General features: G+C 64.6%; 47 protein-coding genes (1 of these 47 running past the window's edge). 17 read left to right on the forward strand and 30 right to left on the reverse strand.

The genetic code is table 11. From position 1 onward, the window contains the following. Nucleotides 1–569: 569 nt before the first annotated feature. Nucleotides 570–911 (reverse strand): hypothetical protein, encoded by a 342-nt coding sequence (locus tag KDG50_04690; GenBank protein ID MCB1864702.1) that lies wholly within the window; start codon nt 909–911, stop codon nt 570–572. Beyond that, nucleotides 908–2407 carry an ATP-binding protein gene (locus KDG50_04695; protein ID MCB1864703.1) on the reverse strand — a complete coding sequence of 500 codons (1500 nt, stop codon included), beginning with the start codon at nt 2405–2407 and terminating at the stop codon, nt 908–910. Before KDG50_04695 ends, KDG50_04690 begins: the two co-directional genes overlap by 4 nt. 524 nt (nt 2408–2931) lie before the next feature. Here KDG50_04695 and KDG50_04700 point away from each other — a divergent pair. Continuing rightward, nucleotides 2932–4338, forward strand: a complete 1407-nt coding sequence (locus KDG50_04700) for an integron integrase (protein MCB1864704.1) — start codon at nt 2932–2934, stop codon at nt 4336–4338. A 106-nt stretch (nt 4339–4444) separates the two neighbouring features. Here the strand turns inward: KDG50_04700 and KDG50_04705 are convergent, their stop codons facing one another. From KDG50_04705 to KDG50_04765, 13 genes are all read right to left on the reverse strand, one after another. Next, nucleotides 4445–5089: a TIGR02281 family clan AA aspartic protease gene (locus KDG50_04705; GenBank protein ID MCB1864705.1), complete on the reverse strand. Its 645-nt coding sequence runs from the start codon at nt 5087–5089 to the stop codon at nt 4445–4447. 58 nt (nt 5090–5147) lie between these two features. Continuing rightward, nucleotides 5148–5624 (reverse strand): phosphatidylglycerophosphatase A, encoded by a 477-nt coding sequence (locus tag KDG50_04710; protein ID MCB1864706.1) that lies wholly within the window; start codon nt 5622–5624, stop codon nt 5148–5150. Continuing rightward, on the reverse strand, nt 5621–6586 hold the full coding sequence (thiL, locus tag KDG50_04715) for a thiamine-phosphate kinase (protein ID MCB1864707.1): 966 nt from the start codon (nt 6584–6586) through the stop codon (nt 5621–5623). The genes KDG50_04710 and thiL overlap by 4 nt, the downstream gene beginning before the upstream one ends. Before the next feature lie 46 nt (nt 6587–6632). Continuing rightward, nucleotides 6633–7061: a transcription antitermination factor NusB gene (nusB, locus tag KDG50_04720; GenBank protein MCB1864708.1), complete on the reverse strand. Its 429-nt coding sequence runs from the start codon at nt 7059–7061 to the stop codon at nt 6633–6635. 206 nt (nt 7062–7267) lie between these two features. Next, a complete protein-coding gene (ribE, locus tag KDG50_04725) occupies nt 7268–7741 on the reverse strand; it encodes a 6,7-dimethyl-8-ribityllumazine synthase (GenBank protein ID MCB1864709.1) in 474 nt (157 codons plus the stop codon). A 65-nt stretch (nt 7742–7806) separates the two neighbouring features. Then, on the reverse strand, nt 7807–9090 hold the full coding sequence (hemL, locus tag KDG50_04730) for a glutamate-1-semialdehyde 2,1-aminomutase (GenBank protein MCB1864710.1): 1284 nt from the start codon (nt 9088–9090) through the stop codon (nt 7807–7809). Nucleotides 9091–9112: 22 nt separating this feature from the next. Then, on the reverse strand, nt 9113–9754 hold the full coding sequence (locus tag KDG50_04735; GenBank protein ID MCB1864711.1) for a thiamine phosphate synthase: 642 nt from the start codon (nt 9752–9754) through the stop codon (nt 9113–9115). A gap of 46 nt (nt 9755–9800) precedes the next feature. Beyond that, nucleotides 9801–10880, reverse strand: a complete 1080-nt coding sequence (locus KDG50_04740; protein MCB1864712.1) for a cytochrome-c peroxidase — start codon at nt 10878–10880, stop codon at nt 9801–9803. A gap of 19 nt (nt 10881–10899) precedes the next feature. After that, nucleotides 10900–12396 (reverse strand): cytochrome c family protein, encoded by a 1497-nt coding sequence (locus tag KDG50_04745; protein ID MCB1864713.1) that lies wholly within the window; start codon nt 12394–12396, stop codon nt 10900–10902. Nucleotides 12397–12809: 413 nt separating this feature from the next. Next, the gene (locus KDG50_04750; GenBank protein MCB1864714.1) at nt 12810–16094 is read right to left on the reverse strand and encodes an efflux RND transporter permease subunit; all 3285 of its coding nucleotides are present in this window, start codon (nt 16092–16094) and stop codon (nt 12810–12812) included. 115 nt (nt 16095–16209) lie between these two features. Continuing rightward, on the reverse strand, nt 16210–17334 hold the full coding sequence (locus KDG50_04755) for an efflux RND transporter periplasmic adaptor subunit (GenBank protein MCB1864715.1): 1125 nt from the start codon (nt 17332–17334) through the stop codon (nt 16210–16212). A gap of 358 nt (nt 17335–17692) precedes the next feature. Further along, the gene (locus KDG50_04760; GenBank protein ID MCB1864716.1) at nt 17693–18967 is read right to left on the reverse strand and encodes an FAD-dependent oxidoreductase; all 1275 of its coding nucleotides are present in this window, start codon (nt 18965–18967) and stop codon (nt 17693–17695) included. Nucleotides 18968–18987: 20 nt separating this feature from the next. Further along, on the reverse strand, nt 18988–19554 hold the full coding sequence (locus KDG50_04765) for a c-type cytochrome (protein ID MCB1864717.1): 567 nt from the start codon (nt 19552–19554) through the stop codon (nt 18988–18990). Nucleotides 19555–19743: 189 nt separating this feature from the next. On the opposite strand from KDG50_04765, the gene KDG50_04770 reads away from it, so the two are divergent. The 3 genes from KDG50_04770 to KDG50_04780 all read left to right on the forward strand — a co-directional run bounded on the left by KDG50_04770 (nt 19744) and on the right by KDG50_04780 (nt 22648). Next, entirely contained in the window at nt 19744–21117 is a 1374-nt protein-coding gene (locus KDG50_04770) for a sigma 54-interacting transcriptional regulator (protein MCB1864718.1), read from the forward strand. Between the two features lie 69 nt (nt 21118–21186). Continuing rightward, the gene (locus KDG50_04775) at nt 21187–21672 is read left to right on the forward strand and encodes a DUF302 domain-containing protein (protein ID MCB1864719.1); all 486 of its coding nucleotides are present in this window, start codon (nt 21187–21189) and stop codon (nt 21670–21672) included. A 304-nt stretch (nt 21673–21976) separates the two neighbouring features. After that, on the forward strand, nt 21977–22648 hold the full coding sequence (locus KDG50_04780; protein ID MCB1864720.1) for a hypothetical protein: 672 nt from the start codon (nt 21977–21979) through the stop codon (nt 22646–22648). Here KDG50_04780 and KDG50_04785 read toward each other — a convergent pair. The 6 genes from KDG50_04785 to KDG50_04810 all read right to left on the reverse strand — a co-directional run bounded on the left by KDG50_04785 (nt 22592) and on the right by KDG50_04810 (nt 36111). After that, complete coding sequence (locus tag KDG50_04785; protein ID MCB1864721.1) at nt 22592–25360, reverse strand: VCBS repeat-containing protein; 2769 nt, start codon at nt 25358–25360, stop codon at nt 22592–22594. The two genes, KDG50_04780 and KDG50_04785, sit on opposite strands and share 57 nt — an antisense overlap. A gap of 81 nt (nt 25361–25441) precedes the next feature. Beyond that, a complete protein-coding gene (locus KDG50_04790) occupies nt 25442–27781 on the reverse strand; it encodes a mechanosensitive ion channel family protein (GenBank protein MCB1864722.1) in 2340 nt (779 codons plus the stop codon). Next, nucleotides 27778–31221, reverse strand: a complete 3444-nt coding sequence (locus tag KDG50_04795) for a translocation/assembly module TamB domain-containing protein (protein ID MCB1864723.1) — start codon at nt 31219–31221, stop codon at nt 27778–27780. Before KDG50_04795 ends, KDG50_04790 begins: the two co-directional genes overlap by 4 nt. A gap of 2 nt (nt 31222–31223) precedes the next feature. Next, nucleotides 31224–32942 carry an outer membrane protein assembly factor gene (locus KDG50_04800; protein MCB1864724.1) on the reverse strand — a complete coding sequence of 573 codons (1719 nt, stop codon included), beginning with the start codon at nt 32940–32942 and terminating at the stop codon, nt 31224–31226. Next, the gene (locus KDG50_04805) at nt 32942–35158 is read right to left on the reverse strand and encodes a mechanosensitive ion channel (protein MCB1864725.1); all 2217 of its coding nucleotides are present in this window, start codon (nt 35156–35158) and stop codon (nt 32942–32944) included. The genes KDG50_04800 and KDG50_04805 overlap by 1 nt, the downstream gene beginning before the upstream one ends. Continuing rightward, a complete protein-coding gene (locus tag KDG50_04810; GenBank protein ID MCB1864726.1) occupies nt 35149–36111 on the reverse strand; it encodes a magnesium transporter CorA family protein in 963 nt (320 codons plus the stop codon). The genes KDG50_04805 and KDG50_04810 overlap by 10 nt, the downstream gene beginning before the upstream one ends. Nucleotides 36112–36490: 379 nt before the next feature. Between KDG50_04810 and clpS the strand changes: the two genes are divergently transcribed. After that, complete coding sequence (gene clpS, locus KDG50_04815) at nt 36491–36826, forward strand: ATP-dependent Clp protease adapter ClpS (GenBank protein MCB1864727.1); 336 nt, start codon at nt 36491–36493, stop codon at nt 36824–36826. Between the two features lie 5 nt (nt 36827–36831). After that, a complete protein-coding gene (gene clpA, locus KDG50_04820; protein MCB1864728.1) occupies nt 36832–39090 on the forward strand; it encodes an ATP-dependent Clp protease ATP-binding subunit ClpA in 2259 nt (752 codons plus the stop codon). 41 nt (nt 39091–39131) lie between these two features. On the opposite strand, the gene infA is transcribed toward clpA, so the two are convergent. The 3 genes from infA to aat all read right to left on the reverse strand — a co-directional run bounded on the left by infA (nt 39132) and on the right by aat (nt 40920). Then, nucleotides 39132–39350: a translation initiation factor IF-1 gene (infA, locus tag KDG50_04825; GenBank protein MCB1864729.1), complete on the reverse strand. Its 219-nt coding sequence runs from the start codon at nt 39348–39350 to the stop codon at nt 39132–39134. Nucleotides 39351–39463: 113 nt separating this feature from the next. Continuing rightward, complete coding sequence (locus KDG50_04830; GenBank protein ID MCB1864730.1) at nt 39464–40219, reverse strand: arginyltransferase; 756 nt, start codon at nt 40217–40219, stop codon at nt 39464–39466. Next, complete coding sequence (aat, locus tag KDG50_04835) at nt 40216–40920, reverse strand: leucyl/phenylalanyl-tRNA--protein transferase (GenBank protein MCB1864731.1); 705 nt, start codon at nt 40918–40920, stop codon at nt 40216–40218. Before aat ends, KDG50_04830 begins: the two co-directional genes overlap by 4 nt. Nucleotides 40921–41043: 123 nt before the next feature. Between aat and KDG50_04840 the strand changes: the two genes are divergently transcribed. After that, entirely contained in the window at nt 41044–42051 is a 1008-nt protein-coding gene (locus tag KDG50_04840) for a peptidoglycan-binding protein (protein ID MCB1864732.1), read from the forward strand. A 102-nt stretch (nt 42052–42153) separates the two neighbouring features. On the opposite strand, the gene KDG50_04845 is transcribed toward KDG50_04840, so the two are convergent. The 4 genes from KDG50_04845 to KDG50_04860 all read right to left on the reverse strand — a co-directional run bounded on the left by KDG50_04845 (nt 42154) and on the right by KDG50_04860 (nt 46152). Further along, nucleotides 42154–43287: a GNAT family N-acetyltransferase gene (locus tag KDG50_04845; GenBank protein MCB1864733.1), complete on the reverse strand. Its 1134-nt coding sequence runs from the start codon at nt 43285–43287 to the stop codon at nt 42154–42156. Nucleotides 43288–43316: 29 nt separating this feature from the next. Next, entirely contained in the window at nt 43317–44774 is a 1458-nt protein-coding gene (gene sbcB / locus KDG50_04850) for an exodeoxyribonuclease I (GenBank protein MCB1864734.1), read from the reverse strand. Beyond that, a complete protein-coding gene (locus KDG50_04855) occupies nt 44771–45565 on the reverse strand; it encodes a DUF4124 domain-containing protein (protein MCB1864735.1) in 795 nt (264 codons plus the stop codon). Before KDG50_04855 ends, sbcB begins: the two co-directional genes overlap by 4 nt. 83 nt (nt 45566–45648) lie before the next feature. After that, complete coding sequence (locus KDG50_04860; GenBank protein MCB1864736.1) at nt 45649–46152, reverse strand: hypothetical protein; 504 nt, start codon at nt 46150–46152, stop codon at nt 45649–45651. Between the two features lie 208 nt (nt 46153–46360). On the opposite strand from KDG50_04860, the gene KDG50_04865 reads away from it, so the two are divergent. The 10 genes from KDG50_04865 to KDG50_04910 all read left to right on the forward strand — a co-directional run bounded on the left by KDG50_04865 (nt 46361) and on the right by KDG50_04910 (nt 55092). Beyond that, the gene (locus KDG50_04865) at nt 46361–47614 is read left to right on the forward strand and encodes a serine hydroxymethyltransferase (GenBank protein ID MCB1864737.1); all 1254 of its coding nucleotides are present in this window, start codon (nt 46361–46363) and stop codon (nt 47612–47614) included. Between the two features lie 3 nt (nt 47615–47617). Then, nucleotides 47618–48130 carry a transcriptional repressor NrdR gene (nrdR, locus tag KDG50_04870; protein MCB1864738.1) on the forward strand — a complete coding sequence of 171 codons (513 nt, stop codon included), beginning with the start codon at nt 47618–47620 and terminating at the stop codon, nt 48128–48130. Nucleotides 48131–48150: 20 nt separating this feature from the next. After that, nucleotides 48151–49236 (forward strand): bifunctional diaminohydroxyphosphoribosylaminopyrimidine deaminase/5-amino-6-(5-phosphoribosylamino)uracil reductase RibD, encoded by a 1086-nt coding sequence (gene ribD / locus KDG50_04875; GenBank protein ID MCB1864739.1) that lies wholly within the window; start codon nt 48151–48153, stop codon nt 49234–49236. Beyond that, nucleotides 49233–49640: a hypothetical protein gene (locus KDG50_04880; GenBank protein MCB1864740.1), complete on the forward strand. Its 408-nt coding sequence runs from the start codon at nt 49233–49235 to the stop codon at nt 49638–49640. The genes ribD and KDG50_04880 overlap by 4 nt, the downstream gene beginning before the upstream one ends. A gap of 22 nt (nt 49641–49662) precedes the next feature. Continuing rightward, on the forward strand, nt 49663–50325 hold the full coding sequence (locus KDG50_04885) for a riboflavin synthase (GenBank protein MCB1864741.1): 663 nt from the start codon (nt 49663–49665) through the stop codon (nt 50323–50325). Between the two features lie 3 nt (nt 50326–50328). Continuing rightward, nucleotides 50329–51453: a 3,4-dihydroxy-2-butanone-4-phosphate synthase gene (gene ribB, locus KDG50_04890; protein MCB1864742.1), complete on the forward strand. Its 1125-nt coding sequence runs from the start codon at nt 50329–50331 to the stop codon at nt 51451–51453. Between the two features lie 51 nt (nt 51454–51504). Next, complete coding sequence (locus KDG50_04895; GenBank protein ID MCB1864743.1) at nt 51505–52140, forward strand: AAA family ATPase; 636 nt, start codon at nt 51505–51507, stop codon at nt 52138–52140. A gap of 45 nt (nt 52141–52185) precedes the next feature. Further along, the gene (locus KDG50_04900; GenBank protein ID MCB1864744.1) at nt 52186–53478 is read left to right on the forward strand and encodes a hypothetical protein; all 1293 of its coding nucleotides are present in this window, start codon (nt 52186–52188) and stop codon (nt 53476–53478) included. 77 nt (nt 53479–53555) lie between these two features. Beyond that, a complete protein-coding gene (locus tag KDG50_04905) occupies nt 53556–54080 on the forward strand; it encodes a hypothetical protein (GenBank protein ID MCB1864745.1) in 525 nt (174 codons plus the stop codon). 31 nt (nt 54081–54111) lie between these two features. Next, nucleotides 54112–55092: a 5'-nucleotidase gene (locus KDG50_04910; protein MCB1864746.1), complete on the forward strand. Its 981-nt coding sequence runs from the start codon at nt 54112–54114 to the stop codon at nt 55090–55092. A gap of 62 nt (nt 55093–55154) precedes the next feature. Here KDG50_04910 and KDG50_04915 read toward each other — a convergent pair whose 3' ends face one another. Together KDG50_04915 and KDG50_04920 are read right to left on the reverse strand one after the other, a co-directional pair. Further along, nucleotides 55155–57251, reverse strand: coding sequence for an EAL domain-containing protein (locus KDG50_04915; GenBank protein ID MCB1864747.1), 2097 nt, complete (start codon nt 57249–57251; stop codon nt 55155–55157). A 304-nt stretch (nt 57252–57555) separates the two neighbouring features. Beyond that, nucleotides 57556–57671 carry the end of a hypothetical protein gene (locus KDG50_04920; GenBank protein MCB1864748.1) on the reverse strand. Its footprint extends 1789 nt past the window's final position, so only the last 116 of its 1905 coding nucleotides appear in the window; its start codon lies beyond the right edge, outside the window — the gene reads right to left on this strand; the stop codon is at nt 57556–57558.

A 57671-nucleotide genomic window follows, 5' to 3' on the forward strand; every position in this document is an offset into this window, starting at 1 on the left:
AGCACGATCTTGAGCAACACCCGCGGATCATAGGCCGGGCGGCCGCCGTCATCGTTGCGGTACCTTGCATCGAGCTGCGCAAGATCGAGCTCGTGGTCGACCAGCCAGGCCAGCGAATACTCGAAACTGCCCGGGAGAATCTGCCGCTCGAACGACACCGGGATCATCTTCATCTGCCCTTAGTCGTAATCCTTGTATCTGGCCATTCACCCGATCATCGAATCGCTGATTTTTATGGCCTGATTTTACCAGTCCAGGGGTTTTCCGACAGCCTCAACGCCCAGCTGAGGGGCGCTGAGGTCGACAGACCGAAGCGTCACTCTCGAGCGGCTTGTTAGGGGCCGCTTACCAACTCAACCAACTTTATGAGCAAAAGACAGGTAGAAACGGCTAACGAGAAGATAGAAACGGCAAGTACACGAAGATTTTGTTTTCTGCCATATACGATATCGACGTATTTCCCCGTATCCTCTATACCTCGTATTTTTTCAATGTGCGTAGTGCAAAACATTGATGTGCGTATACCCTTATTAAGGATGCACCTTCTGTTCTGAAAGAAATAGCAAGTATTACATCGCAATTTTCAAGTTCTCCCTATTGAGAAGGGTTCCGGTTGGAAAGCGCCTCATCCCAAGCTCGCTTAACCTCTCTTCAAGTTTATGCGTTGTAATCTTATAGCTTTCAGTTGATTTTCTCGGGTTTTTATAAACAGGGAATATCGCCCTCAAAACCATCAAAAATTCTTCTTCAGTAACCGACGGATGCACGTCTTTGTAAAGAACGCGAAATAATTCAAACAGCTTTTCGCCATCCCGAAAAGTACGTTGTCTCCCTTTCGGAATAAGACGCAGCCCCATGGCAGTTATATCAAAGATAATGCTTTTCGGTATTAACTCATCATCGATATTCATAGAAACCTCCGAATGCTTGGGCCTGGTTTTCCGAATTTGTCAGGATAACATTCCCATGATGGATCAAACTCAACCATCTCTAGGTATTTGTCGCCTTTCATTGTGATTTTGTATTCTGTTTCCAGCATTACGTGACGCGCGCCTTTCAGACTTTCGTTGCTGCGAATAGGCACTATCAGCCTATGAGTCCGATCTTCCATGACTGAAAGGGACCGTAATACGCTGTCTTTCACATGGCCATGCTGTTCCAATATTTTGATCGCTTCGTTATCGATGACTCCTACATACTTGACCATCTCAAGCACGTTGTAATGCAAAGAGCATTTATTGCCGTCTTTGCTAACGCTATACTTCTCATTCAAATTAAAAAGCCTGTAGTTCGACTGATCGCCGCCTTCGTCAATCGAAAATAATGACAATATTGCCTCTCGCGGGACTATGTACTTTGTTTCACCGTCCTCGATTCGAGTTTCTAGTTCTTTTGCATGAGTGAATATATACCTGAGAACAGCTTCAGCGATATCAAACACTTCTCGATTGTTCCCGTTTGTAATTTCCGTCATGAACGTTAGGAGCCTCCCGGTAAATGGAAACTCAAATCGGGCCAACTGCTCGAGATTTTTTATTCCATATTGTTTTCTCAATATGCGGCAAATTGCAGAGTCCCTTCTAAACAGGCGCTTGATGTAGGTGTGAAATGGGGCTTCCGCGCTTTCTTTAATTAACGGGGCCAGCCGTTTATAAAGTATCTTTCTTATCGCTAGTGGCCCGAGGTCAATTCTTTTTGTGTTTCTCACTATATCCCGATACAAGACATCATTCTCAGTTCTAATTTTGTACTCCAATAGAGGACGAACCGACAAGACAAACGAAATTTTCGGCGAAGCCACTAAATTGTGAATCGCAAGCAAGAATTCGAGCCAAAAGTCATCAGCGTAATCCAGGTCATCAACAAGCAACAAAAGACACTTATGATTCTCGTTTGCATCGTATTCGCCAAAATGTTCAGATATTTTGATAAGGTTGTAGTCAATTGTGCCTGCTTCCTTGGGCTTTTCCATAGTGTTCAATGGAAATTTTACAGCGCTGAAATAGCCATCTATTTTGTCAATGAAGTTTATTAGTGCAGCGTCCCTACTTACGGAACCTTTCCGAAAATCTATAAATATTGGGTAAACGTATTTATGAAGCTCATGGTTTTCATTTAGAAAGATCTTGTATAAGAAAGAGCTCTTGCCTATCCCTGCCTCGCCGACTATTAAGTAGTTCCGCCCGGTCTTGCAAAACACATCCAATGATTCGCAAAACTGATCAGTTTCGTTTGATCGTCCGTAGAAAAGCTCTGCAAATACATCTTTGTCTAATTCCCGAAGCGCAATTAGATCGCTAAATATTGCGCTTCTGATGCACTCATTCCATGCAGTTAATTCAGCGTCTGTACATTCGCTCAAATGAGCCAATTTCGCCTCGTCTTCCACCAGCCGTTCCTCTTTCATGGTTTTTGTTCCCCCCTAACGATTGGAGCTAAATCGCATTGGCGTAGCAACGCGTAGCCAATGTCGGTTTGAGCGACTTGTTCGATGCGAGGCGCCACCGGATAACCGCAATGAAATGCCTGGCTTTCCGCTGATGGCCTCGGCCTGCTGACACTTTATATCTGCTGTTCGGATTGTGTCGCGGTGCTGCGACTGCGAGGGATTCTCTGCCGTGAGTCCTTAGGGTTATCCGGCTGAACGAGTTAGCCGTGTAACCCGTGCGGCTCACGGTAACATATGACCCCATCGCTCGCGGTCGGGCTTGTTCTTTTCCGACGTCAGCCATTTCGCTTGTGCTCGTAGTCCTTTGCTGCTCTTTAAACATTGCCTTTTTCTATTGTTTTTTGCGGCTTAATGCATCGAACAGGTGATTATGCAGCTGGCACAATATCGGCAATATTGTGCCGGCACAATATTGGTAATATGCGGCCAAATGCACTATTCTTGTTCGTCATTGGTGGCGTGGGCAGCATGGAGCGACCCAGATGGACAAACGCAGTTCGGACGACCCTCGGGTCGAGCGGTTTTGGGATCAATATCATCAGGTGCTGTCGCGCTTTCGGGTCCCCGAAAAGGCCAGGCCCTGGTACCAACGACACGTCGAGGCGTTCAGGGCGGATCACCCCGGCGAGAGGTTGCACGCCCACACGCCAGAATCGGTTCAGCGCTGGCTTGAATCGCAAGGCCGGAACCCGGCATTGGAGGGCTGGCAGTTTCGGCAAAAGGCGGATGCCCTGCGACTGCTGTTCGCCCACCATCTGCAATTTGAGTGGGCCAAGGCCTTCGACTGGGCGCGTTGGCTGGATGGATCGATGCCCCTGGAGCGGGATCACGCCACGGTGGCCCGAACCTACGCTCAGATCGACGCGGCGGTCGCCAATGCTGACAACCTTCTGGACGCGCACCACCCGGGCGTGTACCGGAAATTTCTGTCCATCATGCGAATTGCGGGCTACGCCGCCAACACCGAGAAAAGCTATCTGGGCTGGATCAATCGGTTTGTTCGCTTCCAACACAATCGCCTCCCTTCAAAATCCGGCGAACCGGAAGTAGCTGCCTTTCTAGAACATCTTGCGTTGCAACGCAAGGTATCCAGCGGCACCCAGAGCCAGGCGCTCAATGCCCTGGTGTTTCTGTATGTCAAGGTGATCGAGGAACCCCTGGGCCAGATCGGGCCCTACCAGCGGCCGAACAAGCCCAGGCGACTGCCCACCGTGCTGAGCCCCGGCGAAATCGAGGCGGTCTTTGCGGCATTGAGTCCGCACAACAGCCTGATGGTCAAGCTGATGTACGGTACGGGTATGCGGGTGATGGAGTGTGTGCGTCTGCGAATTCTGGATGTCGATTTCGACTATCGTCAGATCCTGGTCAGAGGCGCCAAGGGCAACAAGGACAGGTCCGTCCCACTGCCGCGCCTGTTGGAAGCGGGCTTGAGGAAACAGATGCAGTTGGTGCGTGAACAGCATAAAAAAGTTCTGGCGGCCGGGTTCGGCTCGGTGTTTCTTCCGGACGCGTTGGCAAGGAAGTTTCGCAATGCCGACAAGGAGTATCGCTGGCAGTACCTGTTTCCGGCGAGCCGGGTTGCACAGGACCCGAGGACGGGCGTGCCACGCCGTCACCATATTCACCAGACGGTGGTTCAGAAGTCCATCCGTCAGGCCGCGCGCAGGGCGGGGCTGACCAAGCGCGTCACCAGCCATACCCTGCGGCACTCCTTTGCCACGCACCTGCTGAAAAGCGGATCGGACATCCGAACGGTGCAGAAACTGCTCGGTCACGCAGATGTGTCCACGACCATGATCTACACCCATGTCGCGGGGCTCGGTGGGCAGGCTGTCGCCAGCCCATTGGATCAACTGCGAGCCGGGTCGGCCGAGAGCAAGCAGTGCTGATCAAGTCCGCGCGAGGCGCGCCGTATCAATGCGGCGATCTGCGTTGGTCCAGCCTGCGCACGAATTCGCAATGGAATTCTGAGGGACCGACCAGGGTTTCGATCCGCTAATACCGGCTGCGCAGTTCAAGCGCGTTGCCCTTGTGTTCCATATCCACATTGCGCAGGAACGATGCGCCGAGCAGCACTTCCTCTGGGCTCGTGCCCGGCATGACGACGGCGGTGACGTTGCGCTGGGTGATGGGGCCAACGCGTACTTCGTTGAGCTGGATCTTGTAGCCGACGACGGTGCCGGAAGCGGTGCCGATCAGGCTCTGCTCGCCTTTCACCCGAAAATCGATTCCCAGTCGGCGCGCTTCGTGTTCGTTCATTGCGATGGACGTTGCACCCGTATCCAGCATCAGGTTCACGAGGCGGCCGTTGATGGTGCCGTGGGTGCGAAACATGCCGCTGGCGTCGCGATACAGCGTGGTGCTCTGTTGCTCGGGCGTTGCGAAGCTGCCGCCGATGTGGCCGCCCAGTGCAAGCTCGCGAGACTGGCCGTCGAATTCGACCACGGCGCGTTCGCTGGTCGAGGACACGAGGCGCACGCCTTCGGGCGAGGTTTCGCCCGCACGCAACAGTCGGCGCTCGCCGTCAATCTTCAGCAAGGCGCGATTGTTGAACAGCGCGACGGCATCCACGCGCTCGACCGCCTGCGCGCTCGTGGCGATCAGCGTCAGGGCGAAAAGCAGTGTTTGCAGTCGATTCATCGCGGCGGCTCCATGCGCATTCGTGGCAATCATCGCGCAGGGCGCCAGCCCTTACAACTCAGAGCCAGGGCTGTGCGAGCGTCAGAATCACGATCGCATACAGCGCGGCCGCAAGATCGTCCAGCAGGATGCCAAGCCCGCCGTGCACGCGCTGGTCCAGTGTGCGGACCGGCCAGGGCTTGGCGATGTCGAACAGGCGAAACAGCACGAAGGCCAGACCATATCCGGCCCAGTTCGGCGGTGTGAATAGCAGCACCAGCCACATCGCGGCGATCTCGTCCCAGACGATCGCCGGGTGATCGTGCACGCCAAGACGCTTCGCGCAGTGCCCGCAAATCCACGGACCGGTTGCGATGGCCGCAAGCGTCATCGCGATCTGAACGCCGAAACCGAGCGGCACGGTCAGCAGCCAGAGTCCGAGCGCGGCCAGCGTGCCCATGGTCCCCGGTGCCCAGGGAGACAGCCCGCTGCCGAAACCCAGCGCCAGAAAACAGCCTGGATTCGCGAGGTGTGAGACAGAGACGCGCGTACTCATGCTTCGCGAAAGTGGTCGTAGCCGCCGGCGGGCTGGTCGAGTTCGGAACCGTCGGCCAGGATCCAGCGCAGGCCCGGCGCGCGTTCGATCCAGCCGATCCAGCGCACCGGAACACCGGCCGTGACGGCGAGTGCGTCGAGTTCGCCCTGGCGCCGTTCCGGGATGGTGAAGCCGAGTTCGTAGTCGTCGCCGGCCGCGAGCGGCAGATGCCAGTCGCCGGTCTCGCGCACGTATTCGGCGACGGTCTCGGACATCGGCACGCGCTCGACCTCGATCCGCGCCCCGCAACCACTCGCGGTGAGGATGTGGCCAAGGTCCGAGCCCAATCCATCGGAGATATCAATCGCGCTGGTGGCGAGTCTTCGCAACTCGCGGCCAAGCGCCAATCGCGGCTGCGGCCGGTCGAGTCGTTCCCGCAGCGCGGGCAGTGCTTCGAGCCGAACGTAAAGGCCCTGCTGGGCGAGCAGTGCCAGGCCGGCGGCACCCAGTTCGCCGCTCACGCAGACGAGGTCGCCGGGCGTTGCGCCGTCGCGGCGTAGCGCCTCGCCAGCCGGAACGAAGCCTGCGAGCTGCACGGTGATCGAACGCGGGCCGCGCGTGGTGTCGCCGCCGACCAGCGCAACGCCTTGTGCGCTGGCGAGCGCGCAGAAGCCTTGCGCGAATTCGCGCAGCCAGCTTTCGTCGGCGTTCGGCACAGTGAGTGCCAGCGTCGCCCAGGCAGGTTCGGCGCCCATCGCGGCGAGGTCGCTGAGATTGACCGCAAGCGATTTGTGACCGAGCGAGCGTGGATCGGCGCCGGCGACGAAATGCACGCCTTCAACCAGCGTATCCGTCGTGATCGCGAGTTCCATGCCCGGCGGTGGCGCGAGCAGGGCGGCATCGTCGCCAATGCCCAGGGTGACGTCGGGGCGCGTGGCGCCGCAGCGCCGGAAGAAGCGTTCGATCAGATCGAACTCGCTCAGTGGCCTGTCCCGCGAATGACGTCTCACCAAGCGATTGCGAGCGCCATCAGCGCGCGGCGCGTTCCGGCCCGTGCAGTTCGCGCGCGATGCGGTCTAGTACGCCGTTGACGAAGCGATGACCGTCCTCGGCACCGTACTGTTTTGCGAGTTCGATCATCTCGTTCAGCACGACGCGGTACGGCACTTCCGGGTGGTACTTGAGTTCGCAGGCGCCGAGCCGGAGCAGGGCGCGTTCGATCGGGTCGATCTCGGCGTTCGCGCGCGACAGGTGCGGCGCGGCGAGGGTGTCGAGTTCGGTGACGTGGTTGATGGTGTCCAGCAGCAGGGTGCGGAAGTACTGCTTGTCGATCGCGCCGGGCTTCAACTGCTGCGCGAGGACGTTCTGTTCCACCGAGTCGATGTCATTCGCGCTCAGGGCCCACTCGTACAGGCCCTGCAGTGCGCAGGCGCGGGCGCGTGATCGGGAGCGGCTCATGGATTGAACCTCTGATCAATCCGTCCCGGATTGACAGATCGACGAAAACGAAAAAGCGCGGTTTTTCGCTTTCTGCATTTTCAACGGCTTGCGCGCGCTGAAAATGGAGACACTTCCCTGTGTCGCCGCAATTTCTTCACGAATCCGACATTTTTCCGCAGACGGAGTGTGCGAGCAGCCAGCGTGAGCGCTACATGCGGGGCGCATCAGGGCAGCTGACGCATGACGTTCAACATCTCGATTGCACTGAGCGCGGCCTCGGCGCCCTTGTTGCCGGCCTTGGTGCCGGCACGCTCGATCGCCTGATCGATGGTATCGACGGTCAACACACCGAACGCGACCGGCTTGCTGCGCTTGATCATCGCCTGACCGATGCCCTTCGTGCATTCGCCGGCGACGTACTCGAAATGCGGCGTGCCACCGCGAATCACGCAGCCCAGTGCGATGACGGCATCGACATCGTCGGCGGCCGCCATGCGATCCACGGCCAGCGGCAGTTCGAACGCACCCGGAACGCGCACCACGGTCAGTTGCTTCTCGTCCACGCCGTGGCGGCGCAGGGTATCGAGCGCGCCCTCGAGCAGGCGCTCGACGATGAAGTCGTTGAACCGCGCGACGACCAGCGCGAAGCGCGCGTCGCCGTCGGGTTGCAGGCTGCCCTCGATCATTTTGATTTTCATAACGAAACCTGTTTATAAAACATGTGCTTATGCGCGATAGTTTAGCCTGAATCCGGGAAATATCGCTAGCCGAGGTTTGCAAATACTTCGCTGGCGGCATCCAGCGAGTCTTCGATGTCCTGCTCGGTGTGTGCGGCCGAGACGAAGCCGGCCTCGTAGGCCGACGGTGCGAGGTACACGCCGCGCTCGAGCATGCCGTGAAAGAAGCGCTTGAAGCGATCCTGATCGCAGGCCGTGGCACCGGCGAAATTGGTCACGGTTTCGGCGTCGGTGAAGAACAGGCCGAACATGCCGCCGACCCGGTTCGCCGTCATCGGGATGCCGGCGGTGCGCGCGCGCTCGAGCATGCCGTCGACGAACAGCGCGGTCTTCGCCCGCAGCGCGTCGTAGAAGCCGGGCTCGGCGACCTTGCGCAGCGTGGCGAGGCCCGCCGCCATCGCAACCGGATTGCCGCTCAGCGTGCCGGCCTGATAGACCGGACCGAGCGGGGCGATCTTTTCCATGATCGCGCGCTTGCCGCCGAACGCGCCCACCGGCATGCCGCCGCCGATGACCTTGCCGAGCGTGGTCAGGTCCGGCGTGATGCCATAGTGGGCCTGCGCACCGCCGAGTTCGACCCGAAAGCCCGTCATGACTTCATCGAAAATCAGCACGGCGCCATGCTGGTCGCAGCACTCACGCAGGGTTTCGAGGAAGCCCGGCACCGGCGGGATGCAGTTCATGTTGCCGGCGACCGGCTCGACGATGATGCAGGCGATCTCGGCGCCGATCTTTTCGAAGGTTTCGCGCACCTGCGCGCTGTCGTTGTAGGTCAGCGTGATCGTCGATTCGGCGAGCGCGGCCGGTACGCCCGGCGAGGACGGCACGCCAAGCGTCAACGCGCCGGAGCCGGCCTTCACCAGCAGGGAATCGGAATGGCCGTGGTAACAGCCCTCGAACTTCACGATGCGATCTCGACCCGTTGCACCACGCGCAAGCCGGATGGCGCTCATGGTCGCCTCGGTGCCGGAACTCACCATGCGCACCAGTTCAATGGATGGCACGAGTTCGCACACCAGCCGCGCCATGTCGGTTTCACTCGCGGTCGGTGCTCCGAAACTCAGGCCGTTCTTCGCGGCGTTCTGCACGGCGGCGATGACGTCCGGATGCGCGTGGCCCAGCACCATGGGGCCCCACGAGCCGACGTAGTCGATGAACCGGTTGTCATCCGCGTCGATCAGGTACGCGCCACTGGCACGCGCGATGAACCGTGGCGTGCCGCCAACACCGCGAAAGGCGCGCACGGGCGAATTCACGCCGCCCGGGATGAATTGTTGGGCGAAGGCAAACAGGCGTTCGGATTCAGTCATCGTCAGATTCGGCTTGGTTTGTTCATGAACGGCGCGCGGTGAATGCGCGAACCAGGCGGGCGGCCGTCTGCGCGGGGTCCGCGGCGGCGTAGAAGGCGCTGCTCACGGCCACGGCGCCGGCTCCGGCCGCGATCAGGACCGGGGCATTGTCCGGGGTTATCCCACCGATCGCAACGATGGGCAGGGCGACGCGCGCGCGGGCCTGTTCGAGCAGCTCGGGTGTGGCGCGCACTGCGCCGGGCTTGGTTGGCGAGGGAAAAAAACTGCCAAACGCGACGTAGTCCGCGCCGGCGGCCTGCGCCGCCAACGCCCGGTCGAGCGTGTTGTAGCAGGACGCGCCGATCAGCGCCTGCGGCCCGAGCCGGTCGCGCGCCGTGGCAATGCCGGCGTCTTCGCGGCCCAGATGAACGCCGTCGGCCGCAACTGCGCGCGCGAGCTCGATGTCGTCGTTGACGATCAGCAGTGCGGCATAGCGATCACAGAGCGTGCGCAGTGCGGTTGCGGCGTTTGCACGCGCCGTGGCGGAAGCGATCTTCGCGCGCAGCTGAACGATGCGGGCACCGGCGGCGAGGCCGGCCTCGGTCACCGCCAGCAACGCGGCCGGATCATCGTCCGGTTCCGGCGTGACCAGGTACAGGCCCGAGATGTGCGCTCGTTTGGGCATGCCTCATCGTCCGGCGCAGGGACGCGGCATGCAACTGTCGATCGGCTCAGGGCGTCACTACGGACCGCCCCGGGGTGGTCGGCAGGCGGGGCATGGTGATTTCCGGAAACGGTCCCGTCAGGGCATTCAGAAACGCGACCACATCGGCGACCTGACTGTCAGTCACGGTCTTGGCGAGCTGCGACGGCGCCATGGCCCGTACGGCTTCATCGAGTGTGCGGACCTTGCCGTTGTGGAAGTACGGCGCGGTCAGCGCGACGTTGCGCAGGGTCGGCACGCGGTATTTGTGCCGATCCTCCTCGCGGCCGGTCACGGCAAACCGTCCCGCGTCGTCACGCAGATTGTATTTCGCGACATACGGACTGTCGTGGAACGGGAACGAGATGAAAAAGCCCGTGCCGTCGGCCATGGTCGGACCATTGAACGCCGGTCCGCGATGGCAGGCGACACAACCGAGTTGCTCGAAGGTCTGCATGCCGCGGACCTGCTGATCGGTCAGCGCGCTCTTGTCGCCGCGAACATAGCGGTCGTATGCGGAGTCCGGCGTGATCAGCGTGCGCTCGAATGCCGCGACGGCCTTTGCTGCGTTTTGCACGGTGACCGGATTGTCGCCGGGAAACTCGCGTTCGAACTGTTCGACATAACCCGGTATGTCGCGCACGCGTGCGATGGCGGTGTCGAGATCCTTCATGCCCATCTCGACGGATGCGACGACCGGACCCTTGGCCTGATCCTCGAGATTCTTCGCACGCCCGTCCCAGAACTGCACGCTGTGAAACGCGGCATTCCACACGGTTGGCGCATTGCGCGGGCCTGTGAGGCCGTGCACGCCCATGGAGGTTTCGCGGCTGTCGTCGCCGCCCGCTGCCAGGTTGTGGCAGGAGTTGCACGAGACCGTGCCGGTGGCCGAAAACCGCGGATCAAAGTACAGCTGTTTGCCGAGTTCGATCTTGCCCGGCGTCTGCGGATTGTCGGCCGGCGCCGGGGCCACCCGCGGCAGGGCCTGCCAGTCGTAGGCGAGGGCTGGTCCGGGTGCGGCGAACAGCACGCACCCGAACCAGATCGCCGGCGCCAGGCGCGGAACCGGGCGCGCACAACGCGCCCGTAAACCGGATTCACGCCTCATCGCTGCGGTCCCTGTTGGCTCAGATATTCATCGAGACCGTTTCGTTTTCCATCTCGATCACCGGGATCTTCACCGCGCCCGCGCCGAGGATCACGTCGGCCACGTGCTGCGAATACGACCGGTAATTCAGACGCACCTGCGCGTTGACCTGCTTGGCGCCGCCGGGTGCCGCGAACGTGTAGAACGAGGTCGCATGGCCCTTCGGCGGGATCGAGGTGTCGCGGACGAAGCGCGAAACTTCCCACGGGAAGTGGGTGACTTCGCCCTTGTCGTTGACGGCGACCGCATTGAAGATCGTGTCGCGGTCGTGATCGAGTTCGCCGTGACTGTCGAGGTGGCCGCTCTTGTAGAGCACCTTGCCGCTGTCGTCGGTCACCGTGACCTCGAGCCAGATCTCGCGGACATCGGTGAGGCTGGTCGGCAGGTTGTGACCGGCGCCGGTGTTGGTGACCTGCACGCGCAGATCGTAAAGCCCGTCGTCACGCTTGGCGATCTTCAGATCCAGCTCGGCGGCACTTTGCAGGCGTTTGCGCGCAGCGGCGGCATGCTCGGAGTTTCCGCCACCCATGAGTTCGGTCACCACCGCGTTGCCACCGACGAAACTGTGATCGTGCACGACATCACGCTGCGTTGCCGCACCCATGCCGGCAAAACCGCCGAGGTTCTCGCCCTCGAGATCCTCCGGCCGCTTGAGTTCCTTCGCGACACGAACCGCGGTTTCGACCGGGTTCATGTGGCAGTCCTGGCAGACGATGTTTTCACGCGCATACACCGAGTACTTCCACTCGTCATAGGTGCGCTCGATCGGGAAGCCGTTCGTCGGATGGAAGATGTTGTGGCAGTTGCCGCAGAAATCCGCCTGCTTGTGCAGCGGCGAATAGACCGTTGCGTGATACGGCGAGCGGGCGTCCTCGAGCGGGCCGCGCTTCGGGCCGCCGGGTCCCATCGGGTCGATTTCGAACGAGGCGTTGCCATGCTCGAGCGTCGCGGTGTCGAGATAGTTCGTGCGCGTGATCGTGTGGCAGACGTCACAGGAAACGCCCTTCTCGGCCAGCGGGCCGGCGGTGAACTTGTCGTTCTCCTTGTCGTGCACGATGCTGCCGGTCAGCACACCGATCGGCGAGTGGCAGGCGCCGCAATGATTCATGAGCGCGCCATCGGTCGCCTTCTCGGCCATGGACCAGAGCTTCTGGAACACCGGGTCCTTGAACGAGTTGGAGTGCATCGAGCCGTTCCAGCCCTTGTACTGGCGCGGATGGCAGCCACCGCAGACCGCCGGGTCTTCCCAGTCGGATTCCTTGAGTTTGCGGTCGCCGGGCACGGTCATGTAGGACGGTGCGTACTGGAATTCCTTGTCGCCAGTGGGCTGCATGTGCTTGGGCATTTCGCCCATGACCTTCGCGCCGTGGTGCATCATCGCGCCCATCGCGTCTAACGGTGAGGGGGGTGAGGCGAGGGCGGTGGCCGAGCCGGCCAGCGTCACGGCCAAAATCAGACTGCGTGCGGTTGCGATCACGATCGGGTTACCTCCGGGGGGTTGCGCAGCGCCCGGCCATGCCGGCGGCGCGCTTGTATTATTTAGGGAAGCTCTGATCAATCCGTCCCGGATTGCCAGAGCGACAAAAACGAAAAAGTGTCATTTTTCGTTTTCTTTCATTTTCAACGGCTCATAGCCGTCGAAAACGGCGGCGCTTCCTTAGTGCCGCGGGAAACTCTGAATCGTTCAGGGTTTCCCCTGGCCGGCCGGTGCTCCAGGCGGCGTCGGCGGCATCTGAAAGCGTAGAGCAAAAAGCAGGCCAGAAGCTAACCTGCTGAATTTCCGTTCCCTAAGGCGAATCGGAGTGTTGTGACTGCATCATCGGTGCAACATCGGGACGCAAACTGATGATCGATGCAACATCAAAGAAGTCCGCTCAGATCCCCGCTAGCTCAGGACGCCGTTTCAGCGGGTTGCACACCGCGCTGCGCACAGGCGCGCACGTTCTGCGCGGCCGAGAGACAGCCGAGCGGGATCACGACCAGGGTCAGCAGGGTCGAGACCAGCACACCAAACAGCAATGAAATCGCCATGCCCTGGAAGATCGGGTCGTTCAGGATGAACAGCGAGTCCACGATCAGCGCAGCGGCGGTGATGATGATCGGCCGCGTGCGTGCACGGCAGGACGCGAGCACGGCCTCGCGCACGTCCATGCCACCGCGCACCTGTTCGGTTGCGAAGTCGACGAGCAGGATCGAGTTGCGCACGATGATGCCGGCCAGCGCGATGAAGCCGATCATCGAGGTCGCCGTGAATTCCGCGCCCATGAACCAGTGCCCCGGCACGATTCCGATCAGGGTCAGCGGGATCGGCGCCATGATGATGACCGGCAGCACGAAATTGCCGAACTGGCCGACCACGAGCACGTAGATCAGCAGCAACGCAGCCGCAAATGCGATGCCGAGATCGCGGAAGGTCTCATAGGTCACCGTCCACTCGCCGGCCCAGGTCACGCCGAGGTCCAGCACGTCGCGCGGTGCGCCGGTGTAATGCGCTTCGAGCCCGGAACCCTCGGCTGGCTGGTAGTCGGCCAGCAGTTCGTCGAGGCGCGTCATCGGATAGATCGGCGCGCCCAGCCGGCCGACGGCGTCGGCAACCACGTATTCGACCGCGCGCAGGTCCTTGTGCAGCAACGGCGGGTCCTGCTCGATCTCGACGAAGCGCCCGAGTTCGCCAAGCGGCACGCTGCCGCCTGCGGCGGGGATCGGCAGATCAACGAGGCGCAGCAGGTCCGCGCGCTCCGCCAGCGGGACTTCCATGATGATGTCCACGGGCTCCTTGCTGTTGCCGCGTTTGGCATCGCCGAGCTTCGTTCCGCCGAGCGCGTAGCCGAGGTTGCGATTCAGCGTCTCGACGGTCACGCCGCGGCGGTTCGCCTTCTCGGTGTCGACCTCGAAATGCGCGAGTCTGTGCGGCGCGCTCAGGTAGTTGTCGACATCGCCGAGCATGCCCTCGGCCTCGACCTGTTCGAACATCGCCGTGATGTCGCGGGCGACCTGTCGCCTCGCGTCGTTGTCGTCGCCATAGACCTCGGCGACGACCGACTGCAGGACCGGCGGCCCCGGCGGAATCTCCGCAATCGTCACGCGCGCGCCGTGTTCGCGCGCAAGCGGCGTCAGCAGATCGCGCGCCTGCGAGGCGATGGCGTGGCTGGAACGCTGGCGCGTGCTCTTGTGCTGCAGCTGGATCTGGATCGCCGCCTGCCACGGGTCGCTGCGCAGGTAGTAATGCCGAACCATGCCGTTGAAATCGAATGGCCGCGCCGTGCCAACGTAGGTCTGATAGGCGAGGACTTCGGGAATCGCATGCAGTTTTCGACCCAGCGCCTCGGCCAGGGTCGCGGTCCTGACTAGCGCCGAGCCCTCGGGCAGGTCGATGACGATGGCGAATTCGTCCTTGTTGTCGAACGGCAGCATCTTGACCGGCACGAACTTGACGGCAAACAGCGCGATGCTCAGCACGAACGCCGCAATGATGCCGATCAGCACCGCCCAGCCCAGCGCGCGGTTTTCGATCATCGGCACGAGCAGCCGGCGGAACAGCCGGTCGATGCGCTGTTCGCTCTTGTGTTCCTTTTCGCCGGCCTTGTTCAGGGCCTCCATGCTCGGTCGCACGCGCATCGCCAGCCATGGCGTGAACACGAATGCGGCGATGACAGACGCAATCATCGCGACCGAGGCCAGCGCGGGAATCGGCTGCATGTACGGGCCCATCATGCCCGTGACAAATCCCATGGGCAGCAGCGCCGCGATGACGGTGAACGTTGCCACGATGGTGGGGTTGCCGACTTCGCGGACGGAATCCAGCGCCGTGTTGGTATCGGTCGCGCCGGCCATGAGCCAGCGGCGGTACATGTTTTCGACGACGACGATCGCATCATCGACGAGAATGCCGATCGCGAAGATCAGCGCGAACAGGCTGACGCGGTTGATCGAGTATCCCTGCGCCCAGGCCGCGAAGATCGTGATCAGGATGACGACCGGAATGACCAGCCCGACGACGATGGCCGGACGCAGCCCCAGCGCGAACCAGACGAGGATCGTGACGGCGATCGTGACGATGAACAGCTTGAAGATCAGGCCGTTGACCTTTTCCTGCGCGGTCTGCCCATAGTTGCGCGTGACTTCCACATGCACATCGTTCGGGATGAAACGCTCGCGCAGCGCCTCGACCTGATCGAGCACCGCGGACACCACAGTGACGCCGTTGGCGCCCTGTTTCTTGGCGAGCGCGATGGTTACGGCCGGCGCGCCGGTCACCGGCTGCGGGCCGGTCCACGCCGGACCGCTGGAAAAGCTCACGAACTGGCGTGGTTCGCCCAGTCCGTCGAACACATTGGCGACATCGCGCAGGTACACGGGCGCACCCTCGCGCGTGCCGACGATCAGGCCGGAAAGATCGTCGGCCGTACGCAGGAATGCACCGCTGTAGACGGTGATGGCCTCGTCATCGCGTTCGAGGTCTCCGGCGCGCTGCTCGGAGTTGGCACTGCGAATCACCGCCGCGACCTGATCCGGCGTGATGTCATAGCCCGAAAGCCGTTCCGGAAGAATCTCCACGCGGATCTGTTCGGCGCGCCCGCCGGTGACAAAGCCGGTGCCGGTGTCCGGAATCTGCTTGAGGATCTGCAAGAGTTCCTGCGCGAGCGAACGCAGCACGCCGTCATCGGCGGTTTCGGACCACAGCGTCAGGGTCACGACCGGAACGTCATCGATGCCCTTGGCGACCACCAGGGGCGGCTGCACGCCGGGCGGCAGCTTGTCGAGGTTCGAGTCGATCTTCGCGTTGACCTTGACCAGCGACGGCCCGATTTCTTCACCCACGTCGAACTCGACGGTGACGACACCGCCACCGCGGCGGCTCGCCGAATAGACGTGCTTGACGCGAGTGATCTCGCTCATCATGCGTTCGAGCGGTTCGATTGCCAGCGAGGCGACCTGTTCGGCCGACGCGCCTGGGTAGTCCAGCAGCAGGTCGACCACCGGAACCGAGATCTCCGGGTCTTCCTGCCGCGGCGTGATCATGAGACCGAGGATGCCGAGCCCGAGCATCGCCAGGTACAGAAGCGGGGCCAGCGGCGAATGGATGAACGCGCGGGCGGTGGTTCCCGCAATGCCGAGGTCGCGCGGTGGCTCGGCTGGTGCTGCGCTGGCGGGCGGATGTTTTTTCTGTGTCATTGGACGCCGGCCTCGTGGCGTGGAGTCGTGAGTATCCGGTTATCGGTCAAGGGCCGGCATGCGCGCGACCGGACGGCGGGCAGGGCGGATGCCGGCGGTGTGCGATCGGCCCTGATCAGGGCACCTGGATGCGTTCGCCCGGTTTCAGACCGGCGTAGACCTCGACCCAGTCGGGGTCGCGGGTCTCCTTCACCCGCAGCAGTCGCAGGCTCGGCGCGCCCTTGTCGTCGAGCACCTGCACCCCGGCCAGTCCGCCGCGGCGCACCAGCGCGGCACGCGGTATGCGCAACGTCGCGCGACCGGTCGCATGTGGATCGGGTACCAGCACTTCGGCATACATGCCGGGCGCGGCGCGCACGTCGGCGGGCAGGTTGAACTTCACCGTCACGGTGTGTTGCTGGGCGTCCGCGACCGGAAAGATCTGATCGACGACGACCTTCAGTTCGCCGCGCCCGCGATCGAGGCGCGCGTCGATGATCTGGCCCTGCGCGAGGCCGGCCGTGAGGCGGGCCGGGATGTCGGCCTGAATCTGGAGGGTGGCGACATCCGCATAGTCGAGCAGCGGTTGGCCGGGCTGGACGGTGTCGCCGATTTCCGCGAGCTTCTTGACGATGACGCCATCGAAGGGCGCAACGCTGCGCGCATCGCGCAGCTGGGCGTCGATCTGTTCGATCTGCGCGCGCGCCTGCTCGAGCGAGGCCTGCGCCTGACTCATCTGCGTGCCCTGCGCATGCAGGTCGGCACCGCGCTGCGCGCCGGAACTTTCCATACTCATCATGCCGGCCATGGGCCGTGAAAACATCTGATCGAACATGCCGGGCATGCCCATGCCGGGCATGCTGGTAGCGCGTTCGCTCTGCGGCGAGACGAGTTCGCGCTGATACTGCACCTGTGCGTTGCGTACCGCCGCATCGGCATTGCGGTAGGCGGCTTCGGCCTGCTTGCGTTGCGCGCGAAGCTGTGCCTCGTCGAGCGAGACGAGCACCGCGCCGGTGTCGAAGTGATCGCCTTCCTTGCCGGCGATGGCCGCCACCCGGCCCGGGATCTGTGCGGCAAGCGTGACTTCTCGTGCGGGGACCACACTGCCGCCGATGGTGACGGAAGTGATGTCCGCCTGCGGCACGACTACGAAGACGCTCGCCGCGTGGACGCCGCCAGCGGCCAGATTGAAGCCGGCGACCATGGCCAGGGTGCACAGACGCATGCGGGATCGAGCGGGGCGGCGGGTGGGCTTGCTCATGGTGATCGGATCGCGTGAGGTTTTGATGTGGATCAACTTAGCACGGGCCTGCGTTGAAAAACACAGATGGTCCGGACGAATCGCGTTTCATCCGATGAGACCTTGCAATGTGCAGTCGCCAATGCGGGAAAAGCGGTGCATCCCTGCACCCACAATTACAGGCCAACAGAACTGGCACCCCCGGTGGCCTGCTGAGTCCCCGAAAGGCTTCCATACCGGAAATCGTGTTGAGCGGTGGTTTTGCCGAGCAGTGGGCGCACCGCAGGCCAAACCGAAACCGACCACACGTGCACGCGCGGTCGGTTTGGAAACGCGGGGATGCGTATAGGGCGCATCCCCGGTTTCCTGTCTCGGGATATTAGCCGAACATGTCGGTGGTGATGTTGCGGAACCAGCTGCGTGCGTACATTGCCTCGGCCATGTGCCGGTCCGCGGTGCCGCCAACTGGCGACAGGCCGCCGGCACCCTTCACGCCACCGATTGCGCCGTCTTTCAGCTCATAGACGGCGGCGACCGAAATGCCGTAGTCCGGAGCGATCAGGCTGTAGCAGGTGTTGACATACGACGGCGCGGGCATCGCAACGCCATGCAGGCGCGTGGCGATGGCCATGGCGCAGACCTTGCCCTGCGAATTCGCCGAGTAGCCGGACTTCGGCATGGCGCCGGCGATGCACGAATCGCCGATCACGAAAATGTCCTTGTGGATCGTGGATTCGAAGGTTTCCTGATTGACCGGACAGAAGCCGGTTTCGTTGGTCAGTCCCGCCGTAAAGGCCAGTTCACCGGCCTTCTGCGGCGGAATGATGTTCGCCACGGCCGGCTTGTGTTCCTCGAACTCGGTCTTCAGCACGCCGGCGGCGGCATCGACACCCAGCACCTTGCCGTCGCTGGCGGCCGAGCGCCATTCGACGTAGCCGTCGTACAGCGCCTTGTAGCCTTCCATGAACAGGCCCTGCTTCGAGAACTTGTCCTTGGAGTCCATGATGATGAGCTTGGACTTCGGCTTGTGGTGTTTCAGAAAGTGCCCGATCTGCGCGGCACGTTCGTACGGCCCGGGCGGGCAGCGGAACGGATTCGGCGGCGCGGCCATCATCACGACACCACCGTCGGGCATCGCTTCGAGTTGCTTGCGCAGCAACACCGTCTGCGGGCCGGCCTTCCAGGCGTGCGGCATCTTGTGCGATGCGGCCTCGTCATAGCCCTCGATCGCGCCCCACTTGAAGTCGATGCCGGGCGAGACGACGAGCATGTCGTAGCTGACGGTCTTGCCGCCGGCCAGTTTCACGCTGTGCTTGGCGGCATCGACGGAGGTGACCGAATCGTGCACGACGTTGACACCGCGCGCGGCCATCTTTTCATAGCCGAAGGTGATGTCTTCGATCTTGGATTCGCCACCGAGGACCTCGTTGGAAAACGGACAGCTGACGTAATGCTTGTCACGTTCGATCAGGGTGACGTCCGCTTCCGGCGCGTACATCTTCACGTACTTGGCGGCCGTGGCGCCGCCGTAGCCGCCACCGACGACGACCACGCGCGGTTTGGCGCCGGCAAAGGAGCGGGAAGGAAGGCCGATCAGCGGGCTTGCCGCGGCGATGCCGGCCAGGCGAATGAAATCACGACGTTTGATTTGCATGGCTTATGTTCTCCGGCGGATCACTGGGCGGAATAGAACGCGGCGAGCGCGTCGATGTCGGCGTCGCTGACGTTGCCCAGCATGAAGCGCATCGTCATAGCCGAGGGGGAGACCGGCTTGGACGCATCCTTGTAGTCACGCATCTGCTGCGCGAGGAAACCGGCATATTGCCCGGCGATGCGCGGCGTCAACGGTGACGGGGCAATGCCGGTCGGGCCGTGGCAGCCCAGACACCCAAGCTGGGTGTGCAACTGCTGACCACGCGCGGCGTCGCCACTGCCGGCGGTGATCTTCGGCCAGGTCTGGGCGGCGAAGAAGCCGGACATCGCCTTGATCTGGGCGTCGTCGTAGCCCTTCGCGATACGGTCCATGATCGTTGCGTAGCGCGTTCCGTCGCGATAGGCGGTCATGGTGCTGACCAGGTACATCTCGCTCTGTCCGGCGATGACCGGGGCATCGCCGGCGCTGTCGCCGTAGGTGCCATGGCAGCCGGCGCACGGGGCGCTGACGACGGTTGCGGCCGGGTCGGCCAGCGCCGCCTGGCTGACGCCGAGCAGCGCGGCCGCCAATATCGCAAACTTGCGCATTGAATCCTCCTGACAGGATTGTGGTGGGGGGGAATGATCGTAATCCGCGCTGTTTTTTCTGTTGGCGCGGCTATTGCAGCCTAGTTTTCTAGCAGATTTCGGGCCAATAACCTAAATCATTGAAATCGTGAACGATTACATGTGCTACTGGGCCGTTTGTGTGTTGCATGATGCGCAACACCTGCGGCGATGATGCCGTCGCTGGAGGGGCAATTGATCGACCGCAAGACCCTGCTGGAACTGTTTCGCCCGCTCATGGACCCGATCGTCGAGGGGGTGATCGTGACCAACCGCGCCGGGGCGTTGCTGGCCTGCAACACCGCGGTGCATCGTTTGTTTGATCTGCCACCGGAAGGACGGCCGCATTCGCTGGGCAACCTGAACGGCTTCAACCTTCGCACGGCGCTGATCAAGGCCGGGCTGGAGGTCGAGGAGCCGGACAAATCGCGCCACCACTGCGAGATGAGTGTCGAGTTCGACCAGGAGATCAGCGTCACGGGCGTGCCGCGCTGGCTGCGCATCAGTACCGCGCTGGTCGGGCTCCCCGGCGACGAGGAACCGCTGCGGCTGATCGTGCTGCGCGACATCACCGCCGAGAAGCGCCTGTTCGCGACCATGAGCGCCAAAGAGGCCTGCGGGGTCGCCACTGAGGACCCGGAGATGCTGCGGCTGATCGAGCGGCTGAACATCGTCGCGGGTTCCGATGCATCGGTGTTGATGCAGGGCGAATCCGGCACCGGCAAGACCGAGCTGGCGCGGCTGGTGCACGAGCGCAGTCGCAGGGCGCAGCGCCCGTTCGTCGAGGTCAACTGCGGCGCGATCCCGGCGAGCCTGATCGAATCCGAGCTGTTCGGTCACGTCAAGGGTGCGTTCACCGGAGCGCTGAAAGACCGGCCGGGGCGGTTCAAGTCGGCCGACGGCGGCACGCTGTTTCTCGATGAAATCGGCGAATTGCCGCGCGAGCTGCAACCGAAACTGCTGCGTGTCCTTCAGGACGGGGAATTCGAGCCGGTGGGTTCTGATCGCACCCAGCGCGCGGATGTGCGCGTGGTGGCGGCGTCGAACCGCGACCTGCGCGAAATGGTCGACAAGGGCGATTTCCGTGCGGATCTGTTTTATCGCATCGCGGTCGTGCCGCTGCACGTGCCGGCGCTGCGTGAACGCCCGGGCGACATTCAACTGCTGATTCGCGTGATCATGAAACGGCTTGCGCAGCGCGGTTACCCGGGCAACATTGGCGTGTCGACCGATGCGATGCGCGCGTTCATGAACTACCCGTGGCCGGGCAACGTACGCGAACTGGCGAACGCCGTGGAACACGCCCTGATCTGCGCGCGCGATGGCATGATCGACAGCGAGGCTCTGCCGTATGCGCTGCGTGAATACTGCTCGGCGCGCGTGCGCGCGGCGACCAGCGCGATGGGGGACGACTCGCGCAGCGAACGCGAAATCATCGAAGATGCCCTGCGCAAATCGCAGGGCCAGAAGACGCTTGCCGCGCAGCTCCTGGGCATCGACCGCAGCACACTCTGGCGGCGCATGCAGCGTCTGGGCATGGGCTGACTAAACCTCAGGGTTTCGGCCGGGCGCTGGCGCATTTGGCCACCCGATCCTTCCGATGGAGAACGATTCATGAAATTCAATCTTGCGCCGTGGGCGCTTGTTCTGGCCTTGTTCATGGTGTCGGCCCCGGTGGCCGCCAACGGCGATTCGCTGGCCGGCGATCCGATCCGGGTCGTGACGGTCGAGAGCGAGTTCGAGTACGTGCTCGAAGACGTCAAGCTGGCCGTGACGGGTCGCGGCCTGAACATTGCCAACACCCTGCATGCCAGCGACATGCTCAATCGCACCGCGCGTGATCTCGGCTTCATGAAGGATGTCTACTCGCACGCCGAGTCGGTCGAATTCTGTTCGGCGGTGATCTCGCACAAGCTGGCCGCCGCGAATCCTGCGAATCTCGTGCTGTGCCCGTTCACGATCGGCGTCTATGTGCTGACCGATGATCCGGGCCACGTGCACATCGCCTACCGCGTGCCCACGGGCATGCCGGGATCGCAGGCTGCAACCGACCTGGTGCAGTCGCTCCTGGACGATATCGTCGCGGAAGTGGCGCAGTGACCGGGACTCGTTGATTCAGTCCCGGCTACGTCGCCTGGTCCGACTCGGCTAACAGGCGCTCCGGGTTGGCCAGGCCAGTGTCGGAATTTTTTACAACCGCGGATGGCTCTCAGGCGGTTGCGGAAATTAATAATCTATAAATCAGCAGCTTATGATGCTGGCGCAGAAATTGCTTTCTGTTCGGGAATGGTGCCGGACCACGCCCAGCCGCCGATTCAGGCGTCGGGGAAGCCGGCAACAGTGGCGCCGCGTCCAGCGCGGGCTCGAAGCGGTTTTAGCGATTTGACTCCACGGGATTTTCGGCATGTTTCAGCACAGATCGGCGCATGGTCTTGCACGGGTTCTCGTTCTTGCGGGCGCGATCTGTGCATCGGGTTTTGCCCACGCCAACGTCATCATCAACCCCGGATTTGAAGATCCGATCACCTTTGACGGGGCCCCATTCGTCGGGTTCTGGGAGGGGTTTTCGGCCGGCGGAGCTTCCAGCGTCGCGAACTCCATGGCGATGCCGCGCAGTGGCAGTCAGTCCGCCGAGTTCATCATCGACGAAGCGCCCAACCTGTTTGCGGGCGTTCTGCAGGACGTGGCGATTACGGCTGGAAACCTCTACGACTATTCGGGCTGGCACAAGCTGATCGGCGACGCCGGCGGCATCGAAATTCGCATCGAGTGGCGCAACTCAGGCAGCAATACCGAGATCAGCCGCACATCGAACTTCACTCCGGTGCTCACCTCCGGCGCGGATTACGAGATGTTCTCGCTGACCGGCCTGCTGGCGCCCGCGGGGGCGGACACCGCGCGAGTCGTCTACGCCATCCAGAGCTTCGGCGGGGCAATCAGTCAGGACGTGTTTCTGGACGATGTTTCGTTCATGGGGCAGGGCGCGGAAGCGGCAGCCCCGATCGCTGCCACCCTGGCGCTAATGGGCGGTGGGTTGCTTGGATTGCTCGGCTTCGCCCGACGTCGCCGTAGCTGAATCATTCCATTCCTGCGGTTCGCGGATCAGCAGTCGCTGCTGACCGGGCACGTCGCGAAGCGCCTGCACCCGGCCCCCGGGCCAGCGCACGATGATCTGGTCGGCCTTTTCGGCGCTGCCGAGGCCAAAGGTCCGCCACAGACTGTGCTGAGACGCATAGGACGCGCCCGCCGTAATCAGCTGTGTGCTGGCCGCTGAGCCCGACACCACGGTTATCGTCGCGCCGATTGCGTCCCGATTGACGTTCGTTCCGGTCAGTTTGATGGTGATCGAACGATTCGCACCGCCGCGGTTCAGGTACAGGGCGTTCTCGCCGACCTTGTTGGTGACATACAGATCCGGATAGCCATCCTGATTGTAGTCGGATACGGCAAGTCCCCGGCTCGCGAGACTGTTGGCAAGTCCGGATTTCTGCACCACGTTCGCATATTGTCCGTCGCCCAAATTCAGGTACAGGGAATTCAGGTTCCGTTTGCTGAACCAGAACTCGTCCTCGTTCTTGATGTCCCCGGTGACCGTCAGACCATTGGCGATGATGAGGTCCTGAAGTCCGTCGTTGTTCAGGTCGGCGAAGGCGCCCCCCCAGCCGTAGCGCTCGCGATCATCCAGCAGCCGCGATACCCGCGTGCGCTTGAAGCTGCCGTCACCGTTGTTGATCCACAACGGGTTGTCTTCGATCGTGGTCTCGTAGATGTCGAGAAAGCCGTCGTGATTGACGTCGGTGACCGCAACGCCCATCCCGGTGCTGTACTTGAGCAGTCCGGCCGCCTCGGTGACATCCGAAAACCGGCTGTTGCCGAGGTTGCGGTACAGGTGACTGGTGCCGAAATCGTTGGCGACGAACAGATCCAGCCAGCCGTCGTTGTCGTAGTCCAGCCATACCGGCTGGAACGAACAGTGACAGGCTTCGGGAGTATCGGTACTTCTGCCTTCGACCATGGCCGTGTAGTTGCCGCGGGTCACGGTCTCAAAGCCGGCAACTCCAGCCAGTTCGGCCACCTCGACGAAGCTGCCATCGCCTTGGTTGCGGAACAGCTGATTGGGTTCCGACCTGACCGACTGGATGTTGTAGACACCGTCATCATTCGTTTCCGCGATCATCGTCCCGTAGTTCGAGACATACAGGTCGAGATCGCCGTCGTTGTCGTAATCGCCCCAGGCCGCGGCCGTGGTGTGATTCGGCAACACGAGCCCCGCCTGCCGGGTCGCGTCCGTGAACGTTCCGTCGCCGTTGTTGCGCCAGAGCATGTTGGTCTGAGCATACCAGCGGTGATCCCGGAGCACGCCGTAATACAGAACGAGCAGGTCCTGATCGCCATCGGCATCGTAGTCGGCCCACAACCCGCCGGACGAACCCGGGTAAGCGGTGATGCCGCTCGGCTCGGTGATCTCCTGAAATCCGGTGTTTCCGTCGTTGCGGTACAGGCGACCGCCACGCGCCGCCGATACCCACAGGTCGTCATCGCCGTCGCCGTCGTAATCGCCCCAGGACGCACCGGCATGGATGAAGTTCTGAATGGAATGGAGAATGTCGAGCTGCGGCGCTTCGGACAGGTCGTGCTTGATCGCAACCGTGAACCGCGGGACCGGAGTCGAGCTGTCGGTTTCGAGAACGGGCTGCAGGAAGCCGCCGATCACCCCCAGAACCGCGCCCGACAGCAGCATATAGACGGCGATCTTGCGCGAGACGTGCCGCCAAAGGACCAGCGATGCATAGATGCTGACCGGTCCGAGTGAAATCAGCAGCGCAGTAGCCGGACCGCGGTCGAGGCCGAAGCTCAACAGTCCGAGAACGATGATGATGTCCACGAACATCGGCGCCGGCAGCAATGCGCCAAGGCATGCGGCGGCGACGATCGCCCAGCCGCCGGAACCACCGAAAAAAATGAATTTCTCGAGCGGAAAGAAACTGAGCATGAGCGCGCCCAGCACCGCGACCAGCAACATGAAGGGCACGGTCCACTTGATGACGAACCACAGTTGCAGCAGCACCTGACGCAAGGTTGCGGCGGCGGCCTCGGCCCATGACTCGTCGCGGGAATGCGGCGTTACGGCGACAGTAGTGTCACACGCGACCGCCGGTGAGCGCCTCGCCGCGGTGGCGCGCAGGATCAGCGGGATCGCGATCAACAGCAGTACGAGCGCGGCGCCGACTTTGAGGGCCGCCATGTCCACCGGGAACACCGTGAACACGATGATGATGCCGATCGGGTTCAGCGCCGGCGATGCGACCATGGTGGCGAGCACGGTCTCGAGCCGGATTCCGGAGCGATACATCGACAGCCCGATCGGCGTCGCGCAGTTCGCGCAGACCCCGAGCGGCGTGCCCATGGCGATGCCGCCGAGCAGCGAGCCCAGCGCGGAGCGTTGGGCCTGACGTCGGATCCATGCGGTCTGGTGGAGAAAGACCAGCAGACATGCCCCGAACAGCACGCCGAAAGTCATGCCCTTGGCGTTGGTCTGAACCCAGTTGAGGCTGGTCCTGAGAACGCGCTCGGCAACGGGTTGCTGGGCAGAGGTGGCCATCATTTCTGTTTTGGAAATGACGCCGACGTTGCGGTCGAGCAGCGTGTCGGATTCCGTACGGTTCCATTCCGACCACAGATCCGGATACCGCGATGTGAACCAGAACGTGGCGAGCACAAGCAGACAAACCCCGAGTGCGGCCCACCAGCGCTTTCTCGAATAGTCCTCGGCGAAGTCGATATGCATCAAGGTCTGGCGATTGCTGCTATTGGGAGCTATGACAGTGCAGTCGGAAGATCGCAGTCCGGCGTGTTCGCTGTCTGATCGTTACTTTTCCGTCGGCGTCACCAGTTCGTCCGCGGCGCCGGGCATCTGCATGTTCGGCCAGCTGCGCAGGTGCAGGTCACGCTGCGGGAAGGCAATCTCGATGCCGGCCTTGCGGAACGCCGCGTCGATCGCGAAATTCAGATCGCTCAATACCGCAAGCCTGCGATCGACATTGCGTATGAAGCAGCGCAGTTCGAAATCCAGCGTCGAGTCACCAAAGCGCACAAAGATGACCGTGGGCTCGGGCACGCGTCCGTCGGTGATGACTTCCGGGTGCACGCGCCCGACCTCGAGCAGAGTCTGTTTGACCAGTTGCGTGTCGCTGCCGTAGGCGACGCCGACCGGTGCGCGAACGCGGCCCATGGAATCGCGCAGCATCCAGTTGGTGACCTGCCCGGAGATCAGCTCCGAGTTCGGCACGATGACGTCCGCGCGGTCGAAAGTCTGGATCTGCGTCGAGCGGATCGCGATCTTTTTCACATAGCCTTCGGTGCTGCCGACGACAATCCAGTCGCCGGTGCGGATCGGTCGCTCGATCAGCAGGATCAGACCGGAGACGAAGTTGTTGACGATATTCTGCAGGCCGAAACCGATACCGACCGACAGGGCGCCGGCGATCAGTGCGACATTCGTGAAGCTGACACCGGCGACCGACAACGCGATCAGCGCCGCGACGCCGGCGCCCAGATAACCGGCGGACAGGGCCGTCGCCTCGCGCGCACCGCGGTCCAGTCGGGTCTTTTTCAGCCAGCGCTGGTCCATCCTGCGCTTGACCCAGCCGGTCAGCGTCAGCAGGGCGGCGAACAGCAGCAGCGCGCCGAGGATGCGAACCGGGTGGACCGTGATGTCGCCGAGCGTGAACCCGTCGGCGACCCAGGACAGGGTGCGCTCGAACGCGAGATCGGAAAATCCCCAGGCGCGCAACAGCAGCAGCAGATAGCCGCCCCACAACACGATCTGCGTCAGAAACCGCAGCCAGCTCAGTCCCGGCGTCGTCTCGCCGGGCTTTACACCAAGACGCTCGCGCGCGCTGCGTTGCCAGCGATAGCGACCCTCGTCGAAGGCGTCGAAACCGTCCTCGGCGAGACGCGATATCAGCCACACCGTCGCGTAGCCGGCCAGCGTGATGGAAATGCCGCCGACCACGTAAAAACCGAGGTTGTGATAGCCGGCGAGGTCCGCGACCAGGGCTGCAAACAGTGCCAGCACCAGCACCACACGCAACAGCGCCGAGCGCCAGATCGGCAGGTCGCCGACCAGCCACAGCACCCAGGCGAGATTGACCACCACAACCACCGTGAACGCCGCGCGTGCCAGCAGCAGGGCGCCCGAGGGCAGGCTCGACCCGATTGCGCTGGCGAAGAACACCGCGCCGCCCAACAGAACGAAGGCCAGCAGGTGCAGCCGCCTGGCGAGTTGCACGGCGACCGTGTCCGGCACCGGCAGGAAGTGCACGGCCGGCGGCGGGGGCGCGAGCAGACCGTGAATGATGACGCGGGTGGGGGCGAAGACGGCCAGCGCCAGCCCGAGCACGAACAGGGTCGGCCAGGGCTGGTCCGGCACGCCGACAACGAACCAGAACGCGAGAATGCCGATCGCCAGCAGGATCCAAGGCAGTTCGCGAATCGCCGAGCAGCCGATGGCGCGCAGGGCGTCGGTGAGCAGGTCCGGCGGGTCGGCGCGCGCCGGCATCGCGGCGCTCAGCGTCCGCCGCAGTCCGAATCCGAACGCGAACGCAAGCCCGACGATCGAGATGAAAACCGCCCGTTCGAGTTTGTCGAGCCGCATGAAGCTCGAGGAATCGGACAACAGGCTCGCGGCGGCGTCGCGCCACTGTCGGGCACTGCCCCAGTCCGAGGCGAAGATGCGCGTGATCGGTTCGCCGCGTTCGAGCAGCACGGCCCGCACGCGGGCCTCCCGATACGCCACCGCACGCGCGTACAGGTCGTCGGCACGCAGGTTCACGGCGCGACAGGCGGCCTGCTGTTTCTGCAGGGTCGGGATCTCGCTGTCGAGCGCGCGGCGCAGGTCCGTGGTCGCCTTGTCCTCACCGGCGATTACATCGCCAAGTGCCTCGCGACGCGTCTGCGCCTCGACGAGCTTCGGATCAAGACGGGTCGAACAGTCCGCGAAATTGCGGCGCAGCGACAGCAGGTCGTCGAAGATCTGCGCCGGAATCGCGTCGTCGTCGCGCAGGCGCGAGAGCCTGAGTTCGATGCGATCCAGGCTGCGATCGCCCTCGGCCGGAACCGGCTGTCCGTTGGCGGGCGGTTCCGCGGCGTTTGTCACGCCCCAGATCAGCCACAGCAAGGCAAGCCCCGCGACACGAAGAGTATTCAATTGCGCTCCAGTTCGAATTCGATGCCAACGGCCTGCGCCTTGCCGGCGCGGGCCTTGAGTCTGAGTCGGTCGGTCAGTCGGTACTTCACCAGCAGGGCACCGCTCGGGTCGGCGAGCGTTGCCGCATAGCCGACGTAGAACTCCGGTTGCAGGTATTTTCCAATTTCCAGGCCGGCCTCCGCGAGTCCAGCGTCTGCGTCGATGCGGAATTCGTCCACCCCCAGCGCGGCGCCGATGCGCTGCAACAGCGGCTGGGCACGGTCCGCGCCGAGCGACAACGCCGCGCTGGCCAGCGCGTCGGCATCCGTGGTGCCGGCCGCGGCCAGCGGTTTTCCGGTGACGAGATACGCCAGCACCTGCTCGTCGGGCATCGCGGGTGTTGAGCTGAGCACCGCCTTGGGCTGCGAGACCGTGCCGCCGAGCTCGACCGCGGCGGTGACGTCGCCGGACGTGCGCTCTGCGCGCAGGTCCAGGCCGGGATCGTCCAGCGGGCCGGCGAACACGAACTCGCCGCGCGCCAGACGCAGGTCCTGCCCGTAGGCCTTGTAGCGCCCGTCGAGCACCACCAGTCGACCGTTGCCGCGCGGCGACTGACCCGGATTCTGGGTCAGGGCGACCTGGCCGCCGAGCCGCGCGCCGAGGCCCAGGCCATCGAAGCGGACATCCTCGCCTAGCGCAACCACGAGCTGTGCACGGATCGGCAGCGCCCGATCCGGTGCCACGGGGGTCTTCTGCGCCGCGGGGCCGATGATGACCTCGTCCGGGGACACCTGGACCGCGCCGCGCGGCAGTTCTTTCAGGCGGATTGCCGCGTGCGGCACGTCCACGCGGCCGGTGAGGCTGAGTTCGCGGCCGTCGTGCGCAAGGTTCACCGTCGGACTCACATCGACCTGTGCCTCTGGCCAGTCGAGCGCGCGGAAGTCCTTGCCCTCGATCGCAAGGCGCAGCGGGAATCCGCTGTCGGCGTCCAGCATCAGTTTGCCATCGAGCCTGATGACACCGGTGCCGGACCGCGCGCGGCCGGCGATGGCAATGGCGTCAGCGTCGCCGCGGGCGGTCAGTTCGGCACCGGCCAGCTCGATGCCGGCGCCGACCAGTCGTGCGTGGCCGTCTTCGAGCCGGGCCTCGCCGGTCACGCGCGGTGCGACCGTGGTTCCGGACACCGCGAGGTTGGCCCGCAAGCGTCCGCCCAGTCCGTCGAGCTGGCCGATTAGCGGCTGGAACATGGCGATGGAATCGATCCGCGCGCTGGCCTGGCCGGAAAGCCGGCGATGACCGCTCGCATCGGTCGCGTCAGTGCTGAGTTCGGCGTCCAGTTTTCCGTCATCGGGTAACGCCGCCGTGAGCGTTGCGTGCAGCCGGTCGTCGGCAAAGCGCGCGGACGACCGTAGCGCGCTCAGCTGCAGGGGCGGGATCGCCGCGCCCGGGTCCGCGCTCGCGATGCCGATCGACTCGCTGCGAAGTTCCAGCAGCGCGGTGGCTGCGGGTGCGCCTGACCAGCGCAACTCGCCATCCACAACGCCGGACGCCCGGACTCCGGCCGGCAGCCAGGGCGCTGCGAACGCGGCCGGAATCGCGCGAAACTCGGCGCTGGCCTGCGCTCCGTCGGGACCGTGTTTTGCCTGCGCGCAGACGCTGGCCTGCCCGCGCCGGATGCACATGCGCTCCAGGCCCGCGCGCCCGGTCCCGAGAAAGACCTTTGCCGGTTCGGCCAATTCCCAAGTGCCGGTGCCCGGCTCGTTCAATCGCAGGGTTTCCAGACGCCCGTTCCAGCGCTCGTCGGTCAGCGCGCCCGCGGCCGACAGCGAAACTTCAAGCGCGTCGGCACGCGCTGCGAGGGTCAGCGTGTGGGACTCGCGAGTGCCGTCGGCGGTCAGATCGACCCCATCGAGACCGATGGCGGCGCTGGTGATTTCCGTCGCCTTGAGCCCGATCCGCGACCGGGCGTTCGGCGCGAGGTCCAGCGCAGCGTCGAGTGCGGCCGTGCCGATCCGCCAGCCGGTCCAGCGGAGATTCCTGGCCGTTCCCGTCGCAGAGATGGCGGGCGCGGCGCTCGTCCCGGCGAGCTTGATCGCCGCCTTGAGCGAGCCGCCGAAATCTGCGCCCAGCCGCTGCAGCGCCGGGGCATCCAGCGTGAACTCGAGCGCATTGCGTTCGCCGAGCGAACCGTGTGCGTTGAGCCGGTTCTCGCCGAGACTCACCTCGAAATCGCGGAACTGTGTCTGGTTGCCAACCGCCACCGTGCCGCGACCGCTGAGCGGAAAGCCGCCGAGCGTCCCGCTGATCTGCTCCACCTCGGCGCGGACCACGGACGCGGCGGCGGGGTCGACTGTCAGCTTGATGCGGGCGTCGGCGCGTCCGGCCGCCACGGGCCAGAAGTTCGACGGATCGAGGCCTGCGGACTCCAGCGCCATGGTCAGAAACGGCACATCCGAAAACCGCACCTGACCACTGCCGGTCACGCGTCCGTCGAGCAGCGTCGCGTGCAGATCATCGATTGTCAGCTGCGAGCGGTCGCCGGAACCGCGAACCTTCAGGTTTCCGGGCGGAATCCCGGTTCCCGCGAACGAAGCCTCGGTCTCAAGGACATACTGATCGGTCGTGCCGGCGAGCTTGAGCTGCCCGCCGCCGCTGGTGACGAGCGCCGCGCCCTCCGGCGGCCAGCTGAGGTCGGCCCATTGCGCGTCCAGGTCGAAACGGGTCCGGGCGGCAAGCGGATAGACGCCGCCGGTCAGACCCAAGGTCACGGGTGCCAAGAGGGTCTGGTCGAGTTCGATCCGCGCCAGCGTTCCGCCGAGTTTCCCGCGACCCGCGAATGGCTCGCCGTTCGCCGGTTCGAACCGCCAGCTGATTTCTGCGTCGAGCGGAAATCCTGTTACGAATCCGACTGTCGCGTGCCCCTGAACGGTGAGTGCGCCACTGGCCGTTTTCAGTCTCGACAGGTGCAGTGCCTTCGCGTCCATGCGCGCCGACAGGTCGATGCGGTCGGCTGCATAGACATCGGTGCCGTCGTGCCATTGCAGGGCGGCGATCCGTGCGCGACCGATGCGCGCCGACCAGGCCGGGGCAAACTCCGGCAGCTCGATCCCGGCCGGTTCCGACGCCGGCAAGGCCACGCTCACACCCTCGGCGTCGATTTCGACGACATCCAGCATTCCAGCGAACAGCAGGGCCGGCCGCCAGTGCACATCGATTCGCGCAATCTCCACGCGGGTGTCGTCGATGCGCAGTCGCAGCTGATCGAATCCGAAGCGCTGGTCGATTCGCCCGCGAAATCCCTGGAATTGCGCGTCGATCGGCGCGCGGTCGAACAGGCGCGATACCAGCCAGCGGCTGCCGCTTTCGGTCGTCGCCGCGCCGAGCAGGGCAGCCACCAACAGCGCCGCGACCAGCAGCAGCGCAAGCACGGTTCGCGTGAGCCAGCGGCCGGCGCGCGGCACGATCAGAATCCGATGCCGACGCGCAGATGCACCCGCAGGTCGGTGTCCGGATCATCCAGCGGGTGCGCGAGGTCGAGTTCGACCGGTCCCAGCGGCGAGTACCAGCGTGCACCGACGCCAATGCCGGAATTCAGCCCGCCCCAGTCGTTCCAGGCGTTGCCGGTGTCGGCGAACGCGGCAACGCCCCAGTCGGCGTGCACGGGCAGTTCGATCTCCGCGCTTGCGGTGGCGAAATATCGGCCGCCGATGACGTCACCGTCGTTGGACTTCGGGCCCAGCGTACGGTAGTCATAGCCGCGAACGCTGCGGTCACCGCCGGCGTAGAAACGATAGCGGGTCGGGAGTTTTTCGAAGTCGCTGACCCAGGTTGCGCCGCCGCCGGTGCGCAGCCGCAGTTTCAGCGGCCCGATCGTATCGAGCCAGCCGATTCCGGCCTCGATCTGGGTGAACTGTGTGCTTGGTCCCGGCGAGCCGCGCAGATTCAGCGACCAGCGGCGACCTTTACGCGGGCGGCGGGCATCGTCCAGTGCTTCATGGTCGAAGCCCCAGAGCGGTGTCAGCAGCGTGACGGCACGATTTTTATCGCCGTCGTCGAAGCGCTCGTGCAGCAGCTCGATTCCACGGCGCTCCCGCCAGGCGTCTTCATGTTCGATTCGCCAGTCGCCACCGAGGCGTGCGGATTGCGTGGTGCCGGTGTCGACCACGTCGTAAGCGAGTTCGGCGTCCAGCCCGAACGATTCCGGCCGCGCGGTTGCGATGCGCGGAAACCGGTATTCCACACCAAACTGTCCGGCGACCGGCGATGCCCGCAGTTCGGTACGCAGCGTGTGTCCGCGACGGTTCACCCGGCGGTTTTCGAAGGCTGCGGTGACCGCCGGTCCCAGGTCGGTCGAATACTCGGCGCCGACGCTGTAATGGAAGCGCTTGCGCGGGACGAGCGTCAGGCGCACGGGCACCCGGTTGTCGACTGCCGCGGCCGGGTCGGCATCGATCTCGACTCGCTCGAACCGGCCGCTTTCGCCGAGCGATCGGCGCAGCTCCAGCAGCCGTGCGGAGGTGAACGGCTCGCCTGCGCGCACGCCGATCAGGTCATCGATCAGTCCCCGGTCGAAGGTGAGGCTGTCGTATTCGATCGCGCCAAACCGCAACAGCGGCCCGGTCGCGTACTCGATCTCCACATCGGCGAAGCCGGCAACCGGATCGACGGCGAGCCGCGCGCGCGCGAACGAACCCAGCCGGTAGCCCTGCGCGACTGCGGCGTTCTCCAGGGCCTGTTTCGCTTCCTGATAGCGGCGGTGGTCGAGCCGGTCGCCGGTGTCGAGCCTCAGTGAGTCGGCGACCGGCCGCAGCAGCGGGTCTTCGGCACCGGGACCACTGTAGCCGGCGTCGACCTTGCGCAATCTCACCACCGGACCGGGGTCGATCGCGAGCCGCAGCCGCCAGCAGTCGCCGCCGCGCTCGAGGGCGGGCGTGACCGTAGCCTGGTAGTGACCGAATACCCGCAGGGCGGCGTCGACCTCCGCGGGCAGTCGGCGCAGTGCGCTCTGGAGTCTGGAATCTTCCGAATCGCATGGCTCCCCCGCGACCCCCAGGTGCGCGCGCACGTTGTCGGCGCGTGCGCCGCTGACGCCGTCAAGCAGGATCTGCGGCTCGGCGGGGTAAGCGGTACTCACGGTGGCCAGCAGCAGGGCCGCCGGCCACACGCGCGGAGCGGACCGCATCACTTCGGTTCGGGGGGCTCTGGTCGGGTTTCGCGCTCGCTCCGGTCGGCCGCGGCGCGGCGTTCGAGTGTCTCGCGATACCAGCCCGCGGCGTCGTCGCCACTACGGCCGAACAGGCTGCGCACGTGCAGATCGCGCTGCGGGAACGGAATCTCGATGTCACGCTCCTTCAGCGCCTTGGCAATGGCGCGCCGGTATTCGGCCATCACCGTGCCCGGGCGCTTGACGGCATCGGGTTTCAGCCAGACGACGAGTTCGAAGTCCAGGCTCGAATCGCCGAACCCGACCAGCCACACCCCCGACGTTAGTCCGCCACGGGTCAGGGTATGCGGTACGGAGGCCGCGGCGGCCAGACCGGCGGCTTCGACCTTGTCGATATCCGTGCCGTAGGTAACGCCGAACGGAATGCGCTGGCGTCGAAACGCCTGGCGGAGGGTCCAGTTCGTCACGCGGTTCGACATCAGGTCGGAGTTCGGCACGATGATGTCGATGTTGTCGTTGGTGTTGATCAGCGTCGAGCGGATGTTGATTTCCTTGACCTCGCCGGCGAGGCCGTCGGCGAGTTCGATGAAGTCGCCCACCTTCAGCGAGCGTTCGAACAGCAGCATCAGCCCCGACACGAAATTGTTCACGATCGACTGGAGACCGAAACCGATGCCGACGGACAGCGCGCCGGCGACGATCGCGAGATTCGTGAAGTCCAGGCCGATCGACGACAGCGCCACGACCACGCCGATGATCAGGATGACGTGATGGGCGAGGCGGCTGATCGAGTAGAAGCCGGACGCGCGCACCGCCTCGCGTTTTTCGGCGAGCCGGATCAGCGCATTGCGCACCAATCTGGAAATCCACCAGGCGATCGCCACGATCAGCACCACGCGCAGCAGGCCGAGCGCGGTCACCGGGGTGTCCGAGATGGTGAACAGCGTTTCGCCGCTCCAGTTGCGCAGCGTCGCCCAGACCGTACCGAGCGCGGCCAGCGTGCTCGCCCAGAGTCGGCCGGCACTGCCGGATGCCGCGTTGCGGCGATGATCCAGCTCCGCGGCCAGCAGTCCGAGTTCGTCGAGCGTGTCGCGCGCCTGTTCGATCGCCGGCAGCGCCTTCTGCACGCTGTCGAGCACCCGCTGCAGCGTCTTGCGGGCAGCGCCGTCGGTTGGGTTCAGGCTCGCCAGCCGCGAACTGGCCTCGCGCTGATAGCGGTGCGCATCGCGTTCGAGTTCCGCCAGGCGCGTGGCGCTTTCCTTTCTGAGGTTCTGCGTGTCGGCTTCGCTTTCGCCACCGCCGGCCAGCGACTGGGACAGCGCGAGCCGGGTCTCGGCGGCGGCCACGGCGAGCACGGCGGCCAGTTCGGCGGCACCGGCCTCGGTGCCCCGCTGGCGGGCCAGCAGATTGTCGGCGTCGCCGACCGGGTGATCAGACGCCTCGCTGAGCGCCTGTGCTTCGGCACGCAGCAGCCGCGAGCGGGCCGCATCCAGCGCCGCGCGCTGGTTGATGAGTTCCGACTCGGCCGCGCTGACCTGCCCGGCATCCGCGTGCAGGTGGTCGTCGACCTTGGCGCTCAAGCCGCGCAGGGATTGCAGGTGCGCCGCGGCGGCCCGCGCCGCGGCCTCGGCGAGCCGCGCACGCTCCACCGCGGTGGCCAACGCCGCGCGATCGGCGATGAGTTCCATGCCGAGATCAATGTGTCCGGGATCGTGCGCCGCCTGGGCCAGGTACTCGGCCAGGCGGTTGTTGAAACGCTGGCGCGCCGCATCGACGCTGCGTTTGAGGATCCGGGCGTCGGTCTGCTTGTCGGTGGCATCCAGCTCGGCGCGCCGCAGTCCGTCGTGGAATTTCAGCCAGTCCGCAATGCTGTAGCGCGACGCGAGCTCGGGAACCGGCGGGTTCTGCGGGCCCTCCTGTGCCTTCAGGCGTGGCAGGGCAGTGGCGTTGAGCTGGTAGCGTTCGAAGCTGTCCTGTCGGGCCGGCGCGTCCGCGAGTTGCGCCAGATCCGCACCAATCTCGTTCAGGCGTGCGGTGAGCTGGTCGCCGGCGTCGTCGATGTACTTCCAGAATCCCGCGGCCAGTGCATCGGGGCGGGGCCGTACGCCATTTTCCGGCTCGGCCTTGTCGGCCGCCGGCAGCCCCGGGATCTGCGCGAGCGCAGTGGCGGCGGAGCACAGGAGCCCGAGCAGGACTCCGGCCGCAGCACGCCGGATGCGGCTCATCAGAGCCATTTGCGCCGCCGGAAAAACCACAGCAGACCGATCGTGATCAGGGCCATCGAACCGAGCAACATGAAGTAGGCACCGCGCCATTCGAGTCCCGGGATGTAAGCGAAGTTCATGCCAAAGATGCCGGTCAGCAGGCCCAGCGGCAGGAACACCACGGTGGAGATGGTCAGAACCCGCATGATCTGGTTCAGACGATGACCGCTGATCGAGATATAGCCGTTGATCAGGTCGCCGGCCGTTTCCAGGTACAGCCGCGACAGGCTCGCGTAGCGCTCGGAATGGTCGATCAGGTCACGAACCTCGTGTTCCGAAGCCTCGCCGGCATGCCCGGGCAGGGCGCCGAGCAACTGGCCGAACACGTGCGGGTAGTAGCCGAAGATCCGGCTGACCCGGCGCAGCGCGGTGTGCAGGGCGACGGTCTCGGCGAGCAGTTCGTCGTCGCCGGCCGTCAGGATCTGCGCCTCGATCCGGTCGAGCCGTTCCTCGACCGCGAGCAGGCGTGGCTCGATGTCATCGAGCAACTCGCGTGCCAGCCGGTAGGCCATGGCGACGTTCCCCTGGATGCGTTCGCCGGCCTCGATGCGTGCCAGTGTGCTCTGCACGCCGGGCGATGGCGCCGGGTGGCGTGACACGACGAGATCGGCGGCCACGAAGATGGCGGTCTGCACGACCGGAGGCTCATCCAGTTCGGAAAGATCATCACTGAACTCCTTGAGTAGCAAGAGAAAATGATCTTCAAACGACTCGAACTTCGGAGGGTGTCGCGCGCGCAGCGCATCGGCCACTCCGAGCGCGTCAAAGCCCAGGGTCGCAACCAGCAGCGCCTGCTCGGCCGCGCGATCGGCGCCGTCCAGGTCCAGCCACACCCAGTTCCCGTTGCCACGTTGACTCAGCAGGGATGTGTCGGGCGCGCGCGCGACAACGGCCCCGGACTGGTCGAACAGCATGGAAAACATCAGTAGCTCCGCTGCGGAGGAAAATCGGCATCGCGGCCCCGGTGCGGGCGAGCCGGCCGGGTCTGCGCGGTGGTCAGGGCATCGCCGGGTCCGCCGGGATGATAGCAGTGCCATGCTTGAACCCAGCGGAGGCAACCCAACAGATTGTTGAAAAAGGCCCATCCATGGCCTTTTCAACATCGCAACCGAAAAGCGCGGTTTTCGGTTGCTCACGAAAAATAAACACTTGCGTGTTTGATTTTCGGGCGAGACGTCCCTGTCTCGCGGCATCAGGTCAGCCGGGCGCCGATCGTGGCATGGCCGGGCGGGGCTCGTTTCCCGATTCGGGCCGGATTCGGTGATTTGGTTGCCACCCATACTTGCTAAAATTCTGACGACGATGAGCGGCGAGCACGAGCACGAAGAACACGAGGAAGGCGGCGACCAGGCGCTGGCGCTCAAGCCGGCGCGTCCGCAGCTGAAACAACCGCCGCTTTATCAGGTCATACTGCTGAACGACGACTACACACCGATGGAGTTTGTCGTCGAGGTGCTGGAGACCTTCTTTGGCATGAACCGCGAACAGGCCGTGCGGATCATGCTGCATGTCCACACCCGCGGGCGCGGGGTGTGCGGCGTGTTTCCGCGCGATATCGCGGAGACGAAGGTCGGCCAGGTCACGCGTCACGCACGTCAGAATCAGCACCCGCTGCTGTGCACGATGGAGGCTCGATAACCGCGATGTTGGACCGGGAACTGGAAATTGCGCTGCACCACGCGTTTGACGACGCCCGCAAGCGCACGCACGAGTTCATGACCGTCGAGCATCTGCTCGCCGCGCTGCTCGACAATCCGTCGGCGGCCGAGGCCCTGCGCGCCTGCGGCGCGGACATCGAGCGCCTGCGTCGCGAACTGGGCAAATTCATCGACGAAACCACGCCGCTGATCCCGGACAACGATCCGCGCGACATCCAGCCGACGTTGGGCTTCCAGCGCGTGCTGCAGCGCGCGATCGTCCACGCGCAGAACGCCGACAAAAAGGAAGTGCGCGGCGTCGATGTGCTGGTCGCGATCTTCGGCGAGCAGGAATCCCATGCCGTGTTCGTGCTCAACAAGCACGACGTCACGCGGTTCGACATCGTGAGCTTTCTCTCGCACGGCATTTCCAAGGTCACCAACGACGACGACGCCGAAGCCATCGTGCCGTCGGAATCCCCCGCACCGGAGGAGCGCCCGCAGCGCAGCGCACTGGCGAGCTACGCGACGGACCTGAATGCGCAGGCCGCCGCCGGGCGCATCGATCCGCTGATCGGCAGGGCGGCCGAGATCGAGCGGGCCTCACGCATCCTGTGTCGGCGGCGCAAGAACAATCCGCTGCTGGTCGGCGAGGCCGGGGTTGGTAAGACGGCGATTGCCGAAGGACTTGCGCGACTGATCGTCGACGGACAGGTCCCCGCGGTGCTGGCCGACTGCACGATTTATGCGCTGGACATGGGCTCGCTGGTTGCCGGCACCAAGTACCGTGGCGATTTCGAAAAGCGCATCAAGACCGTGCTCAAGGAACTCAAGGACAAACCGAACGCGATCCTGTTCATCGACGAGATTCACACCCTGATCGGGGCCGGTTCGGCCTCGGGCAGCGTGATGGATGCCTCGAACCTGATCAAGCCGGCCCTGGCCTCGGGCGAGCTGCGCTGCATCGGTTCGACGACCTATCAGGAATACCGCGGCATTTTCGAGAAGGATCGCGCGCTGGCGCGGCGTTTCCAGAAGATCGATGTTGTGGAACCCAGCGTCGATGAAACCGTGCAGATCCTCAAGGGGCTCAAGAGCCGCTTCGAGGAACACCACCAAGTGCGCTACTCGCTGCAGGCGCTGCGCGCGGCGGCGGAACTTGCCGACCGGTTCATCAGCGACCGGCACCTGCCAGACAAGGCGATCGACGTCATCGACGAGGCCGGCGCCCAGGTGCAGTTGCAGCCCGTTTCCAGACGCCGCAAGACCGTAAGCGTTGCGGACATCGAGGAGATCGTCGCGCGGATCGCGCGCATTCCGGCCAAGACGGTTTCGACCTCAGACCTCGAGGTCCTGCGGCATCTGGATCGCGATCTGAAGCTCGTCGTGTACGGGCAGGATTCAGCGATCGATGCGCTTACGGCATCGATGCGCATGGCGCGCTCCGGGTTGCGCAACGACGACCGGCCGATCGGTTCGTTCCTGTTCGCCGGGCCGACCGGCGTCGGCAAGACCGAGGTCTCCAAGCAACTCGCGCGGATTCTCGGCATCGAACTGATTCGCTTCGACATGTCCGAGTACATGGAGGCGCACACGGTTTCGCGACTGATCGGCGCGCCGCCGGGTTATGTCGGTTTTGACCAGGGCGGTCTGCTGACCGAGGAAATCAACAAGCACCCGCATGCCGTGCTGCTGCTCGACGAGATCGAGAAGGCGCATCCGGATGTGTACAACCTGCTGTTGCAGGTCATGGACCACGGCACGCTGACCGATACCAACGGCCGCAAGGCGGATTTTCGCAACGTGATCCTGATCATGACGACCAATGCCGGCGCCTGGGAATCCGCGCGTGCGTCGATCGGGTTCACGATCCAGGATCACAGTGGCGATTCCACAGAAGCGATCAAGCGCACGTTCACGCCGGAGTTCCGCAACCGGTTGGACGCGATCATCCAGTTCGCGCCGCTCGGCGGCGAACATCTCGCGCGTGTGGTCGACAAGTTTCTGTTCGAGCTGGAGTCCAAGCTCGCCGAGCGCAATGTCACGATCACCGTCGAGCCCGAGGCACGCGTGTGGCTCGCCGAGCAGGGCTTTGACGTGAAGATGGGCGCGCGGCCGATGGCCCGGGCGGTTCAGGAATACGTCAAGAAGCCGCTGGCCTCGTCCCTGCTGTTCGGCGAACTGGCCGGCGGCGGCAAGGTGCGGGTGCGGCTGGAAGGCGACCGGCTGGAGTTCGACTACGAGTCGGCGACGGCACCGGCCTGATTAGGGCACGGCGCGCACGGCAGCAGGTGCCGTGCGTCCGACTAGCGCGCGCGGTAGACGATGCGACCCTTGGTCAGGTCGTATGGCGTGAGCTGTACCGTGACCTTGTCGCCGGTCAGAATGCGGATGTAGTGCTTGCGCATCTTTCCGGAGATGTGCGCGGTCACGACATGGCCGTTGTCGAGTTCCACCCGAAACGTCGTGTTCGGGAGGGTCTCGACGACCGTGCCTTCCATCTCAATGCTGCTTTCTTTGGCCATAGGCCCGATCGTGGCTCCGGCGAGCGCGCCGGCGGCCCGCTATTATCGGCAAACCGCGCGCCGGTGCAACTCACTGCCGACCTGATCGGACATTTGGAGCTGTCTTTTCCGGATTACTCGCCGCTGGCGGCGGCGGATTCCGGAAGCGGCATGCCGGGGCCGAGCCGGCGCCAATGGTCTCCAAGCCAGGCCTGCAAAGGCCGAAACCGCGCCTTGTATTCCATCTGCGGATCGCCGCCGACCCAGAATCCGAGGTAGACGAACGGCAATCCGGCCCGGCGTGCGAGGCGGATTTGCGTGAGGATCGCAAAGTTGCCCAGCCCGCGTGCCGAATGCGCGGGATCGAAAAATGTGTAGACCGCGGACAGACCGTCGTCGAGTCGGTCGGTAATGGCGACGGCGAGGAGCTGGCCATCGAGCCGGAACTCGATTGCGTCGCTTGCCATCCAGTTGGAATACAGAAAGCCGGCAAGCCGACGATCGTCGAGGTCCTGCATGGGGCTTTCGGCGTGGCGCGCGGCAACATAGCGACGGTACAGCGCGATGTGCTCCGAGTTCAGGGCGCCGGGTCGCTCGATGACGCCGAGGTCGGCATTCTCGCGCAGGCAGCGGCGGTCGCGCCGGCGTGGCTCGAACTCGTCCACGGGCACGCGAATGGCGACGCAGGCGTGACACTCCGGGCACTGCGGTCGGTAGATCAGATCGCCGCTGCGGCGGAAACCGCGCCGTGACAGGCGGCTGTAAAGGCGCGCGTCGGTCTCGGTCGATGGATCGACGAACAGCGTCGCGGCCCGGCGCGTTGCGATGTAAGGGCAGTCATGCACGGGTGTGACGAAACAGCTCAGGCGGTCGGTGCTGGGGCGTTTCATGTCCAGACCTCATCCGACCAGGCGCCGTCGTGCAGGGGAAGGTCAGCATAGACCTCCAGGCTCGCGGTGAAGTCCGCACGCGGCACCAGTTCGGCGCCCAGTGACATCACGTGCGTGCTCGCGACCTGGCAGTCCACCAGCGCCAGCCCGAACGGCGTGAGCCGCTCGATCAGCTTCACCAGGGCAACCTTCGAGGCATCACGCGCCCGGGCGAACATCGACTCGCCGAAGAACACCCGACCGAGCATGACGCCGTACAGGCCGCCGACCAGTTCCCCGGTTTCCGACCAGGTTTCGATGGAATGTGCGTGTCCGAGCGCGTGCAGGCGCGCGTAGGCATTGCGCATCTCGGAGGTGATCCAGGTGCCGCGCTGATCCCCGCGTGGCGCCGCGCAGGCGTCCACGACCGGCGAAAAAGCGCGGTCCGCGGTCACGCGATAGCCACGATTACGCAGGCTCTGGCGCAGACTTCGGGTTACACGCAGACCGCCCGGGTAGAGCACGGCGCGTGGATCCGGTGACCACCACAGGATCGGCTCGCCGGCGCTGTACCACGGGAAAATTCCGCGCCGATAGGCGCGCAGCAGGCGAGCCGTGGACAGGTCCCCGCCGATCGCGAGCAGGCCAGACGGATCCTCCAGCGCCTGGTCAACCGGCGGGAAGGCCGCAAGCGGGTCGCCGGGGTCGATCATTGCCAGCATTTTGCGCACTACCGGGGTGGGTAGAACAAATGGGGCTATGCTAACCTCATTACCTTTCCAGGCACGAACCGGCCCGCGCGGGTCGCTCTCGTAACGTACGACACCACCAGACGAGGAACGAGCATGAAGTTCTCCACCCTTTCCCGCGCGCTCGGCGCCGTGGCGGCCGCCACGCTGACCATGACTGCGGGCTGCGTGACGACGGGCACCGAGACCACGGTGACCTCCGGGCAGAATTCGCCGGGCATCCAGGAGGCGCAGGCCGAGGCCTATGACGGCCCGAAGGCCCGCATCGCGGTCGCCCAGTTCAAGGACAAGACCGGCAAGGGCTGGTGGACCGGGTCGATCGGAAACGGCATGGCCGACCAGTTGACCACGGCGCTGTTCAACAGCAATCGCTATATCGTCCTCGAGCGGCAGGCACTCGAACACGTGCTGACCGAACAGGACCTCGGCGCGTCCGGCCGCATCCGGCAGGATACCGCTGCGCCGATCGGCCAGATCGAAGGTGCCGAACTCCTGATCGTCGCTGCGGTGACCGAGTTTGAAGGCAACGCTGGCGGTGCGGGGGGCGGTGTAGGCGGCGGTGGCGGCGGCATCTTTGGTGCGATTGCCGGCGGTATCAAGCGCGCGCACATGGCCATCGACCTGCGGGTCATCGACGCCAAGACCTCGCGCATCCTCGCTGCGACCAGCGTCGAGGGCAAGTCCACCGACTTCAACGTTGGCGGTGCCCTGGGCGGCTACGGCGGTGGCGGCGCGCTGGTCGGTGCGCTCGGCGTCTGGGAAAACACCCCGACCGAGAAGGCGCTGCGGCAGGTGATCCAGAAGGCCGTGGAATTCGTCGTCAGCAAGACCCCGCAGAACTACTACCGCTACGGTGGAACGCGGCGTGCCGCGCCGGCGGCCGCGGCGGTTTCGGCACCGGCCTATGGCCCGAGCCGCGATGAGATTCGTGACCTGCAGGGCATGCTCAACGGGCTCGGCTACGACACCGGCACCCCGGACGGACTGCCGGGTCGCAAGACTGCGCAGGCCGTGACTGCATTCCAGCGCGACCAGGGCATGACGGCGTCGGGCGAACTCGACAGCGCGACCATTGCCGCGATCCGCAAGGCCGCCGGCAAGTAGTACCGCCGGGCGGCCTGAAGCCCTGAAATCGACAAGGCCCCGTGCGCCAGCCGGCGCCCGGGGCTTTTTTTTGCGACAAAAAGACGGCGGTGCCCGCCCGCTTCAACCGTCCTGTCGATAGGCCGAGTGTGCAGCGAGTTCCGCGCAGTAGTCGCGCACGGCCGCTTCTTCATGTGCCAGTGACCGACGCACCGCGGAGTCCAGTGCGGCGTCGGCGATCCAGTGCGCCGAGCGGGTGAGCACCGGATCGAAGCCGCGCAGGATCTTGTATTCGCCCTGGGCGCCGGGCTCGAAACGCAGCAGGCCTGACTCGATGGCGTGTTCGATGCCCTGGTAGTAGCAGGCTTCGAAATGCAGGGCGTCATAGCTCTCGAATGCGCCCCAGTGGCGTCCGTACAGGACGTCGCCCCAGATGAAATTGAGCGCTGCCGCAACGATGCGTTCGCCGGCCCGACACTGCACAAGCAGCAACTGATCGGGCAGTTCGTCGGCGATGCGTTCGAAGAATTCCAGTGACAGGGTCGCGGCTCCACCACGGCGCTCGAAAGTCGAGCGGTACAGGGCGTACCAGGTCGCCCACTCGGCCGCGGTGATCTCGCCGCCGGACTTGCGTACCAGACGGATCCCTGCGTCGCCGACCTTGCGCCGTTCACGGCGGATTTCCTTGCGTCGCTTTGAGTTGAGTGTCGCGAGAAATGCGTCGAAGTCCTCGTACCCGCGATTGACCCAGTGATACTGGCAGTCGTAGCGGGGCGCATGTCCGGCCGAGACGAGCCGCGCGTGATCCTGTTCGTGCGTGAACAGCCAGTGCACGGAAGACAGGTTTTCGGCCCTCGCCAGCGCGGGCGCCGCAGCGATCAGTCGCTCCGCGGCGGATGGTGTCTGTGGGTCGACCAGCAGTCTGGGGCCGGTGGCCGGGGTGTACGGGACGGCGACAACCAGCTTCGGATAGTACGCAATCCCGGCCCGACGCGCGGCGTCGGCCCAGGTCCAGTCGAACACGAGCTCGCCATAGGAATTGAACTTGCGGTAGGCGGGCGCCGCGCCGACCAGCCGATTCGAGCCATCGCGCACCAGCAGATGCGCGGGCAGCCAGCCGTAGCGCTCGCCGAGGCAGCCGGTGGCCTCGAGAGCGTGCAGGAATGCATGCCGCAGGAATGGTGCCTGCGGCCCGGCGAGGCGATCCCATTCGCTGGCGTCAATCTGATGGATCGCATTGATGACCTCGACCCGCAAACCCGCCGCGCAAGCGGGTGCAGTATCGCTCACCCGTCGATCCCGTAGCGCGCGGCAAGCGCATTGCCGTGGGCGGTGAGCTCGTCGAGGATTGCTACGGCCCGCGCATCCGCATCCGCGCCCAGCGCCGCGATTCTGGCGCGATATTCGGTCAGCCCCAGGACCTTTGGGTCGTCGCCGGCGAGCCGCCTGCGGCAGTGCGTGTTCCATTGCTGATGTTCGTCGGGCGTCAGTGTGTCCGGCTGGTTTCGCGCGCGCATGCGCAGCAGCAGCGTGTCGAGGCGGGGGTCCTGGAAGCGGCCCTGCCATTCGCGCCAGGTCGCGGGCGGGCTCGCGTGCAGCTCGGCCAGCCGGCGGCGGTCGGCGTCCGGCAGGAATCCGCCGGAATAGATCGAGAAATCGGCATCGACCGGTTCCGGCAGGTCGACCCTGCGGTTCGCCTCGACAAGGTTCGCGATGAAATCCGCGGCGGCCCGCAGCTTCTGCGCATGCTGGGCGCAGGTGTCGAGATCGAGCGCGCAGCGGGTGGCCGACACCGAATCGAGCGTGGCGACCGGCGCCAGCAACGGACAGTGGTTCAGCGCGATGGTCTTGACCGGCAGGCGCGGCGTGTCGGCAGGGAGTTCGGCGGCGGGCGTGAACAGGCGTTCACGCATCTGTGCGACCGAAAGCCCGAAGAACGGCGCGGGATCGTGCCGCAGATCGTAGGCCAGCACGCCGTTGCCGTTCTCTGGGTGGGGCGCCAGGCTTGCGACGGCGCTCAACCGGCAGTCTGCATCCGGATACATGCCCGAGACGTGCAGCCACATGGCCTGAGCGGGATCATCCAGCAGCTGCTGAACCGCGCGTTTTCCGCGCAGGCCGAACGCGTAGTCATATAGCCGTGGCTGCTTTTCACGCACGAGGCGCGCGAGTGCGATCGTGGCCTGCACGTCGGACAGCGCATCGTGCGCCTGGTCCTGCGCGAGCCCGTTCGCACGCGCGAGGTCCTCGAGCCGGTAACTCGTCGCCCCGGAGTCATGGTTCGGCCAGGCGATGCCGTACGGGCGCAGCGCACGGCACGCACGCACGGTGTCGATGATGTCCCAGCGCGATCGCCCGGCGCCGTACTCGCGCGCGTAGGGATCGAGCAGGTTGCGAAACAGCGACTGGCGCACGACTTCATCGTCGAAGCGGATGGAGTTGTAGCCGAGACTGCACGTGTTCGGTCGTGCCATCGCGCGGAGCAGCGTCTGGATGGCAGCCAGCTCGCCGACGGCACCTCTGGAGGCGACCCGCTGTGGCGTAAGCCCGGTGATCAGACAGGCCTCGGGCGCAGGCAGCAGGTCGTCGTCAGGCCGAACCCAAACGACAAGCGGTGCTTCGACCGGGTTGAGTTCCAGGTCCGTGCGCTGCGCGGCGATCTGCACGATGCGCGCGACCCGCGGATCATCGCCCGTGGTCTCGAGGTCGTACCAGAGCAGACTCTCGGCGCTGCGGCGGTTCATTCGCCCGGGTAACCCTGAAGCACGGCGGCGATCTGCGGGTGATAGAGCGTCTCCGGGTCTGTGTCACGAATGCGCAACTGGTCGAACACGATCGGATCGCGGCGCGTGCGTTCGAAATTGCGCTCCTCGAAGGACTTCGGTCGCGATGCGGCGATTCGCTCGATCGGGCAGGCGGTTGGTGCGCAACGCGCACCGGCCTCGGTCGCCCAGGCCGCGAGTGCGGCACAGGGCAACCCGTAATCGGCCCGGCAGCCGGCCTCGTCGGCGAGTTCCGCACAGTAAAAGCCCGAGCGGGCCAGACAATCGGCATCCGCGGGCGTCAGCGCGCCAGTGCGCGGAAATGGCTGGCGATGGTCGCGGATCAACAGCGCCGCGGGTCGCTCACGCAGGATGCGCAACGGCGCGTCGCAGTAGCGCTCGCGCCGCTGCGTACAATCCGCGGAAGCGAGCCGTTTCCATGTGAACAGCCGTTCGCAGGGCAAGCCATAGCGAAGCCAGCAAAAACGTTGATCGAGCCCGGGGTCGGGGATGGATGCGGGCCCCGGGGCGCTCAGCGCTTCGGGGAGCGGGCGTTCGGCAGGCGGCGCGGGCCGGGGCGCGATCGGCATCGTAACGATATTGGGATTCACCCGGATCGGTCGGGCCGAATCATTCGGCGGGTGGTCCGTGAAATGCACCTGTCCGGCGGCGTCCACCCAGCGATACATGGCCGCCGTCGCGACACCCGGCTGCCCGACGATGAGGCAGGCAACCAGCGCGAGAATTGCGGGCCCGAATGGGTTCGCTGACATGCGGCCATCATAAGCCGCCGGTTCGGCCCGCGTTCGCTGGTTCGGGCGTTCTGTCCGTGAACGCCCGTGGCCCGGGCGGGCGTTCAGCCCTGGCAGAGCGCCAGGGCCGATTCGAACGCGCCGGCGTTGGTCCGGCTCTCCATGACGACCGATTGCAGGTGCGAAGCCATGCGGGCGTGCGCGGCGAGGTCGTGGTAGTAGATCGCCGCCCGCGGGTCCACACGCAGGCCCAGTCCGCCGACCTCATAGGCGCGTGCGAGTACCTTGGCTGGAGCAATTGCCTCGGCGGGCGAGTGGTTGTGTGCCCCCGCGCGCAGTACCTCGTAGCCGCGCCGGTGTTCGACCGGCTGCGAGGAATCCGCGTAGGCCGATGACAGCAGCACGCTGGCCGTGCCCGAGCCGGCCAGATGCATGCAATGCAGGCGTGCGAGCGACTCGCGTGAACCCGTGGCCTCGAAGTCACTCAGGTGCTGGCGTGCCTGCGCGGCTGGGGCGGCGGCGGTCGTGGCGCCGGTCGCGCTGGTCGTGGCGGCGGCGAGCGTGATCAAAAGCCCCGCGGTGATGGCGGAAAAGGTGTTGCGTTTCATGAACCCCCCTTGCGAAATGAGTCTGTAGACGATTGCGGCGGGCGGTACGGCCGGCCCGTGGTCGGCAGAGAGGGTAGGCGGGTGCCAGGGGGTGGCCTATCGGAGCCCCCTGCATTCTTTCGTAGGCCAGGGCTTACAGGCCGCGCGCTGGCGCGGTGCGATACCATTACTGGCTTGTCCTCCCGACTGATTCGAGGTTCCAGGCCCGATGTTTCCGAAAGATATGCAGATCGCCGGTTTTGATGACGAGCTCGCCGCGGCATTGGCCGCCGAGCGCCGCCGTCAGGAAGAGCACCTCGAACTGATCGCCTCGGAGAACTACGCGAGCCCGCGCGTGCTCGAGGCACAGGGCAGCGTGCTGACCAACAAATATGCCGAGGGTTATCCCGCGAAGCGCTATTACGGCGGCTGCGAGAACGTGGATGTCGCCGAGCAGCTGGCGATCGATCGCGCGAAAAAGCTGTTTGGCGCGGACTACGCCAACGTGCAGCCGCATTCCGGTTCGCAGGCGAATGCCGCTGCCTATCTTGCGCTGCTGTCGCCGGGTGACACGATTCTCGGCATGAGCCTGGCCGACGGCGGCCATCTGACCCACGGCGCGAAGGTCAATTTCTCCGGAAAGCTGTTCAACGCCGTACAGTACGGGCTTTCGGCCGATACTGGCGAGATCGACTATGCGGCGGTGGAACGCTTGGCGCAGGAACACCGGCCGAAGATGATCGTGGCCGGTTTTTCGGCCTACTCACGTGTGGTCGACTGGCAGCGGTTTCGTGACATTGCCGATGCCGTCGGCGCATATCTGGTCGTGGACATGGCACATGTCGCGGGCCTGGTGGCGACCGGTGTCTATCCGAGTCCGGTTGCAATCGCGGACATCACGACCAGCACCACGCACAAGACCCTGCGCGGCCCGCGTGGCGGTCTGATCCTTGCAAAGGCCAACGCCGAAATCGAAAAGAAGCTCAATTCGCTGGTGTTTCCGGGTACCCAGGGCGGTCCGCTGATGCACGTGATCGCCGCGAAGGCGGTGGCGTTCAAGGAGGCGATGGAGCCCGGGTTTGCCGACTACCAGAGGCAGGTCGTCGCCAATGCGCGCGCGATGGCGAATGTCATGATCGAACGCGGCTACGAAATCGTCTCCGGCGGCACCGACAATCACCTGTTCCTCGTCAGCCTGATCTCGCGCGGCATGACCGGCAAGGCTGCCGATGCCGCCCTTGGCCGAGCGCACATCACGGTCAACAAGAACGCGGTCCCCAATGATCCACAGTCGCCATTCGTCACGAGCGGTCTGCGCATCGGCTCGCCGGCCATCACCACGCGCGGATTCGGCCTGGACGAATCCCGCGCGCTTGCAGGCTGGATCTGCGACGTGCTCGATGATCTCGATGACGAGTCGGTCAACGCACGCGTACGTGAACAGGTGCTGGACATCTGTCGCCGGTACCCGGTGTACGGCTGAGCCGTGCATTGCCCGTATTGCGGTCATGCCGACACGCGGGTCGTGGATTCGCGTCTGGCCGTTGAATCGAATCAGGTTCGACGCCGGCGCGAGTGTGGCTCCTGCAACGAACGCTTCACGACCTTCGAGACCGCCGAGCTGAATCTGCCGCGGATCGTCAAGCGCGACGGTCGAATCGAACTGTTCAACGAGAGCAAGCTCGGGCATGGCGTGATGCTGGCGCTGGAAAAGCGCCCGGTTTCGAGTCCCGAGATCGATGCGGCGCTGGCACGAATCCGGCATCGTCTGCTCGCGTATTCCGAGCGTGATGTGCCCTCGTATCTGCTCGGCGAATGGGTCATGGACGAGTTGCGGGCGCTCGATCAGGTCGCCTACGTGCGCTTCGCATCGGTCTATCGCAGCTTTCAGGACGTGCAGGCCTTCCGTGAGGAAATCGACCGTCTCACGGCCGAGCCGACGCCGGAGCAGCGGCGGCGCCAGATCAGCCTGCTCGATGACGAGGGCTCCGAGTCGTGAGTTCCGGTGAGCGCGCGGCCATGGCGCGCGCGATTCGACTCGCCAGTCGCGGGCTGTATTCGACCGATCCCAACCCGCGCGTGGGTTGCGTCATTCTTCGCGATGGCGAGATCGTCGGCGAGGGTTGGCACGAACGCGCCGGTGGCCCGCATGCGGAGGTTCTGGCACTGGCGGCCGCCGGTTCACGGGCACGCGGCGCGACCGCGGTCGTGACGCTGGAGCCGTGCAGTCACCACGGACGTACGCCGCCGTGTGCGGAGGCGCTTCTGGCCGCGGGTGTCGCGCGAGTGGTCGCCGCAACCGTCGATCCGAACCCGGCGGTTTCCGGGCGCGGCTTAGAGCAATTGCGTGATGCGGGCGTCGAGGTGGAAGTCGGACTCCTGGCCAACGAGGCCGGGGCGCTCAATCCGGGCTTCATGAAACGTATGCGCAGTGGGCGGCCGTATGTGCGCATGAAACTCGCCATGACACTCGATGGACGTACCGCGCTCGCCGCGGGCGAAAGCCGCTGGATCACCGGGCCGGCCGCCCGCGCGGACGTGCAGCGTCTGCGCGGGCGTGCCTCGGCGATTCTGACGGGCGTGAACACCGTGCTGGCCGATGACCCGTCACTGGATGTGCGCGCCTCGGAATGTGCGGTGAACGGAGTCATTCGCCAGCCGTTGCGGGTGATTGCCGATAGCACCGGGCGCACGCCGGCCGCGGCCCGCACGCTTGGCTTGCCCGGGTCGGTGTTGATTGCCACGAGGGCGACGGGTGCGGAGGCCCTGCGCCAATCCGGCGTCGATGCGCCGCTGGAGGTCTGCGCGGAACGCGGCGGACGGGTCGATCTGGCCGACCTGCTCGATCGCCTGGGACGGCGCGGGATCAACGAACTGCACGTCGAGGCCGGTGCGACCCTGGCCGGTGCGCTGCTCGCCGATCGGCTCGCCGACGAGATCGTGCTCTATGTGGCGCCAGCGCTGCTTGGCAGCGGTGCGCGGGGGCTTGTTGATCTCGAGGTCGCAAAGATGTCGGATCGCGTTGAACTGCGCACGATTGACTCGCGCTCCGTGGGTGATGACTGGCGCATCACCCTGATGCCCGTATACAGTCCGCGCTCGTGAGTGAGCTGGTCTGCTGCTTCCAGGGCCCCGTGATCGCCCGGACTTTCGCTTGCCGCCACGCGGAGGAAGTCGCCGCGCGCAATGGCCCGGCGGTGCTCTGCCACGACCCGGCCGCCCATGCGCGTTGCGCCCGGCTGCTTGCACGGCTCAAAGACGTCGGGTTGCCGGCACTGGGCTGCGAGGACGACCTGCTCAGCATGCCCGCGAGCGCGATGGTCCGGGTCCAGGCCGGCGGCGTGCTGGCCATTCAGGGTGCGCTGGCACCGCAGGCAGCGGCACAAACGACTGTCGCGGACGTGGCGGGATTGCTCACAGACGAAGACGCCATTGCGACAGTGGCGGACGCATCCATTGCGCGGCGCATCGTTGCCTACAAGGTCGAGCGTCGGCGCGGCCGACACTGACATCGATTGGAACGCAGTTTGTATGTTTACCGGAATCGTTGAAGCGATGGGGCAGGTGCGTGGCGTCGAACGCCGCGCAGGTGACGCGCGACTCGTGATCGCCGCCGGGGGGCTTGATCTCGGCACCGTCGCGCTCGGCGATTCGATCTGCGTGAGTGGCGTCTGTCTGACCGTGGTCGAACTGGGCGCCGACAGCTTTGCGGCCGATGTGTCGAACGAAACCCTCCAACGCACGACGCTCGGGGAACTGGGCGTTGCCTCGCCGGTGAATCTCGAACGCGCGCTGACGCTGTCGACCCGGCTGGGCGGACATCTTGTGAGCGGACATGTGGATGGCGTCGCGCGGGTGCTCGGCCGCCGGCGCGATGCGCGTTCAGAACGATTCGAAATCGAGGCGCCGGCCGCGCTGGCACGATACATCGCGGAAAAGGGTTCGGTCACCATCGACGGCGTGAGTCTCACGGTCAACACGGTAGATGGCGCACGGTTCTCCGTGAACATCGTGCCGCACACCGCGACCATGACGACGATCGGTCGTCGGCGCACCGGTGACGCGGTCAATCTGGAGGTCGACCTGCTGGCACGCTATCTGGAGCGCCTGATGCTCGGTGATCGCGCGGCCGATGCGGACAATGGCTCGGACACGATGGCTGCCCTGCAGCGCGGCGGTTTTCTGGAACACTGATTCATGAAACTGAACACGACCGAAGAACTGTTGGAGGAACTGCGCGACGGCCGCATGATCGTCGTCATGGACGACGAGGATCGCGAGAACGAGGGCGATCTGCTCATGGCGGCCGAATGCGTGAAGCCGGCCGACATCAATTTCATGGCCAAGTACGGTCGCGGCCTGATCTGCCTGACACTGACCCGTGAGCGCTGCCAGCGTCTGCGCCTGCCCCTGATGGTGCTGGGCAATGACCCGCACGAAGCGACGAACTTCACGGTCAGCATCGAGGCCGCGCACGGCGTGACCACGGGCATATCAGCGGCGGATCGCGCGACCACGGTGCGCGCGGCGGTTGGCAAGGACGCGCAGCCCGGCGATCTCGTGCAACCCGGGCACATCTTTCCGCTGATGGCCCAGCCCGGCGGGGTGCTGGTTCGCGCGGGCCATACCGAGGCCGGTTGCGACCTGGCGCGACTCGCCGGCATGGAACCGGCGGCCGTGATCGTGGAAATCCTCAACGAGGACGGCACGATGGCGCGTCGTGCGGACCTCGAACACTTCGCGGCCGAGCACAAGCTGAAGATCGGCACGATCGCCGATCTCATTCACTACCGGATACAGAACGAAAAGACGGTCGAACGTCTGAATGGCTGTTCGATCGACACCCGGCACGGGCGCTTCGAGGTCATTGCCTATCAGGATCTGGTCAGCGAAGTGGTCCATCTGGCGCTGGTGCATGGCGAGGTCGGGCCGGAACGTCCGGCTTTGGTCCGCGTACACATGCAGGACGCGCTCTGCGATGTGTTCGGCGCGCGTGGCCCGGAATGCGGCTGGCCGCTCGACGACGCGATGCAGCGCATCGCCGAGGCGGGATCGGGGGCCATCGTGCTGCTGCGTTCCAACGATACGCCGCGCGCAGTGGTGCAACGCATTCGCGAGTGCCAGGAGGGCAGGGCTGGCGAACATGAGCCCAGCGGCGACCCGGTCGGCGATCTGCGCACCTACGGTGTTGGCGCGCAGATTCTGCTGGACCTGGGCGTGCGGCAGATGCGCCTGCTCAGCGCGCCCAAACAGCTGCATGCGCTCAGTGGGTTCGATCTGGAAGTGATCGAGTATGTCTCGGGGCGTCAGGCCGGTGACTGAGCCAAGCGTCGTTATAATCCCGCTGGCGGCCGGTGCCGCAGAGGAAACTCGATGATCGACGTCATTGCCAGCCTGAAAGGCGGCTCGGGCAAGAGCACGGTCACTTTCAATCTGGCCGTGTATCTGGCGCTCGCGGGCGAGTCGCCGATCCTGCTGGATCTGGATCCGCAGGCCACGCTCACCGATGTCGTCGAGGTGCGTCGCGAGGAAGGCTTCGAGCCGGCGATCGAGGTGCTGGGCCCGGACGCCCTCGGCCGCAGTCTGAAGAAGGCCACCGTTCCGGTGCTGATCGATATCGGCGCATCGGATATCAAGTCCATGCACGCGGCCTTGGGTCTGGCCGACCGTGTCATCGTGCCGGTCCCGCCGAGTCAGGCGGATATCTGGTCGACCCAGCGCTTTCTGCGCATCGTCGCCCAGTACGCGGACCAGGCCAAACCGCCGCAGATGCTCGGGTTCATCAATCGGGCCGACACCCACCAGGCGGTGCGGGAGTCCGACGAAGCGGCGGCGGCGCTGGTTGCTCTGCCCGGAATCCGCTTCATCAAGCCACGGCTCGCGCAGCGCACTGCGTTTCGCCGGTCCTTCAGTGAAGGTCTGGCGGTGTTCGAGCTGGAGCCGCGCGGAAAGTCGGCGCGCGAGCTGATGGCGCTGGCGGCCGCCCTGTACCCGGGGGTGCTGGGCTGATGCGCGCCGGTAGCAGCCGGCGACACCTGCGCGGGATGCTCGGCAATGCCTGAATGGCTCAAGCGAGGTCTGCGCTGGCTCGCCAGTCACGGCGTGATCGCGATTGTCGTGGCGTTCCTGCTTGCAGCCTGGATATGGCGGGACGCGATTTTTGGTGCCGCGGGACAGGAGGCGTCGATCCCGCATACGGCGGTTCCGGCACAGGCGGGATCGGGCCCGGCGGCTGCCGAAAGCTTGCCTCCCACGCCGGCCCTGTCGCAGTCGAATGTCGTGAATCCGCGCACTACGCCGGTCGAATCGGAACCACCAACGCTGAAATGGCGCGATGAGCTTCGGCCGGAAACGGCTCCGACCGCTGCTGTCGGTCATGGTGATCCGTCAACGGCGACCGAAATGCAATCGAGTGTGCCTGCCGCGCCGGGGTTGTCGCCCGAAAGCGCTGTTTCCCCACCAGGCTTCGGCGATCCCGCGTCCGGCGGTCTGACAGCTTCCGGATCGCCCTGGGAATCGGCAACCGGCTGGCCACCACCACCCGGCGATGCTTCGCCTCCCGCAGACCATGGCGACCGATCCGCGTTGCCGTCGGCCGGTGACCGGCCTCCGCCTGCGGGCTTTGGCGGTGTGGTCGGGCCGCCGGCCGAGGACGGATCACCGGCGTTTTGGGCGGACCCGACCGGAGTGTCTCCGTTCGAGTATCGGCCGTCCGTGGGTCCGGCGCCGACCCGGGCCGGGCGTGCCGACGCGCCGGGCGCGCACGGATATGGCCGGTCGGCCGCCACCGATGCATCGACTTGGGCGCCGCCGGTCGACCCAGCCGAAACGATGCCGCCAACGCCTGGGATGCCTGGCGATCGTCGCGTGGGCGGAGATTTCGGACGGCCGTCCGCTACGCTGTCCACCCCTTGGGGCGAATCCGAAGCGGTTGCGCCCGCGCCAGCGCGATCGGTCGCGCCCGCGCCCGACCCACAGCGCGTCTCCGATGGTGCCGGCCCGTCGGTCGACCGGCTCGTGGTTGTGGCCCGGCGGGCGTTCTGGTCCGGTGAGTACGCGGCCGCCGAGGAGGCCTACCGCCGGGCGACGCAAGCAGACCCGGCTGGCCCCGATGCCTACGGAGAACTCGGCAATCTCTACGTCTACATCGGCCGTGTCGACGAGGCGCCACCGCTGTTTCTCGAGGCCGGTCGCCGTTTGGTGGCCCTGGGTCGGTTCGCGGAGGCGTCCCGGCTCGTCGGCTTCATGCGCGAGAGCGGCGCGCCCGAGGCCAATGTGCTCGAACGGCTGCTCTACGATCACGGGCTGATTGATCTGCCTCACTCGCCGGCCTACTCCGAAAAGTGAGATAATGATGGACGGGCCACGCCGCTTTCGGCTGCGAGCCCCGCCCCGCGCCCGCCTGCCGGACCACCGAGGTACCCATGTCCAACAAGCCAGATACGTCGACCGACTCTGCCCAGGTGGAACGCGAGATCGCGCGCGGGGAATCCATCGAGCGCCTGGCACGGACCTTCGAGTCCAGTGCGCGCCGCTGGGAGATCGTCGTCTATCCGGCGCTGCTCGCATTTGTGGTGCTGGCAATCTACGGGTTCTATCTGGTCTACCACCTGAGCCGTGATGTGAGTCGTCTGGCCGACAGCGTCGGCAGCAACATGACCACGCTCTCGACTCACATGCGCGATGTTTCGGACAACGTCCGCTCGATGACCGGGACGATGCGGGTTGTGGCGACCAGCATGACCGACATTTCCGATGACGTCGGCGCCCTGCAACCGATGCTGACGAAAATGCAGACCATCACCGACAACATGGGCAACCTGAACCAGTCGATCGCACGCATGACCAACGCAACCCAGTTCATGCAGGTCGACATGGCGCGCATGAATCACAGCGTTGGCAAGATCGGCCGGCCGATGTCCATGTTCAACGCGTTCATGCCATGGTGATCATTGCGTATCCACAGCGAACCGCGGACGCTTGAATAAGGAGCCACTCGGGTCCCGTCTGGTTGTCGCGATTTCGTCGCGCGCGCTGTTTGACCTGGATTCCTCGCACCGCGTCTTCGAACAGGAAGGCGTGGAGCAATATCACCATTACCAGATGGAACATGAAGACACCCCGCTCGAACCGGGTGTCGCGTTTGGTCTGGTGCGCAAGCTGCTGAAGATCAATCAGCAACTTCCGGATGGTCCACGGGTTGAAATGATCCTGCTGTCGCGCAACAGCGCTGACACGGGGCTGCGCATTTTCAACTCCATCGTTCATCACGGGCTGGACATCACAAGGGCCGCATTCACGGGCGGCCGCAGCCCGTATCGCTATGCCGCCGCTTTCGGCGCGCAGCTGTTTCTGTCGGCAAATGCCGAAGATGTGCGTGACGCGCTGGGTGCCGGCGTTGCTGCGGCCACGCTGCTTCCAGGCGCGTTGCGGTTTGCCCGCGATGAACAGGAACTGCGCATTGCGTTTGACGGGGATGCGGTGCTGTTTTCAGACGAAGCCGAGCGGATCTACAAGTCGGCCGGGCTGGATGCCTTTACGGCGTCGGAAGTCGCCGCTGCGCGCGAGCCTCTGGGCGGTGGCCCGTTCAAGCCATTTCTGGCGGCCCTGCAGGCGATCCAGTCGGGTGTGGCCGATTCGCGGCGCCTGATTCGCACCGCGCTGGTCACCGCGCGTTCAGCGCCGGCTCACGAACGCGTGGTTCGCACTCTGCGCGACTGGGACATCCGCATCGACGAGGCGCTGTTCCTCGGCGGAAAGGAAAAGGGTGCGTTCCTCAAGGCCTTCGGCGCCGACATCTTCTTTGATGATCAGACGGGCCACTGCGAATCGGCCGCGCAGCACGTGGCGACCGGACATGTGCCGCACGGCGTCGCAAACGAATTGCAGACGTCGACAGCCAGGGAAGAAGCGCCGATCGAGGTGGCTGGATCAGCCGCGCGGAAAACGGTGTCGCGCTGAATCGATGAGGGCTGGCAAGCCCCGTGCCCGAACAGGTGCGGGGCACACGCCGTTGGCTGGTCTCAGCCGGTCCCGAAATCGTAGTTCAGCGACTCCGAAGGCTCCTGCAGGAAGTAGCTCTGGATGTAGTCCACGCCGACGGTCCAGAGCACCGCCAGGCTGTTCGCGTCTTCAACTGCACGCGCAATCGTTCGAACCTTGTAGGTCTGCGCGAGTTTGTTGATCTCGCTGAGTGCGAGCTGCCGATCTTCGCTGCCGGCCAGGTTGTGCGTGAACGAGGTGTCGATACACGCAAAATCGATCGGCAGGTGTTTGAGAATCTTGCCCGCATTCGGCTCGATGCCGAATCCGTCCAGGGCGATGTGGCAGCGAAGTTTGGCAAGTCCGGTGATGAGCTTTCGTGCCGGTTGCAGGTGTTTGCGGATGATGCTGTCCTCGATCTGAAACACGATCCACGAACCTTTCACGCGGGCGTCACGCAGCGCTTCGACGATCCACAGCAGGCTTGATTCCTGGCTGATGCTCGCGACCGACAGCGGCAGGAAAAACACCACACGGCGACCGTCGCGACGCAATTGTGCCAGCGCGGCGAGTGCCTTGGTGATGAGCCAGCGGTCCATCTCGCCCATGAGACCGGAGCGTGCAGCAGCGTCGATGTAGTTTGCCTTGTTGACTTCCTTGCCATCGCTGTCGAGCAATCGGGCTGACACTGCGAAATTTTCCTTCGCGTCGCCTTGCAGGCTGACCATCGGCTGAAACACCAGCTGCATGCGATCGTGCGCGAGCGCAAAGCGGATGGTCTCTATGACCGATCGGTCGCCGGCGTTCTTGAGGTCTTCGGCGGTCTCGATCGGGTCAAACTTCTTGACCTGGTTGCCCTTTGACGCGATGTCGTCGCACGCGCGCTGGGCCTGCGAGATCAGATCAAGCGCGGATTCGCCGCGATCGCCGGAGGCGGTGGCGAGCCCGATTGAGCAGGTCAGGGATGCGACCTGGCCGGCGGTCTCGAACATCTGTTCCTGAACAGTGTTCCGCAGGTCCTCGGCAAGGTTTTCGACTTCATAAAGCGCCTTGCGACGAACGATCAGCGCCAGTGACGGGTCGCTGAAACGGGCGAGTTCATCGCCGAGCTGCAAGTGCTTGGTGAGGGTGACGCCGAGTTCGCGCAGCAGCGCGTCGGTGCCGTCAATGCCCAGTTCGTTGCGCAGGTCCTTGAAGCCATCGACCTGCAGATACATCACGGCCAGCTCCTCGCTGGTGTGATCGAACTCGCCGATCGCCCGGTCGAGCGCGCGCAGATAGTAATGGCGATTGCGCAGGCCGGTGGCGAGATCCTGATTGGAAATCTCCTCGATGCGACGCTGCAGCTCCTCGCTGTCGGACTTGTCGCGAATCACGATCTGGGTGCAGGGCTCGCGATCGACCGTTGCTGCGGAAAAGCTCATCGAAATTTCAAACTGGTCTCCGGCGAGGTTTTTGGCCAGTACGTCGATGGCCGGCGGTTCCGCCCCGTCCCGCCGGTTGGGATCGAGGCGGCGCAGGAAGTCCTTGAAGCGTGGCCGATCCTTTTCCGCAACCAGGTCCATGACGGGCACGACCTCGATGTCGGAGAACGACTCGTAGCCGAACATCCCGAGGTAGACGGGATTCGCGAGCACGTGCATGCCGTCGTGCACATAGGCGATTGCGTCGCGCGACGACTCGATCAGTCGCGTGCAACGGGCCTCGGCTTCGTTCAGCTGGACCTCGAAGCGTCGCAGTTTTTGCCGCGTCGCGTGATTGGCAAGCTCGCGCTGCACCACGGCCTGGAGGCGCCCGATGTGATCCTCGACCAGCACGTCGTCGGCGCCGGACTCGATCAGGCGCGCGGTCTCGTCGTCGTCTGTCGATGCGGTCACGACCACAATGGCCGCGTCCGGCTCGCGCAGACGCAGCCGTTTGAGCAGGCCGGGCAGGGTCGCCGAACTGGTCGAGGAGGTATGGACCAGCAGCAGGTCACGGCCCTGGCGACTGTCGAGACTCTCCTCGAACGCATCCTGATTGGCGGACTTTTCCGCGTGTACGGCGATGCCCACGTTTCGCAACGCGCTGCAGTAGCCTTCGGCGCGGTTGGACGACGCGTCCAGGATCAGGGCGCGCGCGGTGATGGTATCGCTCAACTCGGACTCCTCATGCGTTGTTCTTGGGCTGCTGCGGGCGGGTGGAAGCGGCGAAAAATCCTCCCGCACGAGTGCCTTACCGGGCAATCTAGCAGAATTTTCGAGACGGAAACGCGAACTGCTTCGTAATTTTTCGTGACGGCGGCGGGCGACCGGCCGCGTCCCGGGGTTACCGCGGAGCGCTGCGTGACGCGCGCGCGGCACTTGGCCGGAGGGCTCGCGGAGCGGCTTTTCGCGCGCCCGGACCGTTCAAACAAGTGCCTGAGAAGGCGACCCGCGAAGCTCTGAACGGTTCAGAGTTGTCCTACAACGAACTCCACAGCGAGGTGAAATCGTCGTCCGGCGTCTGGTCGTCGCCGCTCGATTCGTGCTCGTCGACCTCTACATATTGAAACTGCCGGAAGGCTCCGGAGCTTTCCA

This window comes from Chromatiales bacterium, assembly GCA_020445605.1.
Taxonomy (GTDB): Bacteria; Pseudomonadota; Gammaproteobacteria; order JAGRGH01; family JAGRGH01; genus JAGRGH01.

Bases quoted from the DNA above. Each gene is read 5' to 3' on its own strand.
- clpA (MCB1864728.1), top strand. From the start codon at position 36,832: ATGTTGGACCGGGAACTGGAAATTGCGCTGCACCACGCGTTTGACGAC.
- KDG50_04840 (MCB1864732.1), top strand. From the start codon at position 41,044: ATGAAGTTCTCCACCCTTTCCCGCGCGCTCGGCGCCGTGGCGGCCGCC.
- KDG50_04900 (MCB1864744.1), top strand. From the start codon at position 52,186: ATGCCTGAATGGCTCAAGCGAGGTCTGCGCTGGCTCGCCAGTCACGGC.
- KDG50_04860 (MCB1864736.1), bottom strand. From the start codon at position 46,152: ATGAAACGCAACACCTTTTCCGCCATCACCGCGGGGCTTTTGATCACG.
- KDG50_04740 (MCB1864712.1), bottom strand. From the start codon at position 10,880: ATGAGGCGTGAATCCGGTTTACGGGCGCGTTGTGCGCGCCCGGTTCCG.
- KDG50_04695 (MCB1864703.1), bottom strand. From the start codon at position 2,407: ATGAAAGAGGAACGGCTGGTGGAAGACGAGGCGAAATTGGCTCATTTG.
- KDG50_04800 (MCB1864724.1), bottom strand. From the start codon at position 32,942: ATGCGGTCCGCTCCGCGCGTGTGGCCGGCGGCCCTGCTGCTGGCCACC.
- KDG50_04785 (MCB1864721.1), bottom strand. From the start codon at position 25,360: ATGCATATCGACTTCGCCGAGGACTATTCGAGAAAGCGCTGGTGGGCC.
- KDG50_04765 (MCB1864717.1), bottom strand. From the start codon at position 19,554: ATGCGCAAGTTTGCGATATTGGCGGCCGCGCTGCTCGGCGTCAGCCAG.
- sbcB (MCB1864734.1), bottom strand. From the start codon at position 44,774: ATGAACCGCCGCAGCGCCGAGAGTCTGCTCTGGTACGACCTCGAGACC.
- KDG50_04755 (MCB1864715.1), bottom strand. From the start codon at position 17,334: ATGAGCAAGCCCACCCGCCGCCCCGCTCGATCCCGCATGCGTCTGTGC.
- KDG50_04805 (MCB1864725.1), bottom strand. From the start codon at position 35,158: ATGGCTCTGATGAGCCGCATCCGGCGTGCTGCGGCCGGAGTCCTGCTC.
- KDG50_04885 (MCB1864741.1), top strand. From the start codon at position 49,663: ATGTTTACCGGAATCGTTGAAGCGATGGGGCAGGTGCGTGGCGTCGAA.
- KDG50_04865 (MCB1864737.1), top strand. From the start codon at position 46,361: ATGTTTCCGAAAGATATGCAGATCGCCGGTTTTGATGACGAGCTCGCC.
- KDG50_04905 (MCB1864745.1), top strand. From the start codon at position 53,556: ATGTCCAACAAGCCAGATACGTCGACCGACTCTGCCCAGGTGGAACGC.
- KDG50_04710 (MCB1864706.1), bottom strand. From the start codon at position 5,624: ATGAGTACGCGCGTCTCTGTCTCACACCTCGCGAATCCAGGCTGTTTT.
- KDG50_04830 (MCB1864730.1), bottom strand. From the start codon at position 40,219: ATGAAACGCCCCAGCACCGACCGCCTGAGCTGTTTCGTCACACCCGTG.
- nusB (MCB1864708.1), bottom strand. From the start codon at position 7,061: ATGAGCCGCTCCCGATCACGCGCCCGCGCCTGCGCACTGCAGGGCCTG.
- KDG50_04770 (MCB1864718.1), top strand. From the start codon at position 19,744: ATGATGCCGTCGCTGGAGGGGCAATTGATCGACCGCAAGACCCTGCTG.
- KDG50_04735 (MCB1864711.1), bottom strand. From the start codon at position 9,754: ATGCCCAAACGAGCGCACATCTCGGGCCTGTACCTGGTCACGCCGGAA.
- ribE (MCB1864709.1), bottom strand. From the start codon at position 7,741: ATGAAAATCAAAATGATCGAGGGCAGCCTGCAACCCGACGGCGACGCG.
- KDG50_04775 (MCB1864719.1), top strand. From the start codon at position 21,187: ATGAAATTCAATCTTGCGCCGTGGGCGCTTGTTCTGGCCTTGTTCATG.
- ribD (MCB1864739.1), top strand. From the start codon at position 48,151: ATGGCGCGCGCGATTCGACTCGCCAGTCGCGGGCTGTATTCGACCGAT.
- KDG50_04855 (MCB1864735.1), bottom strand. From the start codon at position 45,565: ATGTCAGCGAACCCATTCGGGCCCGCAATTCTCGCGCTGGTTGCCTGC.
- KDG50_04750 (MCB1864714.1), bottom strand. From the start codon at position 16,094: ATGACACAGAAAAAACATCCGCCCGCCAGCGCAGCACCAGCCGAGCCA.
- KDG50_04700 (MCB1864704.1), top strand. From the start codon at position 2,932: ATGGACAAACGCAGTTCGGACGACCCTCGGGTCGAGCGGTTTTGGGAT.
- hemL (MCB1864710.1), bottom strand. From the start codon at position 9,090: ATGACTGAATCCGAACGCCTGTTTGCCTTCGCCCAACAATTCATCCCG.
- clpS (MCB1864727.1), top strand. From the start codon at position 36,491: ATGAGCGGCGAGCACGAGCACGAAGAACACGAGGAAGGCGGCGACCAG.
- KDG50_04760 (MCB1864716.1), bottom strand. From the start codon at position 18,967: ATGCAAATCAAACGTCGTGATTTCATTCGCCTGGCCGGCATCGCCGCG.
- KDG50_04690 (MCB1864702.1), bottom strand. From the start codon at position 911: ATGAATATCGATGATGAGTTAATACCGAAAAGCATTATCTTTGATATA.
- ribB (MCB1864742.1), top strand. From the start codon at position 50,329: ATGAAACTGAACACGACCGAAGAACTGTTGGAGGAACTGCGCGACGGC.
- KDG50_04895 (MCB1864743.1), top strand. From the start codon at position 51,505: ATGATCGACGTCATTGCCAGCCTGAAAGGCGGCTCGGGCAAGAGCACG.
- KDG50_04810 (MCB1864726.1), bottom strand. From the start codon at position 36,111: ATGTTTTCCATGCTGTTCGACCAGTCCGGGGCCGTTGTCGCGCGCGCG.
- infA (MCB1864729.1), bottom strand. From the start codon at position 39,350: ATGGCCAAAGAAAGCAGCATTGAGATGGAAGGCACGGTCGTCGAGACC.
- KDG50_04705 (MCB1864705.1), bottom strand. From the start codon at position 5,089: ATGAATCGACTGCAAACACTGCTTTTCGCCCTGACGCTGATCGCCACG.
- aat (MCB1864731.1), bottom strand. From the start codon at position 40,920: ATGCTGGCAATGATCGACCCCGGCGACCCGCTTGCGGCCTTCCCGCCG.
- KDG50_04780 (MCB1864720.1), top strand. From the start codon at position 21,977: ATGTTTCAGCACAGATCGGCGCATGGTCTTGCACGGGTTCTCGTTCTT.